Origin of the sequence: Bacillus sp. JJ1127 (genome assembly GCF_036965845.1) — a bacterium.
Classification (GTDB): domain Bacteria; phylum Bacillota; class Bacilli; order Bacillales; family Bacillaceae_G; genus Bacillus_A.
Genome location: NZ_JBALQK010000048.1, coordinates 123,303 through 164,760, shown reverse-complemented (window position 1 = coordinate 164,760; position 41,458 = coordinate 123,303). Strand labels below are relative to the sequence as shown.

Annotated in this window: 38 protein-coding genes (1 of these 38 running past the window's edge); all 38 read right to left on the bottom strand. The window is 37.8% G+C overall.

Features of this window, described 5'->3' with window-relative positions; all coding sequences use genetic code 11:
• Positions 1-28: 28 nt before the first annotated feature.
• On the bottom strand, positions 29-907 hold the full coding sequence (dapA, locus tag V7183_RS06700; RefSeq protein ID WP_097895261.1) for a 4-hydroxy-tetrahydrodipicolinate synthase: 879 nt from the start codon (positions 905-907) through the stop codon (positions 29-31).
• Between the two features lie 11 nt (positions 908-918).
• Entirely contained in the window at positions 919-2,151 is a 1,233-nt protein-coding gene (dapG, locus tag V7183_RS06695; protein WP_097895258.1) for an aspartate kinase, read from the bottom strand.
• A 23-nt stretch (positions 2,152-2,174) separates the two neighbouring features.
• Positions 2,175-3,221 carry an aspartate-semialdehyde dehydrogenase gene (locus V7183_RS06690; RefSeq protein ID WP_335359018.1) on the bottom strand — a complete coding sequence of 349 codons (1,047 nt, stop codon included), beginning with the start codon at positions 3,219-3,221 and terminating at the stop codon, positions 2,175-2,177.
• A 149-nt stretch (positions 3,222-3,370) separates the two neighbouring features.
• On the bottom strand, positions 3,371-3,970 hold the full coding sequence (locus V7183_RS06685) for a dipicolinate synthase subunit B (protein ID WP_097895254.1): 600 nt from the start codon (positions 3,968-3,970) through the stop codon (positions 3,371-3,373).
• Positions 3,967-4,869, bottom strand: a complete 903-nt coding sequence (gene dpaA / locus V7183_RS06680) for a dipicolinic acid synthetase subunit A (protein WP_097895252.1) — start codon at positions 4,867-4,869, stop codon at positions 3,967-3,969. The genes V7183_RS06685 and dpaA overlap by 4 nt, the downstream gene beginning before the upstream one ends.
• Before the next feature lie 285 nt (positions 4,870-5,154).
• Positions 5,155-5,406: a YlmC/YmxH family sporulation protein gene (locus tag V7183_RS06675; protein ID WP_097895250.1), complete on the bottom strand. Its 252-nt coding sequence runs from the start codon at positions 5,404-5,406 to the stop codon at positions 5,155-5,157.
• Positions 5,407-5,609: 203 nt separating this feature from the next.
• Entirely contained in the window at positions 5,610-6,848 is a 1,239-nt protein-coding gene (locus tag V7183_RS06670) for a M16 family metallopeptidase (RefSeq protein WP_097895249.1), read from the bottom strand.
• 86 nt (positions 6,849-6,934) lie between these two features.
• The gene (locus tag V7183_RS06665; protein ID WP_335359017.1) at positions 6,935-7,834 is read right to left on the bottom strand and encodes a polysaccharide deacetylase family protein; all 900 of its coding nucleotides are present in this window, start codon (positions 7,832-7,834) and stop codon (positions 6,935-6,937) included.
• Between the two features lie 158 nt (positions 7,835-7,992).
• Positions 7,993-10,131, bottom strand: coding sequence for a polyribonucleotide nucleotidyltransferase (gene pnp, locus V7183_RS06660; protein ID WP_335359016.1), 2,139 nt, complete (start codon positions 10,129-10,131; stop codon positions 7,993-7,995).
• Between the two features lie 160 nt (positions 10,132-10,291).
• The gene (gene rpsO, locus V7183_RS06655; RefSeq protein ID WP_001229392.1) at positions 10,292-10,561 is read right to left on the bottom strand and encodes a 30S ribosomal protein S15; all 270 of its coding nucleotides are present in this window, start codon (positions 10,559-10,561) and stop codon (positions 10,292-10,294) included.
• Between the two features lie 100 nt (positions 10,562-10,661).
• On the bottom strand, positions 10,662-11,633 hold the full coding sequence (gene ribF, locus V7183_RS06650; RefSeq protein WP_097895243.1) for a bifunctional riboflavin kinase/FAD synthetase: 972 nt from the start codon (positions 11,631-11,633) through the stop codon (positions 10,662-10,664).
• 43 nt (positions 11,634-11,676) lie between these two features.
• Positions 11,677-12,600: a tRNA pseudouridine(55) synthase TruB gene (gene truB / locus V7183_RS06645; protein ID WP_335359015.1), complete on the bottom strand. Its 924-nt coding sequence runs from the start codon at positions 12,598-12,600 to the stop codon at positions 11,677-11,679.
• 238 nt (positions 12,601-12,838) lie between these two features.
• Positions 12,839-13,195, bottom strand: a complete 357-nt coding sequence (gene rbfA, locus V7183_RS06640; RefSeq protein WP_017151269.1) for a 30S ribosome-binding factor RbfA — start codon at positions 13,193-13,195, stop codon at positions 12,839-12,841.
• A 15-nt stretch (positions 13,196-13,210) separates the two neighbouring features.
• Positions 13,211-13,492 carry a DUF503 domain-containing protein gene (locus tag V7183_RS06635; RefSeq protein WP_097895238.1) on the bottom strand — a complete coding sequence of 94 codons (282 nt, stop codon included), beginning with the start codon at positions 13,490-13,492 and terminating at the stop codon, positions 13,211-13,213.
• Complete coding sequence (gene infB, locus V7183_RS06630) at positions 13,489-15,555, bottom strand: translation initiation factor IF-2 (protein ID WP_335359014.1); 2,067 nt, start codon at positions 15,553-15,555, stop codon at positions 13,489-13,491. The genes V7183_RS06635 and infB overlap by 4 nt, the downstream gene beginning before the upstream one ends.
• 4 nt (positions 15,556-15,559) lie before the next feature.
• Entirely contained in the window at positions 15,560-15,871 is a 312-nt protein-coding gene (locus tag V7183_RS06625) for a YlxQ family RNA-binding protein (RefSeq protein ID WP_017151266.1), read from the bottom strand.
• A complete protein-coding gene (gene rnpM, locus V7183_RS06620) occupies positions 15,872-16,144 on the bottom strand; it encodes an RNase P modulator RnpM (RefSeq protein WP_026590333.1) in 273 nt (90 codons plus the stop codon). It lies immediately after the preceding gene.
• 11 nt (positions 16,145-16,155) lie between these two features.
• The gene (gene nusA, locus V7183_RS06615; RefSeq protein ID WP_097895232.1) at positions 16,156-17,256 is read right to left on the bottom strand and encodes a transcription termination factor NusA; all 1,101 of its coding nucleotides are present in this window, start codon (positions 17,254-17,256) and stop codon (positions 16,156-16,158) included.
• A 17-nt stretch (positions 17,257-17,273) separates the two neighbouring features.
• A complete protein-coding gene (gene rimP, locus V7183_RS06610) occupies positions 17,274-17,744 on the bottom strand; it encodes a ribosome maturation factor RimP (RefSeq protein ID WP_017151263.1) in 471 nt (156 codons plus the stop codon).
• Positions 17,745-18,080: 336 nt separating this feature from the next.
• Complete coding sequence (locus tag V7183_RS06605; protein ID WP_097895231.1) at positions 18,081-22,382, bottom strand: PolC-type DNA polymerase III; 4,302 nt, start codon at positions 22,380-22,382, stop codon at positions 18,081-18,083.
• A gap of 129 nt (positions 22,383-22,511) precedes the next feature.
• Positions 22,512-24,212 carry a proline--tRNA ligase gene (locus V7183_RS06600; RefSeq protein ID WP_335359013.1) on the bottom strand — a complete coding sequence of 567 codons (1,701 nt, stop codon included), beginning with the start codon at positions 24,210-24,212 and terminating at the stop codon, positions 22,512-22,514.
• 152 nt (positions 24,213-24,364) lie between these two features.
• Positions 24,365-25,621, bottom strand: coding sequence for an RIP metalloprotease RseP (gene rseP / locus V7183_RS06595; protein ID WP_335359012.1), 1,257 nt, complete (start codon positions 25,619-25,621; stop codon positions 24,365-24,367).
• Between the two features lie 17 nt (positions 25,622-25,638).
• Complete coding sequence (gene dxr / locus V7183_RS06590; protein WP_097895226.1) at positions 25,639-26,781, bottom strand: 1-deoxy-D-xylulose-5-phosphate reductoisomerase; 1,143 nt, start codon at positions 26,779-26,781, stop codon at positions 25,639-25,641.
• A gap of 23 nt (positions 26,782-26,804) precedes the next feature.
• Positions 26,805-27,596: a phosphatidate cytidylyltransferase gene (locus tag V7183_RS06585; protein WP_097895224.1), complete on the bottom strand. Its 792-nt coding sequence runs from the start codon at positions 27,594-27,596 to the stop codon at positions 26,805-26,807.
• Between the two features lie 17 nt (positions 27,597-27,613).
• Positions 27,614-28,390: an isoprenyl transferase gene (locus tag V7183_RS06580; protein WP_097895222.1), complete on the bottom strand. Its 777-nt coding sequence runs from the start codon at positions 28,388-28,390 to the stop codon at positions 27,614-27,616.
• Positions 28,391-28,475: 85 nt separating this feature from the next.
• Complete coding sequence (frr, locus tag V7183_RS06575) at positions 28,476-29,033, bottom strand: ribosome recycling factor (protein WP_097895221.1); 558 nt, start codon at positions 29,031-29,033, stop codon at positions 28,476-28,478.
• 2 nt (positions 29,034-29,035) lie between these two features.
• Positions 29,036-29,758, bottom strand: coding sequence for a UMP kinase (pyrH, locus tag V7183_RS06570; RefSeq protein WP_097895218.1), 723 nt, complete (start codon positions 29,756-29,758; stop codon positions 29,036-29,038).
• A gap of 66 nt (positions 29,759-29,824) precedes the next feature.
• Complete coding sequence (tsf, locus tag V7183_RS06565; RefSeq protein ID WP_097895216.1) at positions 29,825-30,712, bottom strand: translation elongation factor Ts; 888 nt, start codon at positions 30,710-30,712, stop codon at positions 29,825-29,827.
• A 103-nt stretch (positions 30,713-30,815) separates the two neighbouring features.
• On the bottom strand, positions 30,816-31,517 hold the full coding sequence (gene rpsB / locus V7183_RS06560) for a 30S ribosomal protein S2 (RefSeq protein WP_012094919.1): 702 nt from the start codon (positions 31,515-31,517) through the stop codon (positions 30,816-30,818).
• A gap of 361 nt (positions 31,518-31,878) precedes the next feature.
• A complete protein-coding gene (gene codY / locus V7183_RS06555) occupies positions 31,879-32,658 on the bottom strand; it encodes a GTP-sensing pleiotropic transcriptional regulator CodY (RefSeq protein ID WP_097895214.1) in 780 nt (259 codons plus the stop codon).
• Between the two features lie 77 nt (positions 32,659-32,735).
• Entirely contained in the window at positions 32,736-34,127 is a 1,392-nt protein-coding gene (gene hslU / locus V7183_RS06550; RefSeq protein WP_097895212.1) for an ATP-dependent protease ATPase subunit HslU, read from the bottom strand.
• 22 nt (positions 34,128-34,149) lie between these two features.
• The gene (gene hslV, locus V7183_RS06545; RefSeq protein ID WP_097895210.1) at positions 34,150-34,692 is read right to left on the bottom strand and encodes an ATP-dependent protease proteolytic subunit HslV; all 543 of its coding nucleotides are present in this window, start codon (positions 34,690-34,692) and stop codon (positions 34,150-34,152) included.
• Between the two features lie 42 nt (positions 34,693-34,734).
• Positions 34,735-35,634, bottom strand: a complete 900-nt coding sequence (gene xerC / locus V7183_RS06540; protein WP_335359011.1) for a tyrosine recombinase XerC — start codon at positions 35,632-35,634, stop codon at positions 34,735-34,737.
• 65 nt (positions 35,635-35,699) lie between these two features.
• A complete protein-coding gene (gene trmFO, locus V7183_RS06535; protein WP_097895206.1) occupies positions 35,700-37,004 on the bottom strand; it encodes an FADH(2)-oxidizing methylenetetrahydrofolate--tRNA-(uracil(54)-C(5))-methyltransferase TrmFO in 1,305 nt (434 codons plus the stop codon).
• A gap of 49 nt (positions 37,005-37,053) precedes the next feature.
• On the bottom strand, positions 37,054-39,132 hold the full coding sequence (gene topA, locus V7183_RS06530; protein ID WP_097895204.1) for a type I DNA topoisomerase: 2,079 nt from the start codon (positions 39,130-39,132) through the stop codon (positions 37,054-37,056).
• A gap of 150 nt (positions 39,133-39,282) precedes the next feature.
• On the bottom strand, positions 39,283-40,146 hold the full coding sequence (gene dprA / locus V7183_RS06525) for a DNA-processing protein DprA (protein WP_335359010.1): 864 nt from the start codon (positions 40,144-40,146) through the stop codon (positions 39,283-39,285).
• 88 nt (positions 40,147-40,234) lie between these two features.
• On the bottom strand, positions 40,235-41,137 hold the full coding sequence (gene sucD, locus V7183_RS06520) for a succinate--CoA ligase subunit alpha (RefSeq protein ID WP_042979412.1): 903 nt from the start codon (positions 41,135-41,137) through the stop codon (positions 40,235-40,237).
• Positions 41,138-41,156: 19 nt separating this feature from the next.
• Positions 41,157-41,458: the 3' end of an ADP-forming succinate--CoA ligase subunit beta gene (sucC, locus tag V7183_RS06515; RefSeq protein ID WP_097895201.1), read on the bottom strand. 859 nt of this gene lie beyond the right edge of the window; only the last 302 of its 1,161 coding nucleotides appear in the window; its start codon lies off the right edge, out of view; it ends in the stop codon at positions 41,157-41,159.

Sequence of the window (41,458 nt, the reverse complement as noted above, 5' to 3'; positions counted from 1 at the left end):
TTATGGGACAGCCCCTTTTCACCCTATGTTAACGAGGGATTGATTGCATTACACCCTGCAATGTTAGTCTTTCTTCTTCTGTTAACGGAAGAAGTGGTAGACGTACAGAGCCTACATCTAATCCAACCATTTGTAACGCTGTTTTTACTGGTGTTGGGCTCGGTGCCATAAATAGCGCATTTGTTACTTTTACAAGTAATTGATGCAATTTCTGTGCTTTTTTGAAATCTCCTGCTTGGAACGCCGCAATCATTTCTTGCATTTCATTTCCAATAACATGAGAGGCAACAGAAATAATACCTTTAGCTCCAACTGCCATAGCTGGTAACGTTAAACCGTCATCACCGCTGTATACAGCAAAGTCGTCCGCTGTTTTTTCAATGATTTCTGTCATTGATAATACATCGCCGCCAGCATCTTTAATTGCAACAATGTTTGGTATTTCTGATAAACGAACAACTGTATCAACGGAGATTTGTACAATAGATCGCCCTGGAACATTGTATAACATAACCGGAAGTTCAGTACTTTCAGCAATTGTTTTAAAATGCTGATACATTCCCTCTTGGCTCGGTTTATTATAATACGGTGCTACTAGCATAATTGCGTCAACACCAACTTCTGTTGCTTTTTTCGTTAATTCAATAGAAGCATGTGTATTATTGCTACCTGTTCCAGCGATTACGGGCACCCTTTTATCGACAACAGATACGACATGGCGATATAACGCTACTTTTTCTTCTGATGATAATGTAGGAGACTCTCCAGTTGTTCCTCCTACCACGATTGCTGTTGTACCGTTATCAATTAAATAATTTACCAATTTAGTTGTCTTTGCAAAGTCGACATTTCCGTTTTTATCAAACGGTGTTACCATCGCTGTTGCAATTGTCCCAAAATCTATCATGGTCTCACTCCTTATTGTTCCAGTTGCTTTTCTTTAGAAAGCTCAAATGCACTATGTAATGCATTCACAGCTTCCACTAAATCTACTTCTTTCACAAGCACCCAAATTGTCGTATGACTATCGGCAGATTGTAAAATTGTTACACCTTTTTCTGCCAGCGCTGTGACAATTTTCGCTGTAACTCCTGGTATACCTGCCATTCCCGCTCCTACAATGGATACTTTCGCACAATGTTCCGTTACGATTGGTTCATATCCAAGCTTACGTAGAACGTCAACTGCAAGGCCCGATACATGATCATTCACTGTATAAGCCACACCTGTAGGCGAAATGTTAATTAAGTCAACGCTAATTCCTTCACTCGCCATTTCTTTAAAAACACGCTGTTGTAGATCATACGATCCTTCTTTTGCAACCACTTTAATTTGTGTCACGTTTGATACATGAGCGATTCCTGTAACAGGTCGCTCTTCTACATCACGGCCCTTTGTAGCACCATCATATGCGGCAATAAGTGTTCCTTCATTATCAGAATACGTAGAACGCACACGAAGTGGTACCTTTGCGTGCATAGCGATTTCAACTGCACGCGGATGAACAACTTTTGCACCTTGATAAGCCATGTTACAAATTTCATTATATGTTACGTTTTGAAGATGACGTGCATCTTTTACAATACGTGGATCAGCAGTCATTACACCTTCTACATCGGTGAAAATATCAATATATTCAGCGTGAAGCGCAACACCTAATGCTGAAGCTGAAGTATCACTACCTCCGCGTCCAAGTGTTGTCGTATCGCCTTCTTTCGTTTGCCCTTGGAATCCAGTAACAACAACAACATCTGTGTTTTGTAACTCTTCATGTATACGATCACAATTCATTTCAATAATCTTCGCATTTGTAAAATCAGCATTTGTTACAAAACCAGCTTGTGCACCATTTAAAGCCGCTGCTTTTACTCCGTTTTCATTTAACATATTTGAGAAGACGATTGCAGAGATTAATTCTCCACATGATAATAATAAATCCTGTTCGCGTTTTGAAATACTAGATTTCTCTTGATTCACAAGGTTTAATAATGTATCTGTTGCATATGGTTCACCTTTACGTCCCATAGCTGATACAACCGTAACTACTTTATAACCAGCATCTAATGATTTTTTAATATGGTGAAGTGCATGCTTACGTCCATTTTCATCACGTACAGATGTCCCACCAAATTTTTGAACAATAATTTTCATTTTTTGCACCTTCTCTTAGCCGTTTACACTAATTGTAATTTTACTAATCGCTCTGCAATTTGAACAGAGTTCCATGCAGCACCTTTTAATAAGTTATCAGATACGACCCAAAGATGGAATCCTTTTTCATTATTTAAATCTTTACGAATTCGTCCAACGAATACTTCATTTTTACCTACTGCAGTAGATGGCATTGGGTATAATTGTACTGCTGGATCATCCTGCAGTACAACACCTTCTGAATTTGAAAGTAAGCTTTTCATTTCTTCTACTGTAACACCTTCTTTGTCCACTTCAATGTAAACAGACTCAGAGTGTCCTGATACAACTGGTAAACGTACGCATGTTGCTGCAACTTCTAACTCAGGCATATGCATAATTTTTTTCGTTTCATTAATCATTTTCATTTCTTCAAATGTAAATCCATTATCTTGAAACTTATCAATTTGCGGGATAGCATTAAACGCGATTGGGAAATGTTTTTTGTCACCTGATACAGGTAAAACATTCGCTTTTACTTCTTCCCCATTTAAGATTGCTTGTGATTGTTCATGAAGCTCTTCGATTGCAGCAGCACCTGCACCAGACACAGCTTGATATGTGGAAACGATTACTCGTTTTAAACCAAATTGCTGACGAATTGGTTCAAGAGCGACTACCATTTGAATTGTAGAACAGTTTGGATTTGCAATAATACCATTATGTTCTTTTAAGTCATTTTCATTTACTTCGGGTACAACAAGTGGCACATTTTCTGTCATGCGGAATGCACTTGTATTATCAACAACAATTGCACCGCGTTTTGCTGCTTCTGGCGCTAATTGTTTCGATACAGATCCACCTGCACTAAAAAGTGCAATATCCACTCCCTCAAAGCTTTCAGGCGTTGCTTCTTGAACTGTGAATTCTTCTCCTTTAAATACAAGGTTCTTGCCTGCAGATCGTTTAGATGAAAGTAACGTTAACTTCCCAATTGGAAATTCTCGTTTCTCTAAAGTATTTAACATTTGTTCACCAACTGCGCCGGTTGCTCCAACTACAGCGACATGAAAAGTTTTTTGCTTTTCCATCACTATGCCCCTTTCTAGATACCAATCCTTCTATACTTAGAATTAGAAGGGGTATAAAGTACCCCTTCTAATCTTAATAACGTTAATTTTATCATATTCTGCGGTAAGAATGATGGTTTCATAAAAAATTGTCTGTTTTTTTTCGTTTTTTAATTCATATATCTGAATTTTTCTACAACAACTGGTTGTAATTGTTTCCCTTCTAGCGCTTCTATTATTGTATCTTCAAGCAACTCCATTCGAGCTACCATTGAATTCGGCTTTTTCTCCGGTGCATCTTGCCCAAATGGAACAAAATAAATATGTTTGGTAGCGATTAAACGCATGAGATTTACCCCATTGAGCCCAAGGGCATCATTCGTTGAAACAGCTAATACAACCGGCTTTCCATTTCGGAGCGTTGCCTTCGCTGCCATTAAAACTGGAGAATCTGTCATTGCATTCGCAAATTTACTCATTGAATTTCCTGTTAATGGAGCAATCACCATGCAATCTAACGGGATTTTCGGGCCAAGTGGTTCTGCTCCTACAATAGAATTAATAACCTTGTTTCCTGTTATTTCTTCAATTTTTCCAATCCACTCTTCCCCTTCACCAAATCTAGTATTTGTCGTTTGTACGGTGTAGGAGACAACTGGCAGTACTTCCACCCCTTCTGCAATCAATTTCTCTAAATGCGGCATAACTTCTGCATACGTACAATGTGAACCTGTAAATCCAAAACCAATCCGTTTCCCTTTCAAGCTCATTTCCCATTCTCCTCTCTTGCAATCATATCTACTGTTAATAGCTGAGAAAGAACATTAGCCAAAATTTGCCCCGCCGTTTTCGGTGCAACAATTCCCGGAAGACCAGGTGCTAACAAAGCTTTAACTCCTCGCTTCTCCGCATAACGAAAATCCGTACCACCTGGCTTAGAAGCTAAGTCAATAATTAAAGTGTGCGCTGGCATCCGTGAAATAACTCTTGCCGTTACAACAAGATGCGGAATTGTATTAATCACAATATCAATGTCACTTACTTCCTTCTCAATATCCTGCATATAAAAAGGAGAAAACATCATTTCCGAAATACGAGCGATATGTTCCGAACGCCTTGCTCCTACTTTGACATGCGCTCCTAATGATTGAAAAGCTCTAGCTACACTCATCCCAGTTCTACCAAATCCTAAAACCATGACATTCGAACCATGAATCGTATAGTCTGTATGTTGAATAACCATCATTAATGTTCCTTCTACTGTTGGAATAGAATTGTAGATTGCTACATCATCACGATCGAATAACTTTACAAGTTTTCGATTGGTAGTCGCTACAATACTCTCCAAATATGGTGTACCAATCCCTGAATATATAGTAAAATTTGCTGGCGTTTTTTCAATTTGTTCTTTTGTAATCGAAACTTTTTCATTTGAAAAAATAGTATCTACTTCCCCTTTTGCATTTGTTCCTGCTACCGGCAAAATAATTGCATCTAAAGAAGTGAAATCTAGATCTTGCATACTCTCTTTTGCTGCCCCTGTAAAACCATGATCTAATTGGTCAAACCCTATTAATGAAAGTTTCGCATCAAGTTCAACTAACTTGCGAATCACCTCTAGCTGTCTTGCATCTCCCCCTATGACAGCAATGTGCATCTCAGTCAACATTCTCTAATTCACCTTCTTTTTCTTTCATTTATATGAAAAGCGCCTACTTTTTCTTTTTCCTCCACATCATATGTACCGTACGAGTTAGAGGTGATTGCAAAACAAAAAGCATACATTATTTCTAAATATTTGATAGTTTATAAAGTGAAACTTTAATCAGCAAGGATTTTACTTGCAATTAATCCCCCGTCTAACTTCTTTGCTTTCGCTGCACTTTGAGGTGATAGATTATGATCCACGAATAGCAGGATAAAAAAAGAAAAAGACAACCAAAATGGTTATCTTTTATTTTGACCCCGAATGATTCGCAAGGTCAAAAATAATCATATCATGCCCAACTTTCTTAATCCTGCTCCATTCTACCCGCACTTCCTGCTGCTCCCTTTTAAAACCTCCCCATTTTCCAACAGGTATGATGAGAGCTTGAATCTTTCCATCCTTCTCATTAATTTCTAAATCTGCATGGCCTAAAACTCCCATTTTTTCCGCACGTTCCAAGTCTACAATTTCCTTTCCACTTAATTCACTCAAACGCATAGGACTCTCCCCCTTATTCAGCTCATGTGAAGCAACACTCTATAATAAGTACCTATTCTACATGCCTAAAAAAAATAACCAGAATTTTACGATCGATTTATCTCTTTACTTCCACTGAATTTTGAGATAGGCACCTTACTGCCTGCGAATAACGGGATAAAAAATAACCGTATCTCTTTAACACGAGATACGGTTATTTCTCTTTATTTCATTCCCTTTGGCAACTCGCCATTTGGACTAATAAGCGCTGCAGAAAATTCATTTGTAAACATATCGCGGATCAATGTATCTACATTTGTTTTCGTCACACTGTTTACACTCTCAATAATTTCATCAAGAGAACGATGTTTTCTAAGAAGTAATTCATTTTTACCATTGCGGCTCATACGACTATTTGTGCTCTCTAAACTTAGCATTAAGTTTCCTTTAAGCTGTTCTTTACTATTAACGAGTTCTTTCTCCGTGATACCTGTATTTTTCAATGTTTCTAACGTTTCTTGCATTGTATCATACAGCGTATCTAATTGTTGATTTCCTGTCCCACCATACAGTGTTAACATTCCAGTATCTTCATAAGAAGAATGATAAGAGAACACGGAGTATGCTAAACCGCGTTGTTCACGTACCTCTTGGAACAAGCGACTACTCATACTGCCACCTAATATATTATTTAGCACAATTAAGTTATAAATATCTTCATGCCCCATTTGCAATCCTTGGAAACCTAAGCATAAATGTGCTTGCTCTGTTTCCTTCTTACGAGCAACCTTATTGAAATGGAAAATCGGGCTATGTACTTGTTCACGATTTGTTGTTCCTTCGTAGTTACCAAAATATTGTTCCACTGTTTGCACAAATGTTTCATCAATATTTCCAGCAATCGATACAACAACATTTTCAGGTGTATAATGATCTTTAATATATTGACGCAGTGTATCACCCGTAAACGTTTCAAGTGTTTCCTCTGTTCCTAAGATTGGATATCCTAGCGGATGCGTTTCATATGTTGCTTTCGTTAACATATCATGTACGATATCATCTGGCGTATCTTCATACATTTTAATTTCTTCAAATACAACATTCTTCTCTTTTTTCAATTCTTCTTCATCGAATGTTGAATTAAAGAACATATCCGCTAAAACATCTAGTGCATATTTCGCATGCTCATCTAACACTTTTGCATAATAGCATGTATATTCTTTTGAAGTAAATGCATTTACTTGCCCACCAATGCTATCAAATGATTCTGCAATTTCTCTCGCACTACGCGTCTCTGTTCCTTTAAAAAACATGTGTTCTAAAAAGTGCGAAACCCCATTGTTTTTCTCATTTTCATTTCTTGAACCTGCATGGATCCATATACCAATCGCAACTGAACGGACAGTTGGGATATTCTCCATAACGATTCTTACACCATTTTTACAAGTATATTTTTTAATCAAAAACTTTCCTCCTAATGCCAGTTTCTCTAAATAATTGCTATTATTTAATGATAACAAGTTTGGGCATGAATGTCATGCAAATGTATTTAATCGATGCGTTTTTCATCTAGTAATTCTGTAATATTCCCTACTTTATACCCTTGTTTTTTTAATTGCATAATCATCGTATCCAATGCTTCCGTTGTTGAGGAAGTAGGATGCATCAATACAATAGCACCCGGATGTATTTTTCCCATGACCCGTTGCAAGAGCACCTCAGGCCCTGGATGTTTCCAATCAATTGTATCAACCGTCCACATAATCGTTCCCATCTTTAAGTCATCTGCTACCTTTACAACTTCATCACGAAAGCTTCCACTCGGTGGTGCAAACCATCTTACTTTTTGATTAGTAGCTGCCTCAATGATTTGATTTGTCTTTTGTAATTGTTCTTGTATTTCATTTGTAGATAGTGTTTTCATATCAGGGTGCGTATAGGAATGATTCCCTACCTCTTGATTTGCATCCACAATCATCTTCGCAAATCTTAAATTTTCTTTTACCCAGCGACCTTCTAAAAAGAACGTTGCCTTTACATCATGTTTTTTCAATGTCTCTAATATACGCGGAAGATATTCATTGCCCCAAGCAACATTTATCGTTAGTCCAACCATTTTCTTCTGTGGATGCCCACGATAAATTGGAGATGGTGATAAATCTTCTAAATGAACACTAGGTGATACTTCCCGGAAAACAAGTTTCTTTTCATCAAACTTCTTTAACTTCTTCATATTATTATATGATGCCTCAGTATCAATTTCTTTCCCATTATACCCTGGCGTCGCTTTCCAAATTTTATCAATCATTGCATTTTGAGGAGCAATTAAATGCAGCTTCGCCTGTTTCTGAATTTCTTCATATAGATCATCATTGGCAAATACTGAATACGAACATACTCCTATACAAAAAAAGAATATAGATATACATATAAATATACGAGTTCTCATATAATCCCTCCCATTAACTATCCCAAAAGAGAAAATCCATTCTCTTCTTATCTTTGTTAATTTGAGCGTTATGCTGAAAACTATACCTTCTTATATAAAAATCTATATTGCTTATATTTTTTTATATAACAAAAAAAAGCCAAAATTTGGCTTTTTCCTTATTTTTGTTCTTGTGTATTTTCTTCTTTTGCTGCTTCTTTTTCTTGCTCTTCTTTTAGCAATACTTTTCTAGATAGATTTACACGACCTTGTTTGTCAATCTCGATAACTTTTACTGAAATCTCGTCACCGATTTTCACAACATCTTCTACTTTCCCTACACGCTCAAGTGCAAGTTCAGAAATATGAACAAGTCCATCTTTGCCACTGAATAGTCCAACGAAGGCACCGAATTTTTCAATACGTTTTACTTTTCCTAAGTAAATTTCGCCTACTTGTACTTCGCGTACGATATCTTCAATGATTTTCTTCGCCTTTTCATTCATCTCTTGATCAATTGATGAAATAAAGACCGTACCATCTTGCTCAATATCAATTTTCACGCCAGTTTCTTCAATGATTTTGTTAATTTGTTTACCGCTTGGTCCAATAACATCTCGGATTTTATCCGGATTAATTGTCATTGTAATAATTTTTGGAGCATATGCAGATAGCTCTTTACGAGGCTCAGCAATAGCAGATAACATATGATCTAGAATGTGCATACGACCAATCTTAGCTTGTTGTAATGCTTCTTCTAAAATTTCACGAGATAAGCCATCAATTTTAATATCCATTTGTAATGCAGTTACACCTTGTGCTGTACCTGCTACTTTAAAGTCCATATCACCTAAGTGATCTTCCATACCTTGAATATCAGTTAAAATTGTGTAGTGCTCACCAGATTTCACTAGACCCATTGCAATACCCGCAACCGGTGCTTTTAGTGGCACACCAGCATCCATCATCGCTAAAGTACTACCACAAATACTTGCTTGTGAAGTAGAACCATTCGATTCTAAAACCTCAGATACAAGACGAACTGTATATGGGAAATCTTGCTCGGATGGAATAACTGGTTCAAGAGCACGCTCACCTAATGCACCGTGACCAATTTCACGACGACCTGGTCCACGCATCGGTCTTGTTTCACCAACACTAAAGGATGGGAAATTATAATGGTGCATAAAGCGTTTAGATTCTTCTACACCTAGACCATCTAAAATTTGTACATCTCCTAATGCGCCTAGTGTACAAATACTTAGTGCTTGTGTTTGTCCACGTGTAAACAAGCCAGAACCATGCGTACGAGATAAAATACCTACCTCTGATGCTAAAGGACGAATTTCATCACCTTTACGTCCATCTGGGCGGATTTTTTCAACTGTAATAAGACGACGTACTTCTTCTTTTACAATTTTATATAAAATCTCATTTACTTGTCCTAATGTTTCAGCATCAGCTTCTTGCGCTTCATAATGCTCAATTACACGTTTTTTCACTTCATTAATCGCATCTTCACGTGCATGTTTTTCGTGCACTTGAATTGCTGAATGCATGTCTTGCTCAGCCATTGCACGTACTGCTTGATTAAGCTCAGCATCCACTTCATAAAGTTGTACTTCTGTTTTCTCTTTACCTACAGCTTGTACAATCTCTTCTTGGAAAGCAATTAGACGTTTAATTTCTTCATGACCAAACATAATTGCTTCTAACATCGTTTCTTCAGGTACTTGATCCGCTCCCGCTTCTACCATGTTAATTGCATCTTTCGTACCAGCTACAACAAGGTGAATATCACTTTTCTCTTGTTGTTCTACTGTTGGATTAATAATGAATTCGCCGTCAATACGACCAACTGTTGCACCCGCGATTGGACCTTCAAATGGGATATCTGAAATCGATAACGCTAATGAAGAACCAAGCATAGCTGCCATCTCAGAAGAACAATTTTGATCAACACTCATTACGATGCTGACAACTTGTACTTCATTACGGAAACCATCTGCGAAAAGCGGACGAATTGGTCGGTCAATTAAACGACTTGCTAAAATTGCTTTTTCACTCGGACGGCCTTCACGCTTAATAAAACCGCCTGGGATTTTTCCGACTGCATATAAACGTTCTTCATAGTTTACTGTAAGCGGGAAGAAATCTACATTTTTTGCCTCTTTTGATGCAGTTGCTGTAGATAGAACCGCTGTGTCGCCATATCTTACTAATACTGCTCCGTTTGCTTGTTTTGCAAGCTGACCGGTTTCAATTGTTAGCTGACGACCAGCTAAATCTATCGAGAAGACTTGCTTTTCTTGACTCATTTAAGTACCCCTCTCAATTTAAAATATTCAATTCTTCTATGTAAATGGATAGTCTATCACAATATTCTTCCTCTAGTATTGCCGAAAATGAAGTAAGCTATAAAGAGTAGAAGATATATTTTTACCTAACAAAAAAGCGGGAATATTCCCGCTTCTTTGACTATCGACGTAAGCCAAGCTTTGTGATTAATTCACGGTAACGTGTGATATCGCTATTACGAAGGTAAGTAAGTAAGTTACGACGTTTACCAACCATCTTTAATAGACCACGGCGTGAATGATGATCTTTCTTGTGAGTACGTAAGTGCTCGTTTAGAGTGTTAATTTGCTCCGTTAGGACAGCAATTTGAACCTCTGGAGAACCAGTATCAGTCTCATGAGTTCTAAATTGTGCAATGATTTCATTTTTACGCTCTTGTGTTAAAGCCATCCTATTTCACCTCCTAATAATTAAACCACCAATTCCCTAGCAAGCGTCGGTGAGTCGCAATGCCAAGCAATGGTTGTCATAAAGTACATAACATAGAATACTACTTTTCATTGGAAAAAGCAAGCATATTCTTTGCGGTACTAAAATATTCTTGCGCCGTCATTTTGTCTTGTGCAATTTGTGCAACTAACTCATCGATGCCATTAAACTTTTTCTCTTCTCGAATACGCATATGCCACTCAACAGTAACAATTTGATCATATATATCCTCATTGAAATCGAATAAATGCACTTCAATAGATAACTTACGCTCCGCCTCTTTAAAAGTTGGTTTATAACCGATATTACATACACCATCATGCCACTCATCATGAACTTTTAATCTTACTGCATACACTCCAACAGGTGGCAGAAGGTATTCATCACTTAAAGCTACATTAGCTGTTGGAAAACCAATTTGACGTCCACGTTTATCTCCGTGAACAACCGTTCCTTCTACTGTATAAGCTCTGCCTAAAATAGATGGAATTTGTTCCATTTCTCCATCTCGAATCAATTTTCGTAATGCTGTGGAACTTACTTTTTCTTCTTGAAATTCAACTTTTTCAATCACGGTCTGTGTAAACTCCCCTCGTGCATGAAATGGTAAAGTCTCCATCGTCCCTTTTCCTAAACGTCCATATGAATAATCAAAGCCTGCTACTACATGCTTTACATTTAGCCCAATAATATATTCATCTACAAACTGTTGTGGTAACAATCCAGCAAATACTTCATCGAATTTCACCACATATAACATATCAATCCCTAAGCTTGCAATTACTTTTTCTTTAATGCTCATAGGTGTAATGTACTCCACATGCGCTTCTTTTTTCCCTAATATAACAGATGGGTGTGGATGAAACGTTATGACAGCACTTTTATATCCTCTTTCATCCGCTATTTTTTTTGCTGTTCGAATCACACGTTGATGTCCTAAATGAATGCCATCAAAAAATCCTAATGCCATTACAGTTGGTGGTAATTCTAATTTATTTTGTTCATGTGGATGAGTTAAATGAATGAGTTTCACGCTTGAATTCACCTTTTTCTGTAATAATCCTTCTAATAATTCATTATAGCTTTAGTTCCTGATTATTCACAAGTACTTTCATTGGCTTTAACATGCCAGGGTGTTTTGGATGATGTTCATAAATTGCTAAGCAACGTTCGTTTTTATCAAATACTGTAATAAACGGCGCTGTCACTTGCAGTTCATTCTTTAAAAACATACCATTTTTCACCTTTTCTGTTTGTTTTTCATCTACAATCATTTTTGGAAATTTACTTAATGCCTCATCAATTGAGATAAAAATAGATTCTACTGTTCCATTTTGCATGTTTTCTTCAATTTCTTCAAATGATATGCAATCTTCTAGCAAAAATTCTCCTGAAGCTGTTCGCACAAGATGTGACATATGTGCTGGGAATCCTAGTTTTTCACCAATCATAACCGCTAATGTTCTCACATACGTTCCTTTGCTACATGTAACACGGAAGCGGAATGAAATATTCTCCCCTTCAAATACTTCACGATCATCAAGTAACACAAATTCATGGATCGTTATTGTACGAACTGGGCGTTCAACTTCTTGTCCTGCTCTTGCATATTCATATAGTTTCTTTCCGTTTACTTTTACAGCTGAATACATAGGCGGTACTTGTTCAATTGTACCTGTTAATTCTGCTAATACGCCTTCCACTTCCGTACGTGTAATGACGCGATTTACTTCTTGTTTTTCCACTACTTCACCAGAAGCGTCTTCAGTTGTTGTTGAAAAGCCTAGTGTAACTTCACCTTCATATGTTTTTGTTTCACTCGTTAAAAATTGTGCAATCTTTGTGGCACGCCCTACACAGATTGGTAATACGCCTGTCACATCTGGATCTAATGTTCCTGTATGGCCAATTCTCTTTTCACGCAATATCTTTCTTAACTTAAATACACAATCGTGTGATGTCATTCCTTTTGGTTTATGTAATAATAATACACCTTCCATATGTTCACCTCATCATTATACTTTTGTAGATGATGTTCAGAAAGTCAGGTAAGGATAGCCATAGCATTTCTTCGTTACATTGCCAGTCCAGTAGACATGTAGGTCCATCTGCACTTCATATCCTCCTAGCTCCTGTACCTCAAACTGCTCGGCGCTCTTTACCTTCTTTTTTGAACACGCACACTTGTACGCAAAACTTACTTTCCATTGAAAAAATGGATAGACAAATGTCTATCCATTATTCTTCACGTTTACCGTCTTTATTAATTTCATGTAAAAGTGTATCAATTCGATGACCATATCCGATAGACTCATCAAATTCAAAGGAAATCTCCGGTGTTTTACGAAGACGAATACGTTGGCCAATTTCTGAACGAATAAAGCCTTTCGCTTTCGCTAAACCCTTTAATGTATTTTCTTTCTGCTCTTCGTCTCCTAAAACAGAAATATATACTTTAGCAATTTGTAAATCTCCACTCACTTGTACATCTGTTACTGTAACAAATCCAACACGTGGGTCTTTAATTTTACGACTAATGATGTCGCCTAATTCTTTTTTCATTTGCTCGCCCACACGGTTCGCACGTAGTTTCATAACTATTCACCTCATTCAATACCATTCCAATTGCGTTATCGTACGTTCAATCTCAGGAAATGAATCAATGTACTCAAGTACACGATTCATTTCTTTCTCGCAGACAACACGATTTGAGGATACGGAAACAATTGCAATTTCTGTACGTTGCCATACATCTTGGTGTCCTACTTCAGAAACAGCCACATTGTAACGCTGTTTCACACGAGTTAACACACGTTGTAAAATTGCTCGTTTCTCTTTTAAAGAATGCACATCATAAATTATACATTCGAACGAGAGTGAAGCGATAATCATCGCTTCACTTCTTCCATAATGTACGCTTCAATGATGTCCCCTTCTTTAAGATCGTTGTATTTCTCAATTGTAATACCACATTCATAGTTTTGTGCAACTTCTTTTACATCGTCTTTGAAACGTTTTAACGTATCAAGTTGTCCTTCATAAATTACTACGCCATCACGGATAATACGTACGCCGCTATCACGTGTAATTTTACCGTCTGTTACATAACATCCAGCGATTGTTCCAACTTTTGTTACTTTGAACGTTTGACGAACTTCCGCTTGACCAATTACTTTTTCTTCGAATTCTGGATCAAGCATACCTTGCATTGCTGCCTCGATTTCCTCGATTACTTTGTAAATGATACGGTGTAAGCGAATATCAACGTTTTCTAACTCAGCTGTACGTTTTGCGTTCACATCTGGACGTACGTTAAATCCAATTACAATTGCATTAGATGCAGAAGCTAAAATAATATCAGATTCTGTAATTGCACCTACGCCTGTATGGATGATTTTTACTTTTACACCTTCAACATCAATCTTACGAAGTGATGCTGCCATTGCTTCTACAGAACCTTGTACGTCTGCTTTCACAATTAGGTTAATTTCTTTCATTTCGCCTTCTTGGATTTGTTGGAATAAATCTTCAAGGCTTAATTTAGATTTTTCACCGCGCTGTGCAAGTAATGCTTGCTGTGCACGTGATTCACCAATTTGGCGTGCTTTCTTCTCATCAGCAAATGCCATGAAGCGATCGCCTGCTTGTGGAACTTCATTTAAACCTGTAATTTCAACAGGAGTAGATGGACCAGCAACTTTCACACGACGGCCAATATCACTTACCATCGCACGAACACGCCCGAATGATGTTCCAACAACAATTGGATCTCCTACTCGAAGTGTACCATTTTGTACAAGTAATGTTGCGATTGTTCCTTTACCTTTATCAAGCTGTGCTTCGATTACAGTACCAGTTGCATAACGGTTTGGATTTGCTTTATATTCTTCTACTTCACTTACAAGTAGAATCATTTCTAATAAGTTGTCAATTCCTTCGCCTTGAATTGCAGAGATTGGTACGAAAATTGTGTCGCCGCCCCAAGCTTCTGGAACTAATTCGTACTCTGTTAACTCTTGCATTACACGGTCTGGATTTGCTGCTGGTTTATCCATCTTATTCACAGCAACAATAATCGGTACTCCTGCTGCTTTCGCATGGTTAATTGCTTCAACTGTTTGTGGCATAACACCGTCATCTGCCGCTACAACAAGAATTGTAATATCTGTTACTTGTGCACCACGAGCACGCATCGTTGTAAATGCCGCGTGACCTGGTGTATCTAAGAATGTAATTTTCTTGTCATTTACTTCAACTTGGTATGCACCAATGTGCTGTGTGATTCCACCAGCTTCGCCAGCAGTTACTTTTGAATTACGGATAGAGTCAAGTAATGTTGTTTTACCATGGTCAACGTGTCCCATAATTGTAACAACAGCTGGACGCTCTTTTAAGTTTTCTTCATCGTCTTGCTCATCGATGAATGTTTCAAACTCAGTTTCACTTACAATTACTTCTTCTTCTACTTCAATACCGTAATCACTAGCAAGTAGCTCAATTGTATCTTTATCTAAATCTTGGTTAATTGTAGCCATAATACCTAGCATAAAGAGCTTTTTAATAAGTTCAGATGGCTCTTTGCTTAGTTTTTTAGCAAGATCACCTACTGTAAGTGTTCCAGAGAAAGTAATTTTATCTGGTGTTTCTACAACTTGTGTTTGTTGTCTTCCAGCAAAGTTTTCTTGACGTTTGTCTTCATTTCCTTTGCCTTTTTTCTTTTTCTTATTGCTGTTCTTTTTACTGCGAACAACTTTTTCTTCTACTTCAAACTCATCTGCAACAGAAGGTTTTTCTGTTCCAGTATTATATTGATTATCTAATTTGTTTACTACTTCATCGTCTAACATTGTCATATGATTCGAAACCTCGATATTCATTTCTTTTAGTTTTGTAATAATGTCTTTACTTGAGATATTGTGCTTCTTTGCATATTCATACACTCGAATTTTACTCATACCTTCACCCCCGGTAAGTTGTATCGAGCATGCTACGCAGCTTTTTCGCAAAGCCCTCATCTAACACAGCTACAACGACTCGCTCGTCTCTCCCAATCGCATGCCCTAATTGTTGTCGATTTTCGACTTTTCTCATTGGTATGTTGTAGTACGTGGTCTTATCAGTGATGCGTTTTGTAGTGTTCGCTGACGCATCTTCAGAAAGCAATACCAACTTCGCCTTGCCACTTCGTACTTCCTTTAAAACGAGTTCTTCACCCGAAATAATTTTTCGGGCGCGGTTTGCTAGCCCTAAAAACGATTTCCAATCGGACACTTATTTCGACTCCTTCTCAACAAGCTCAAGAAGCTCTTCGTACAGAGAACTGTCGATCTTCGCTTTTAGATGATGTTCCAAAATATTTTTCTTCTGCGCTTGAATAATGCATTCTTTGTCTTTTGACAAATATGCACCGCGTCCTGATTTCTTTCCAGTTAAATCAATGGACACTTCGCCCTCTTTGGAACGAACAATGCGAACGAGCTCTCGTTTTGATTTCATTTCTTGCGTTGCGACGCATTTTCGTAACGGAACTTTTCGATTGCTCACACTCATCACCTCTATTCGATTTCGTCTTCAATTGAATCGAATGCGATCATGTTGTCTTCTTCTGTTACAATCCCAAGTTGTTTCGCATCAGACTCGCTTTTAATATCAATTTTCCAGCCTGTTAATTTAGCTGCAAGACGTGCATTTTGTCCACGTTTACCAATTGCTAATGAAAGCTGGTGGTCTGGAACAACAACAGTTGTTGCTTTTTCCTCTTCATTCACAAGTACTGATACAACTTGTGATGGACTTAAAGCGTTCGCTACATATTCAACTGGATCACTTGACCAGCGAACAATATCAATTTTTTCACCTTTTAGCTCATCTACGATGCGTTGTACACGTTGTCCTTTTGGCCCTACGCAAGAACCTACTGGATCAACATCGATATTCTCTGCATATACAGAAATTTTAGAACGATCGCCCGCTTCACGTGCTACGGAACGAATTTCTACAGTTCCATCATAAATTTCTGGAACTTCAATTTCGAATAAACGTTTTAAAAGACCTGGGTGTGTACGTGATACGTAAATTTGTGGTCCTTTTGTTGTTTTTTCTACTTTTGTAATAAAAACGCGAATACGATCATGCGGCTTATATTGTTCGTTCGGCATTTGCTCGCTTACAGGTAATAAAGCTTCTACTTTTCCTAAGCTTACGTAAATGAAACGAGCATCTTGACGTTGTACAATACCTACCATGATGTCTTCTTCACGATCACTAAATTCTGAATAAATAACACCGCGTTCTGCTTCACGTACACGTTGTGTTACAACTTGTTTCGCAGTTTGTGCTGCAATACGACCGAAATCTTTTGGCGTTACTTCAATTTCTAGTACATCGCCATCTTGATAGTTTGGATTAATTTGTCTTGCTTCTTCTACAGAGATTTCAAGACGTGGGTCAAACACATTATCAACAACATCTTTACGTGCTAAAACTTGAATTGTTCCCACTTCTGGGTTAAAGCTAACACGAACGTTTTGTGCTTGGTTAAAATTGCGTTTATAAGCAGAGATTAAAGCTGCTTCAATCGCATCAATAATAATATCTTTGCTAATACCTTTTTCTGATTCTAATACGAGCAAAGCATCTAACAACTCAGTGCTCATGAAGATCCCCCTTCTTACTAAAACGTAACAGCAAGTCGCGCATTCGCAACTTTGTCCATTGGAATTTGGATTTCTTTTTTACGTGTTTTAATTGTTAATAGTAATGTAATTGTTGTACCATCATAGGAAAGTAGCTTTCCTTCAAACATCTTTTCACCATCAATCGGCTCATATGTTTTAATTGCCACTTGCTTTCCTACCGCTTGCTGGAAGTCTTTTTCTTTCTTTAATGGGCGTTCCGCTCCAGGAGATGATACATCCAAAAAGTAAAGATGAGGAATTGGATCCTCTTTATCTAAAGCTTCGCTTAAACGTTCACTTACCGCACCGCATTCTTCAATGTCTACTCCTGTCTCAGAATCGATGAATACGCGTAGGAACCAGTCTTTTCCTTCTTTCACATATTCTACATCTACAAGTTCAAGATTTAACTCTTCAACAATCGGCTGCGCAAGTGCTTCAACAACTTCTGTGACTTTCTTATCCATAAACAGCCTCCTTCCTGCCGCCATGTACCATTTGAAAGAAAAAACTCCGCCTCATTATAAAACGGTCTATCTCATTCTTTCTCGTTAGCTAACAAAAGCCCCTGCTGTTAAGCAGGGAATATCTGTCTTAGTATTACCAAATTTAAGAAGTAAAACTTGTAACAAAATATGTATATACGACAGAAATGTCCCACCTACATACGTAGATAAAACATAGATAGTAACACGAAAGAGTGGGTTTCCCCACTCTTTTTTTTGCAAAATATACATGACATGGTTATCTCGGTTAATAGTATACCATAGCAAATCCCGATTTGCAAAGACTTTTCCAGTCCACTAGAACAGTGACAATTGGTTTTGATCTGGCAAATCACCTAAACAACCTTGACTATCTAAATACTCAATAATTGTTTTAGAAACCTTACTGCGCTGTTGTAAATCTTCTTTTGATAAAAACTCACCATTTTCACGTGCTTCAACAATACTTATGGCTGCATTTGTACCAAGACCAGGTATTGCATTAAATGGAGGAATCAACGTATCTCCATCAATAATAAAGTCCGATGCATGCGAACGATATAAATCAACTTTTTGGAATGAATAACCACGTTCGCACATTTCAAGCGTCATTTCTAATACCGTTAATAAACTCTTCTCTTTAGGAGAAGCATCCAATCCTTTTTGTGCAATTTCATCAATTCTCGCACGGATTGACGCTGACCCTTTTACCATTGCCTCTACATCAAAGTCATCTGCACGTACTGTAAAGTATGCTGCATAGAATAGAAGTGCAAAATGTACTTTGAAGTACGCTATACGTACAGCCATTAGTACGTAAGCTGCCGCATGTGCCTTAGGGAACATGTACTTAATCTTTTTACAAGAATCAATATACCAACCAGGTACATTGTTATTGCGCATTTCCTCTTCCCATTCTTCCGGTACACCTTTACCTTTACGTACCGATTCCATGATTTTAAATGCTAAAGATGGATCTAATCCTTGGTAAATCAGATAAACCATAATATCATCACGACAACCGATAACTTCGCTTAGTGTACATGTACCGTTGTAAATCAATTCATTCGCATTACCAAGCCATACGTCTGTACCGTGGGATAGTCCAGAAATTTGGACAAGCTCCGAGAATGTCGTTGGCTTTGTTTCCTCTAACATCTGCCTTACGAATTTCGTACCAAACTCCGGAATGCCAAGTGTACCTGTTTTACAATTAATTTGCTCTTCTGTTACACCTAACGATTCTGGACCAGAGAAGATTTTCATTACTTCTGGATCATCTGTTGGTATTGTTTTCGGATCCACGCCACTTAAATCTTGCAGCATACGAATAACGGTCGGATCATCGTGTCCCAGAATATCCAGTTTTAATAAATTATCATGAATAGAGTGGAAGTCAAAGTGTGTCGTTCTCCACTCCGCTCCTACCGAATCGGCAGGGAATTGAATCGGTGAAAAATCAAAAATATCCATGTAATCTGGCACAACGATAATTCCACCTGGATGCTGTCCTGTTGTACGTTTTACCCCTGTGCAACCGGCGACAAGACGATCAACCTCAGCATTCCGAATGGTTAAATTATGATCATTGGCATAGCCTTTTACATAACCATAAGCTGTTTTCTCCGCAACCGTACCAATTGTTCCAGCACGATATACATAATCCTCACCAAACAGTACTTTCGTATAGTTATGGGCACGTGGTTGGTATTCTCCGGAGAAGTTCAAATCGATATCCGGTACCTTATCTCCTTTAAAACCAAGGAACGTTTCGAACGGAATATCATGTCCATCTTTTACATATGGAATATTACATGTTGGACACTCCTTATCAGGTAAATCAAAACCAGAACCTACAGAACCGTCATTGAAGAACTCTGATTGCTTACACTTCGGACATACATAATGCGGAGGTAATGGATTTACTTCTGTAATCTCCATCATTGTCGCAACGAATGATGACCCCACCGATCCACGCGAACCTACAAGATAACCATCTACAAGCGACTTTTTCACAAGCTTATGTGAAATTAAGTAGATAACGGCAAATCCATGTCCAATGATACTTTTTAATTCTTTTTCCAGACGAGCTTCTACGATTTCTGGTAGCTCTTCCCCATAAATGCTACGCGCCATTTTATAACTCATATCACGCGTTTCGTCGTCTGCTCCTTCAATTTTCGGTGTGTACAAATCATCTTTTACTGGATGAACGTCACCAATCAATGATGCAATCTTTTGTGTATTGGCTACAACAATTTCTTTTGCTTTCTCTTCTCCTAAGAACGAGAAGCAATCTAGCATTTCATCTGTTGTGCGAAAATATACAGGTGGCAATGAATGACGATTTAATGGGTTTGCCCCGCCCTGTGAGCTTACTAAAATTTTACGGTACATTGCATCTTCTGGATCAAGATAATGTACATTTCCTGTAGCAACAACTGGTTTACCTAATGTTTCACCCAATTTTACTAAATTAGAAATGATTGTTTTTAATTGTCCTTCATCTCGAACTAACTCACGCTCTACTAAATGACCCAACACCACTGGAGGCATAACCTCAATGTAATCATAGAACTGTGCAATTTCCTCTACCTCTTCAGGAGCCTTTTGCATCATTGCTTCAAAAACTTCACCTTTATCACAAGCTGTACCAACTAATATACCTTCTCGATATTTTTTTAATAATGATCTTGGTACTCGTGGTACACGGTAGAAATAATTGATATGTGAATATGAAACAAGTTTGTATAAATTTTTCAAACCTTCATCGGATGTTGCAAGCAAAGTGACATGACTCGGCCTTCCACGTTTATACGCATCACCTTGTCCCATGCTATCATTTAATTGATCGTGATATTCAAAACCCTTTTCAATGGCATCTTTCAACATTTTTACAAGTAAATATCCCGTTGCTTCCGTATCATAAATCGCACGGTGATGTTGCGTTAATTCAATGTCGAGTTTTTTACACATCGTATTTAAGCGATGATTCTTCATTTCTGGGAATAAGAACCTAGCTAACTCTAATGTATCAATAACTGGGTTTTTAGGCTTGTCTAAGCCACATTTCTTAAATCCTACATTTATGAATCCCATATCAAAACTTGCGTTATGGGCAACAAGTGTATGATCACCCATCCACGCTTCAAACTTTTCAAATACTTCTCCTACTTCTGGCGCATCAGTCAACATGTCATCTGTAATACCAGTTAACTCAATAATCGTAGCTGATAGCGGTTGATGTGGATTCGCAAAAGATTCAAAGCGATCAATAATTTCACCGCCTTTGACTTTTACTGCTGCTAATTCAATAACAGTATCATACACAGCCGATAACCCTGTCGTTTCGACGTCAAAGACAACGTATGTTTCATCGGCAAGCAACCTGTGTTCTTCGTTATAGGCAATTGGGACACCGTCATTTACTAAGTTTGCTTCCACTCCATAAATGACTTTTATGCCGGCTTTTTTCCCTGCAGAATATGCTTCTGGGAATGATTGTGCAACAGCATGGTCTGTAACAGCAATCGCTTCATGTCCCCATTTTCCAGCTTGCGCAACAAGTTTAGATACTGAGGTAACAGCATCCATTTGACTCATTGGTGTGTGCAGGTGAAGCTCTACTCGTTTTTCTCCTTCAGGCGCTTTATCTTTACGAGAAGGTCCTGTTATTTCGTTAATATCGTTTGCAATCATAACTAGATCACGAACAAACGTATCATTTTGAACCGAACCTCGCGCTTTTATCCACATTCCTTTTTTCAAGGATTGCAGCAACGGAATATCTTCTTTATCACGTGAGAACATTTTTATCATAATGGAATTCGTATAATCTGTTATTTTTAACGTTAATAACGTACGTCCACTACGAAGTTCTTTTGTTTCCACATGGAAGACATAACCTTGGACCGTTTTTCGTCTTTCTTCATCTTGGATTTCGCGCAGCGGCGTAATTTCTTCATCAGACTTAATGAGGTAACCAAGTACAATTGGTCCTTCATGTACAACGTCGCTTTCTTCAGTTTGCTTCTTGGCCATTTCTTCCATAGCTTGTATCACACGCTGACGATCCTCTTGCTGCGTCTGTTCACGAAACTTTTGAACTTCCTCTTCATTCTGTTTTATATTGGTTTCAAGCTGAAAACGCGGAAATCCAAACACTTCATATTGATCACCTACTGGCTTTGCAAGATTTTTCTTTAACGCAGTAGATTCCAACTCATTATTCACATTTAGTAACAACTTCACTCCATTTACATGCGGAAGTTGCTTTTTTAAATACGCAAACATAGGTGAAAATATAATTCGCTCTGTACAAAGTGGCCAATATGCCTTGACCTGTTCTTCCGTAAACTGTTTATTTTCTGTTTCTAGTGCAAATGACGTTTTTGCAATATGAGAAAATGACTGCTTGAGCTGTGCTTCTAGCAATTCATATAATTCCGTTGGTAAAATACGTGGCACCTGTAAGTCAAAATGCCAGCTTTTATTTACTTTATCAACAACTAGCTTCTGAATACCGCCACCTTGTAAATATTGATTGATAAGATCTTCCGGTATTTGCAACTGCTGGAGCAAAATTTGAAATCGCTCTTGTTGTTCATTTGTTAACGACATAAGCAACCTCCTTCCATCTGCTATTATAAATTGAAATGCTCCCTTCAGCAAAGAAAGGTTTCTTCCTTCTTCTCAAAAAAAGCTTACTCTACAAAGAAAGAGAAGTACCTCATTACGAGGTACCTCTTCTTATTTTAAAATATTAGCGATATATGTGTGAAGTTCTTCAACTTTTACTTCTGCAGATTCGTTTGTCGCACGTACTTTCACTTCTACAATACCTTCATCTGCTTTTTTACCAACTGTTACGCGAACCGGAAGACCAAATAAATCCGCATCAGCAAATTTAACACCTGCACGCTCTGCACGATCATCTAATAATACTTCATAACCTTGCTCCTGTAATGAACTGTATATATTTTCGCCCACTTCACGCTGTGCATCAGATTTCATATTAACTGGAATTACATGTACATGGAACGGTGCAACTGCTTTTGGCCAAATTAAACCATTCTCGTCATTAAATTGCTCAGCGATTGCTGCTACTGTACGAGAAACACCAATGCCATAGCAACCCATGATAAGTGGTTTCATTTTTCCATTTTCATCTAAGAATGTCGCATTCATCGCTTCACTATAGCGTGTTCCTAATTTAAATACATGTCCTACTTCAATACCACGAGCAAAACGAATTGTTCCGTTTCCATCCGGAGATTGATCTCCTTCTTGAATGAAGCGTAAATCTGCATATTGACTTACCTTAAAGTCACGTTCTGGATTTACATTTACATAGTGGAAGCCTTCTTCATTTGCACCACAACAACCATTTGCAATTGCAGCTATCGCATGGTCAGCAATAACTTCAACATCACCTGTAACACCAATTGGTCCTAAAGAGCCTACTTCACAATTTAATAGGTTTCTTACCTCTTCGTGTGCAGCAAGTTCAACAACTGAAGCACCGTATACGTTCTTCACTTTTACATCATTTACTTCATGATCTCCACGCACAAGAACAACAACGAATTTTTCATCTACTTTAAACACCATTGATTTAATGCACTGAGATGGCTCAATATTTAAGAATGTAGATACTTCTTCAATTGCCTTTTGATCTGGCGTTGCTACTTTTTCAAGCGCTTTTTCCGCTTCATCGCTCTTTGTATAAGAAGCAACAACAGGAGCCATTTCAATATTTGCTGCATAATCAGATGTATCAGAATACGCGATTGTATCTTCTCCTACATCGGATAACGCCATAAATTCATGAGTATCTTTACCACCCATCGCTCCAGAATCGGCAATAACTGCACGGAAGTTCAAACCACAACGAGCAAAGATATTAGAATACGCTTGGAATAGACGGTTATAAACTTCATCTAAACTTTCTTGTGTTGCATGGAAAGAATACGCATCTTTCATTAAAAATTCTCTTCCGCGTAATAAACCAAAACGTGGTCGTTGCTCATCACGGAATTTTGTTTGGATTTGGTATAGTGTTAAAGGTAACTTTTTGTAAGACTTAATCTCATCACGTACAAGATCTGTAATAACTTCTTCATGCGTTGCTCCTAATGCAAACTCACGATCGTTACGATCTTTCATACGCATTAACTCAGAACCGTAAGAATACCATCGACCTGATTCTTGCCATAACTCAGCAGCTTGTAATGCTGGCATTAATAATTCTACCGCTCCCGCTCGTTCCATTTCTTCACGAACAATATGTTCTACTTTATGCAATACTTTCAGCCCAAGTGGTAAAAAGCTATAAATACCAGAAGCGTTTTGACGCATAAATCCCGCGCGAAGCAGCAATTGATGACTTTTAATCTCAGCATCTGCTGGCACTTCACGTAATGTAGGACTAAATACCATACTTTGTTTCATCTATTCGCACCTCTTTAATTTACTCTAATACGCAGTAAAACCCCTCACCTCAAATTAGGTGAGGGATTACAACTCTCAGAGCTCTATTCATTTCATTCACTATCCACAACAGATATTGTGAGATTCACACTTACTGCAAGTTTTACTCTATTTTATAAGAAAAACTTGCGAATGTCATTCCACGTTACAACTAACATAAGTAACATTAATAATGCAAACCCAATAAAGTGCACCATTCCTTCTTTTTGGCGATCAATCGGTTTCCCGCGCAATGCCTCAATTAAGAAGAAGAACAAGCGTCCTCCATCAAGAGCTGGAACCGGTAATAAGTTGAATAAACCAAGATTTATACTTAAAACCGCCGCCAAACTTAGAACACGTGTGATTCCATAGTCCACGACTTGGTCTGTTAAATTATAAATTCCTACAGGACCTGATAAATCATTAATAGAAAACTGACCTGTAACCAATTTTATAATGGAGTCAAAAATAAGTTTCGTCCATGTATACGTCTGTTCAAAACCTGATTTAATAGAACCAAAAATAGATTTCTCTACAGGGGAGTATACACCAATTCTACCAACCTTTTCTTTCCCCTCTTTATCAGCTGTTGGCGTTACTTTTACATTAAATTGTTCGCTGTCACGTTTTACATGAAGCGTAATTTCTTTATTTGGGTTTTCACGTACAATCGCTACAACATCTTTCCATGTATTCGTGTCTTTCCCATCGATTGCTTGAATCATATCATCTTGTTTCAATCCCGCTTGTTCTGCAGCACTATCTTTCATTACTTTTCCAACCATCGGTTTATCAACAGGAACACCTTGTACAAATCCAAGGATCACGAAAATAACAAATGCAAGGACAAAGTTCATAGCAGGACCTGCAAAAATTGTTAACGCTCGCTGTCCTAATGTTTTAGAGCCAAACTGTCTGTTAAACGGAGCAATTTGTATCTCTTCTCCCGCAGAAACAATACGAGCTTTTTCATTTATACGAAATGTTTGCAATTCTTCCTCGTACTCTTCGTAACCAGCGATTGTGAGACTATGTTCTAAATCAGCTTGTTCTACTTCAATCACGCGAACATTCGGATACTTTTCGCGCCCGTCTAAAACTAATTTTACAACCTCTTCGTTTTCATTTAATACAAGTCCCACTTTTTTACCTGGTTTTAATTCAACTGTTTCCGCATCTTCGCCAGCCATTCTAACATAGCCTCCAAGAGGCAGCAGTCGAACCGTATAAACTGTTTCATTCTTTTCAAATGAAAATATTTTTGGCCCAAAGCCAATTGCAAACTCGCGACATAAAATACCAGCTCTTTTTGCGAAATATAAATGCCCTAGCTCATGGAAAAATACCAGTGCACCAAAAATTAATATAAAGGCAATCGCTGTATTCAATTCCATAACCACCTTTGCTAAATTTGTTCCATCACAAACCGTCTTGTGGCCGCATCAATTTCCTGAATTTCTTCTAAGCTCGGACGTGCAATGACATTGTGATGGTGCATTGCTTTTTCAATGAGGTCTTCTACTGCTAAGAAACCAATTTTCTTTTGTAAAAAGGCTGCTACAGCTACTTCATTTGCTGCATTCATTACAGCTGGCATGCTCCCACCCGTCTTCCCAGCTTCATATGCAAAACGTAGGCAACGGAAACGCTCTTGATCCATTTTTTCAAAATGCAACGTTCCAATTTCCCATAGATTTAACCGTTTTGTATCCGAAAGAGGTAACCTGTCAGGATATGTAAGTGCATATTGAATTGGTACACGCATATCTGGTGAGCCGAGCTGCGCCATTACACTACGATCTTCAAATTCAACCATAGAATGAATAATGCTTTCTTTATGTAAAACAACATCGATTTGCTCATAAGGAATGCCGAAAAGCCAATGTGCTTCAATTACTTCCAGCCCCTTATTCATCATTGTAGCAGAATCAATTGTAATTTTCGAACCCATTGACCAGTTCGGATGACGAAGCGCATCTTCTACTGTCACATGATGCAATTCATCTCTCGTTCTATCACGAAAACTCCCGCCTGAAGCAGTGATAATTAAACGCGAGATTCTTTTTTCATTTTCTCCATTCAAGCATTGAAAAATAGCTGAATGTTCACTATCTACTGGAAGTAATGACACATTGTATTTTCGCGCCGCTTCCATGACAAGATGTCCTGCAGTTACTAATGTTTCTTTATTTGCAATTCCAATTGTTTTTTTTGCCTCAATTGCACGAAGTGTTGGTAACAATCCTACACTACCTACAACAGCATTTATTACAACTTCTGCTTCTGGATGAAGAGCTACCTCTAATAACCCCTTGTCACCATATACTACTTTTGTATTTCCAGAAACGGATTGTAAGCTTACAACATCTTCTTCTCTTTGTACAGAAACAAGCTGAGGAGAAAATTCTTGAATCACTTTTACTGCGTAATCGATATTTTTTCCTACAGAAAAAGCAACGAGACGGAATTGGTCTGGGTGCATGCGCAATACATCTAACGTTTGCGTTCCAATTGATCCACTTGCACCTAATAAACTAATGTTTTTCATGACTCCAACCCCTCGTTCATTTATTAAATGTATTGTAATAAGAAATATAGAATTGGTAAAACAAACAGCCAGCTATCTGTTCGATCTAATATACCGCCATGGCCAGGTAAAATTTTACCTGAATCCTTCACGCCATAATGCCGCTTAAATGCAGACTGTACTAAGTCACCAATTTGTCCAAAAATAGAAATTGCGATTGTAGCAACAATTAAAATTCCCACACTGTTTTCAACTGGGTAAAACATATTATATACAAACGCAACAACAATACCACAAACAATACCGCCTAATGAACCTTCTATCGTTTTATTCGGACTAATCTCTGGCCACAATTTTCTTTTTCCAATTGCTTTCCCTATGAAATATGCGCCTGAATCAGTTGCCCAAATGACAAATAATGCATAAAACACATATTTGATTCCCAATATTCTTGTCTCATTTAAATATAAGAATCCCATTGCAACATATGTTGTTGCCATAAGTAAAAATGCAGCATTGTCAAAAGTAAATGTATTCTTCGAAAGGACTGTATATGATAAAAGTAATAAAACAATCACAAATGTGATTTCCAATTTATCTAATCCAATCCACTCAAACAATCCTGATGCATTACTTGGAACTAAAATAATCCACAATAATAATGCAGCTAAAACTGTTGGTACCGAAATAAGTGTAAGCTTGTTCATGCGAATTAATTCATATAACCCTATAGAAGCGAGTGCATACACTAAAGCTGTAAAAGGCACGCCACCGTAAATTACGATGGGAATGAATAGCGCGGCAGCAATCACTCCTGTAATAATTCTCTGTTTCACTACCAAACCCTCTCTTTCTACACGCCTCCGAATCTGCGCCCTCTATGTTGAAAGTCTGTAATCGCGTTTAACAAATGTTCCTCGGTAAAATCTGGCCAATACACATCTGTAAACCAAAGCTCCGAATATGCAATTTGCCATAGCATGAAATTACTAATACGTAGTTCTCCACTTGTACGAATAAGCAAATCCGGATCAGGTAAAGTACTTGTCATTAAGTATGAAGAAATCATTTCTTCATTTATATCTTCTGAACGAACTTTCCCTTTTTCACTATCTTTCATCATCTGTTGCACAGCAGAAACGATTTCATCGCGACTTCCATAGTTTAACGCAAAATTGAGAATTAATCCCGTGTTCTCTTTTGTATCTTCCATGGCTTTTTCCATCGCTCTGCGCGTATGCGTAGGAAGACGATCTTTTTGTCCAATCACTCGAATTTGTACATTTTCTTCAATCAATTCTGGTAAAAATGTACCTAAAAATTCTTCTGGAAGCTTCATTAAATAATCGACTTCCTTTTTCGGTCTTTTCCAGTTCTCAGTAGAAAAAGCATAAAGAGTCAGCACTTTTACATCAAGTTTACTAGCAAATTTCGTAATCTTTTTTACTACTTGCATTCCTTCATGATGTCCAGCAATACGAGGCATAGCTCTTTTCTTTGCCCACCTTCCATTACCATCCATAATGATTGCAATGTGCTCTGGGATATGTCCCTTTTTCACTTCTTCAATGAGATGATCAAACGATGTGACCTTTTTACCTTTAAAAAAAGGAAACTTTTTAAACATCATTCATACCCTCCAACAAGCAGACGTATGCCTAAAAGTGTAAAAAGACCCCCTTAAGAAGAGGGTCATATTTGCGAAGGTATCGCTATTACACTTCCATGATTTCTTTTTCTTTGTTTTTTGCGATTTCGTCAACTTTTGCAATATACTTATCCGTTTCTTTTTGGATATCTTCTGTATATCCTCTTAAGTCGTCTTCTGTAATCTCGCCAGCTTTTTCAAGCTTTTTAAGGTCATCATTGCCGTCACGACGTACGTTACGAACAGCAACTTTTGCTTCTTCAGCGTATTTTTTCACAACTTTAACAAGATCACGACGACGCTCTTCTGTTAATGCTGGGAATGCAATGCGAATTACTGAGCCATCGTTAGAAGGATTTAAGCCTAAATCTGCTTTTAAGATCGCTTTTTCAATATCACCGATAGAAGTTTTATCATAAGGCTGAATTACAAGTAAACGTGCTTCTGGAACTGTAATGTTCGCTAACTGCACAACAGGTGTTGGTGCACCGTAGTAATCAACTTGTACCTTATCTAATACAGACGCGTTTGCACGACCAGCACGAACTGTTGCTAATTCACGTGAATAAGCAGCAACTGCTTTTTCCATTTTTTCATTTGCAGCTTTTAATACTTGTTGACCCATATTTATTTCCCCCTTACAATTGTTCCAATATTTTCGCCTAAAACGGCACGTTTAATGTTTCCTTTTTCCATAACCGAGAATACAATTAATGGAATATCATTGTCCATACATAATGAAGAAGCAGTAGAATCCATTACACCCAAACCTTCTTTTAATACATCTAAGTATGTAAGTGATTCATATTTCGTAGCTGTTTGATCAACAGATGGATCTGCACTATACACACCATCTACATTGTTTTTCGCCATTAAAATAACATCCGCTTCGATTTCCGCTGCACGTAATGCTGCAGTTGTATCTGTAGAGAAGTATGGGTTACCTGTACCTGCTGCAAAAATAACAACACGTTTCTTCTCTAAGTGACGAATTGCTTTACGACGAATGTAAGGTTCTGCCACTTGACGCATTTCAATAGAAGTTTGAACACGCGTTTGAATTCCAATGTTCTCCAAGCTATCTTGAAGAGCTAATGAGTTCATAACTGTCGCTAACATGCCCATATAGTCCGCTCCTGCACGATCCATGCCCATTTCACTTCCAATTTTCCCACGCCAAATGTTACCGCCACCAACAACAACAGCAACCTCTACATCAAGTTCTGCAATTTCTTTCACTTGTTCTGCAACTGACTTAATAACAGCTGGGTTAATTCCAAATCCTTTTTCACCAGCTAACGCTTCTCCGCTTAGCTTTAAAACAACACGATTATATTTCGGTTTACTCATAATGAACCTCCAATTGCTTACATCTTTATTTTAAAAAAGGGAACACAATGTGTTCCCTAATCTGTATTAGTTGCTACCTTTTACTTGGTTCATTACTTCTTCAGCAAAGTTGTCTTCGCGTTTTTCGATACCTTCACCAACAGCGTAGCGAACGAATCCTTTTAATGTGCCGCCTTTAGACTCAACGAACTGACGAACTTTCATATCAGGGTTTTTAACGAATGCTTGGTCAAGTAAGCAAATCTCTTCGAAGAATTTGCCAAGACGACCTTCAACCATTTTCGCAACGATTTTTTCTGGCTTGCCTTCGTTTAAAGCTTGTTGTGTTAATACTTGACGCTCATGCTCAACTTCTTCAGCTGTTACAGCATCGCGGTCGATGTATTTAGGGTTAACTGCTGCAATGTGCATTGCTACATCTTTAGCAGCTGCTTCATCTGTAGAACCTTCAAGAACTGTTAATACACCAATGCGTCCACCCATGTGTAGGTAAGCACCGAATGCATCTGCATCAGTTTTTGATACGATTTCGAAACGACGAAGTGTAAGTTTTTCACCAATTTTAGCGATTGCTTCGTTGATGTACTCTTCTACTGTTTTGCCGTTTGCAATTGTTTGAGCCATAGCTTCTTCAAGGTTAGCAGGTTTGTTAGCTAATAAGTGAGCAGCTAATTCTTTAATTAATGTTTGGAAACCTTCGTTTTTCGCAACGAAATCAGTTTCAGAGTTTAATTCTAAGATTAAACCGTCGTTACCGTTTGTTTCGATGAAAGTTAAACCTTCAGCAGCGATGCGGTCTGCTTTTTTAGCAGCTTTTGCAATACCTTTTTCACGTAAGAAATCAATTGCTTTCTCCATGTCGCCATTAGTTTCTGTTAAAGCTTTTTTGCAGTCCATCATACCTGCGCCAGTTTTTTCACGAAGTTCTTTTACCATTTGTGCAGTGATTGCCATACTTTTCATCCTCCTAAAATATGTATTTATACCTTTTAAAAAGGTGTTTATACCTTAAAAAAGGTGATAAAAGGCCGAACCCCTTATCACCTTTCCAAATTTGTTACGCAGTAACAGTTTCTTCACCTTGTTTTGCTTCAAGGATCGCGTCTGCCATTTTAGATGTAAGAAGTTTTACAGCACGAATTGCATCATCGTTTGCTGGAATTACGTGATCGATTTCGTCTGGATCACAGTTTGTATCAACGATACCGATGATTGGAATGTTTAATTTGCGTGCTTCAGCAACTGCGATACGCTCTTTACGAGGGTCTACTACGAATAATGCACTTGGAAGACCTTTCATATCTTTAATACCGCCTAAGAATTTTTCAAGACGCTCTAACTCTTTTTTAAGTTGAACAACTTCTTTCTTAGGAAGTACATCGAATGTACCATCTTCTTGCATTCTTTCGATATCTTTAAGACGCTTGATACGTTTTTGGATTGTTTGGAAGTTTGTTAAAGTTCCACCTAACCAACGTTGGTTAACGAAGTACATTCCAGCACGAGTTGCTTCTTCTTTGATAGCTTCTTGTGCTTGTTTTTTTGTACCTACGAATAAAATGTCGCCACCTTCAGCAGCGATGTTACGCATTACGTTGAAAGCTTCTTCAACTTTTTTCACAGTTTTTTGTAAGTCGATGATGTAGATACCGTTACGCTCTGTGAAAATGTAACGTTTCATTTTTGGGTTCCAACGACGAGTTTGATGTCCGAAATGAACACCAGCTTCAAGCAATTGCTTCATAGAAATTACTGACATAATTTAGTTCCTCCTAAATGGTTTTTGATATCCTCCGTTTACTTCATCTTTAAGTGAAACTACAAGCGTAGCACCAACACTTAAATCAGTAAACGTGTATACTTTGTACTGACACCACTGCTTACTATATCATAATGAAATATTACAATCAAGTCGAAAATGCGAACAATGTAAAACTTTCTTTTTGATTATGATTTTACTCATCTTTTTTCTCTGCTTCAATTCCAGTATTACCGCATTTTTTCTATTTTAAGCAACCTTGTCTACGAAATAAAACTAAGGTTTCCCTCACACAAACCCACAATGGATCTCTTAAAAAATAAAAAAGCTCCCCTCAGATGAGGAGAGCTTTTCTTACAAATTAGTTTGTTTTTAATTTAGCAAGTTCATGTAAAAACTTGTCGTTTAATACTTTAATGTATGTTCCTTTCATACCTAAAGAACGAGATTCAATAACGCCTGCACTTTCTAATTTACGAAGGGCGTTTACGATTACAGAACGAGTAATTCCAACGCGATCAGCGATTTTACTTGCAACAAGTAAACCTTCTGTTCCATTTAACTCTTCAAAGATATGTTCAATTGCTTCTAATTCACTGTAAGACAATGAGCTAATCGCCATTTGAACAACCGCTTTACTACGAGCTTCCTCTTCAATTTCTTCTGCTTTTTCACGTAGAATTTCCATACCTACTACAGTTGAGCTGTACTCAGCAAGGATTAAATCATCATCTAAGAATTCTTGACCAAGACGAGCTAACACTAATGTACCTAGACGCTCACCACCACCAACGATTGGCACGATTGTAGTTAAACCTTGACCGAACAATTCTTTGTTTTCTACAGGGAAAGCTGTGTATTCACTATTCACATCTAAGTTTGGAGATGTTTCTGTAATATGGAATAAGCTTTGTGTATATTCTTCTGGAAATTGACGCTCTGCAAGCATTTGTTTCATGCGTTCGTTCTCAATTTGTTGGTGAATTGCATATCCTAATAATTTACCACGACGACTTACAACGAATACGTTCGCTTCAATTACTTCACACATTGTATCAGACATTTCTCTAAAGTTTACAGGCTTTCCTGCTGCTCTTTGTAATAAAGCATTTAATTTTCTCGTTTTTGCTAATAATTCCATTTCAAAAGTTCCTCCTACATGTTACTTACATATTTTTTCATCACTTGGAAACTAGGGCGAGTCACCTGATGATACTATTACAAAATAAACTGGCTCACATCTTTATTTTTAGCGATTGTCGCTAATTTTTCCTCTACATATTGAGGTGTTATCGTTATTTTTTCTAACGTAATTTCAGATGCTTCAAACGATAAATCTTCAAGAAGTTTCTCCATAATGGTATGAAGCCTTCTCGCTCCAATATTATCCGTATCTTGATTAACTTGATAAGCAATCTCAGCAATCTTACGAATAGCTTCGTCAGAAAATTCAATTTCTATACCTTCAGTTGCCAACAATGCTATATACTGCTTCACTAACGCATTGTCTGGTTCGATCAGAATTTTAACAAAATCATCTACTGATAATTTCGTTAATTCCACCCGAATCGGAAATCTCCCTTGCAATTCTGGAATCAAATCAGACGGTTTGGACATATGGAATGCGCCGGCTGCAACGAATAAAATATAATCTGTTTTTACTGATCCATATTTCGTTGCAACATTTGACCCTTCTACAATCGGTAAAATGTCACGCTGCACACCTTCACGCGATACGTCTACGCTATTCGACTGCTTACCAGCAATTTTGTCAATTTCATCAATAAAAATAATCCCGAGCTGTTCAGCACGATAAACAGCCTCTTGTGTAACTTCATCCATATCAATTAAGCGCTGTGCTTCCTCATTTGTCAAGACTTTTCTTGCTTCTTTTACAGAAAGTTTACGTTTTTTCGTTTTTTTCGGCATAAAACTTCCTAATGCATCTTGGAAATTCATCCCCATTTGTTCCATACCAGTTCCTTGTAGCATATCAAACATAGAAGACTGTTGTTCCGTCACTTCAATCGATACGACTTCCTCTTCAAGTAAACCGGCAGCAAGTTTCTTTTCAACTTCTCGGCGCTTATTTTCAATTTCTGCGTCGTCTTGTGTTTCAGATGTCTGACTAGAATTTTGATTCCCACCAAACAGCATTTCTAATGGATTTTTAAATCCTGTTTGTTTTTGTTGACTCGGTACTAAAATTTCAACAAGTCGTTGATTCGCTTGCTCTTCAGCTTTATCTTTAACCTTAACTACCATCTCTTCTTTCACAATACGAACGGACGTTTCCACAAGATCACGTACCATCGATTCTACATCCCGGCCGACGTATCCAACTTCTGTAAATTTGGTAGCCTCAACCTTAATAAAAGGTGCCCCAACGAGCTTCGCCATTCGTCGTGCTACCTCTGTCTTCCCGACACCTGTCGGTCCAATCATTAAAATGTTTTTCGGAGCAATTTCATCGCGCAAATCTTCCGCTAGCTTACTGCGACGATATCGATTTCTAAGTGCTACTGCAACCGCTTTTTTCGCATCCTTTTGACCAATAATATATTGATCCAATTTTTCTACAATTTGACGCGGAGTAAAATGTAAATGCATATAAAATGCCTCCCTTACGATTCTACAATTCTTCCACAACTATGTTGTGGTTTGTATACACACAAATATCGCCAGCAATCTCTAAACTTGCTTTCGCAATCTGTTTTGCTGTTAAATGTTCACTCGCATGTTGCTTTAAAGCACGACCAGCAGCAAGTGCATAATGTCCACCTGAACCAATCGCTAAAATACCATCATCTGGTTCGATTACTTCCCCCGTACCTGAAACGAGAAGCAGTGTTGTTTCATCCATGACAATGAGCATTGCTTCCAATTGACGCAGCATCTTATCACCACGCCATTGCTTTGCCATTTCAACTGCAGCACGTTGTAAATTGCCATTGTACTCTTCTAGTTTTCCTTCAAACATTTCAAAAAGAGTAAACGCATCCGCAACTGAACCTGCAAAGCCAGCTAACACTTTTCCCTGAAATAACTTTCGGACTTTGCGGGCTGTGTGCTTCATCACAACGGCATTGCCAAATGTCACCTGTCCATCACCAGCCATTGCACACTTACCGTTATGGTGAATTGCAAATATCGTTGTAGCGTGGAAATTTCCCATAGAAAAAACTCCTTTATATGTTTTTATAGCTTTAAAAGCAATTTATGCCCGTGGGTGATGCTTCATGTAAACAGAACGCAATCTTTCTTTAGAAACATGCGTATAAATTTGTGTCGCTGATAAATTCTCATGACCTAATAACTCCTGTACAGTACGTAAATCAGCTCCTTCATCTAACATATGTGTAGCAAATGTATGCCTTAACATATGTGGACTTATTCGCATTGTAAGAGAAGCTTTCTTAATCAGTTCATTTAAAATATAACGCACACCTCGATCTGTTAACGGCGTACCCTTTGCATTTAAAAACACCATTTGAGAGTGTTCCTCATTTTTTTTAGATAACTGTTTTCTCCCGTTCTCTATATAAGTAATTAAAGCATCTTGTGCATAGCTTCCGAACGGAATATACCTTTGTTTTTTGCCTTTTCCCATTACAAGAATTGTTCCCACTGAAAAATCAATGTCAGTGAGTTGTAAATTTACACATTCACTCACACGAATCCCTGTTGCATACATGAGTTCTAATAGGGCTTGATTTCTTTGACCAAGCGGCGTTGTCATATCAGAAACTTCAAATAATTTTTCCAACTCTTCAGCGTACAGGAACTTTGGGATTGACCATTCTTTTTTGGGGAGTGACGCAAGTGCGAACGGATTATCTTCGCGATACCCTTCACGCATCAAAAAACGATATAAACTTCGTAAGCTTGACACTTTCCTTGCGACAGATTTACGGGCTAACTTTTCATCGTGTAACGTCGTTAAGTACAAACGAACATCAACGTATGTAACATCTAAAAAAGAGGATATACCTTCTCGCTCCATAAATTGCACAAAATGTTCTAAATCATTTTGATAACTTGCAATTGTATATTTTGAATAATTTCTTTCAATTTGTAAATATCCAACGAATAATTGTAACAATTTCTTCACATTCACATAACTCACCTCAATAAAGGCTACTAAATCGTATCACAATTCAGTAGCCTTTGCAAGAAATTTAACTAAATATTTACAAAATTTTGAATTATCTCTAAAGCGCGTGCTGCGTATGCTTCATTTCGTTCTTGTTTCTTTTTAATTTTCTTTTCTAGTGGTGTAAATAAACCAAAGTTTGCATTCATCGGTTGGAAGTTTTTCGCATTTGTTGCAGTAATGTAATTCGCCATACTCCCCATCGCAGTTACAGGTGGTAGTACAATAGGCTCTTCTCCTTGTACAACACGAGCTGCGTTAATACCTGCTAACAACCCTGAAGCAGCCGATTCTACATATCCTTCTACCCCTGTCATTTGTCCTGCAAAGAATAAATCGTCACGGTGCTTATATTGATATGTTGGACGAAGTAACTTCGGTGAATTAATAAATGTATTGCGATGCATTACACCATAGCGTACAATTTCTGCATTTTCAAGTCCAGGAATTAATTGTAATACTTCTTTTTGTGGTCCCCACTTTAAATGCGTTTGGAATCCTACAATATTGTATAACGTTCCTGCCGCATCATCTTGACGCAATTGAACAACCGCATATGGTGTCTTCCCTGTTTTTGGGTCCTCTAACCCAACTGGTTTCATCGGACCAAATAGCAACGTCTGTCTACCTCTACCCGCCATAACTTCTACTGGCATACATCCTTCAAAGAAAACTTCTTTCTCAAATTCTTTCAATGGTACTGTCTCAGCAGCGATTAAAGCATCATAGAAACGGTCAAACTCTTCTTCTGTCATCGGGCAGTTTAAGTATGCTGCTTCCCCTTTATCATAACGAGATTTCAAATATACTTTATTCATATCAATGCTGTCCTTCTCTACAATTGGAGCAGCCGCATCATAGAAATAAAAATAATCTTCACCCGTTAATTCTTTCAACTGTGCAGAAAGATCAGGAGATGTAAGTGGACCTGTCGCGATAATAGTTGGTCCTTCTGGAATTTCTGTAACTTCTTCATTCATTACAGTTACATTTGGATGGTTTTTCACATATTCTGTTACTTTCGCCGCAAACTCATGACGATCTACAGCTAAAGCTCCTCCTGCTGGTACAGAGCATTCGTCAGCCGCACGAATGATAACAGAGTCCATTCGGCGCATTTCTTCTTTAATGACCCCAACAGCATTCGTTAATGTATTTGCACGAAGTGAATTACTACATACTAACTCAGCAAATTTATCTGTATGATGGGCTGGTGTTTGCCTTACAGGCCTCATTTCATATAACTTTACTTGGACACCACGTTTTGCGATTTGATAAGCAGCCTCGCTTCCCGCAAGACCTGCGCCAATGACGTTTACTACTTGTGTTGTCATATATATCACCTTTCCTTTTCTATCCCGAAAAAAATGTGAGCGGTTACGCTCACATTTGTTGTTCTTCTTCATAATCACACGAAATACATTGCACTTGAACGCCTTTTTTCAACTTCTTCTCTACAAGCATACCTTCACATTTTGGACATTTTCGGCCAATCGGCTTATCCCAAGATACAAAGTCACATTCTGGATATGTTCCACACCCATAGAAAAGACGTTTCTTTTTATTACTTCGACGTTCAATAATTTGTCCTTTATCACATTTCGGACAAGTTACACCGATTTCTTTTACAATCGGTTTTGTATTACGACAATCAGGGAAATTTGAACAAGCCATAAACTTTCCGTATTTACCCATTTTAAAGACCATTGGGTGATCACACAACTCACAGTCTTCCCCAGCTGGTTCATCTTTAATTTCTACTTCGCGCATTTCTTTCTCCGCTTTTTCCAAGCGAGGTTCAAAGCCTACGTAGAAATTGTCAACAATTTTTACCCAATTCGCTTTTCCTTCTTCTACTTCATCGAGACTTTGCTCCATATTGGCAGTAAATTCGATGTTAATAATTTCTGGGAAAAACTCTAAAATAAGTTCGATTACAATCTCGCCAAGTTCAGTAGGAACAAATCGTTTATTATCTAATGCGACGTATCCTCGCTTCTGAATCGTTTCGAGCGTTGGTACATAAGTCGATGGTCTCCCAATTCCAAGCTCTTCAAGCATTCGAACTAAACGGGCCTCCGTATAGCGTGGTGGTGGCTGTGTAAAATGTTGTTTCGGCTCTACATCTTTTGAAAATACAGTTTCTCCTATTTCTAAAGGAGGCAACATTTTATCTTTTTCTTCTGCACCATCATCTTTCGACTCCACGTACACCTTCATAAACCCTGGGAATTTCACTACCGATCCATTTGCACGGAATTGAACATTGTTATTAATGAGTCTAGCTGTAACAGTATCCATTATAGCAGATGCCATTTGACTTGCAACAAACCGCTCCCAAATCAATTTATACAAACGATGTTGATCACGACTTAAGAAACTTTTCAATTCATCTGGCTTTCTCATCACAGAAGTTGGACGAATTGCTTCGTGCGCATCTTGTGCATTCGCTTTTTTCGTTTCCTTCTTCTTCTCTGTCCCTATGTATTCCGAACCAAATGCGTCAGTAATATAAGAACGAGCTTCTTCTTGAGCAGTTTCTGAGATACGTGTTGAATCTGTTCTCATATACGTAATAAGACCTACTGTTCCTTGTTTACCAAGATCTATCCCTTCATATAGTTGCTGTGCAAGCATCATTGTTTTCTTTGCTCGCATGTTTAACTTACGCGCTGCCTCTTGCTGTAGGGAAGACGTTGTAAACGGTGATGCAGGATTGCGCTTTCTCTCTTTTTTCGTTACATTTTCAACCGAAAACGCATTGTCTTTCATTTTTCCAATTATGTCATTTACTTGTGCTTCATTTGTTAACTGAACTTTCTCTCCGTTTACACCGTAAAAAGATGCTTCAAATGTGTCTTTTCCTTTTACAAATTCTGTTTTAATTGTCCAGAATTCTTCAGGAGTAAAGTTTTGAATTTCTTTTTCACGATCAATAATTAAACGAACCGCTACAGATTGTACGCGTCCTGCACTTAATCCTTTTTTGACTTTCTTCCATAATAAAGGACTAATATTGTAACCAACAAGACGATCAAGTATTCGTCTTGCTTGTTGTGCATCTACTAAATCCATATTAATTGCGCGAGGATGCTTAAATGATTCCTTGATTGCATCTTTTGTAATCTCATTAAACACAACCCGGCAATCCGATTCAACGTCCACATTTAACGTATTTGCTAAATGCCAAGCAATCGCTTCTCCCTCGCGGTCTGGATCGGCTGCGAGATAGACTTTTTTTGCTTTTTTTGCCGCTGATTTTAAATCTTTTAAAACGGGACCCTTACCACGAATGGTAATATACTTCGGGGTGAAGTTATTCTTTACTTCTATCCCCATTTGGCTTTTAGGTAAATCGCGAACATGTCCCATAGACGCGACGACTTTGTATTTTTTCCCTAAATATTTTTCAATGGTCTTCGCCTTAGAAGGCGACTCCACGATCACGAGGTAATCTGACATGCTAGTGCCTCCTTAAGAGGTGGATTCAAATCTTCATTAATCTTATTGATTTCTCTTATTTTTGTCAATCAAGAATGAGTATAACATACAGTGCCAATCTACCATTTGTCAATAATTGTTTAATAAAAACATAAAAATATAAGATTAATTTTAAAATTCTTCAAGAATATCTTCTGCTTTTTGAACAAGTTTTGCCCCTTGCTGAATGAGTTGATTTGTCCCAATTGCACTATCTATAAACATAGGACCAGGAAGTGCAAACACTTCTCTATTTTGTTCTAAAGCCAGATCTGCAGTAATAAGCGATCCACTCCTTGCTTTCGCCTCCACAACTAAAACCCCTTTGCAAAGTCCACTTATAATTCGATTTCTTCTTGGAAAATACCATTTTCGCGGAGAATAATGCGGCGGATATTCCGTTAATAACAACATGTAATCTTTCCATGTGTTGTAAAATTGTTGATTTTCTTTTGGATATATATACTGTAAACCATGTCCTAATATCGCAATGGTCATGCGTTGCTGCTGCACTGTGATTTCATGGGCAATTGTATCAATCCCGCTTGCCAAGCCACTAACAATTAACCACCCTTTATCTATCAGCGGTTGTAAAATGGGTTGTATGCTCTCCTTCCCATATAAAGATGGTTTTCTTGTTCCAACTACCGCTAATTTATTCATTTTATTAAGGAGTTCTCTCTGTCCTTTTCCATATAAAACAAAGGGAGGATCTGGTATTTCACGTAACAGTTCTGGATAGTCATGATCCCATATTGTTACATAAAAAAGATGATTTTTTTCTAAATGATGAATACATTGAGAAGATGTTGATGTCTGTAAGAATTTCACTAATTCAGAAGATTTTTTCGAGGATAATCCTGTATATTTTTCAAAGTGTTCCGGAGAAAAATTATATATGTTCTTTACCTCTGGATCAATGTGTAACAAGTATTTTAACGCTTTCCAATGATCCGCTAATACATAGTGAAGATGAAGCAATCGTTCTCTTTTCACAATCATTCTCCTTACCCATAATTTTTATTATGTAAACAAAAAATGTGTAAAAAGACACCTTCTAACATGAAGGTGTCTTTCAAAAAGATTAATAGTTTTTACAAGTTTCGAATAATCCCTTTTCTTTTAAAACAGAGATTAATGTTTCACCCATAACAGCTGGTGTTTCGGCAACTTTAATACCACAAGCTTCCATTGTTTTAATCTTTTCAGCAGCAGTTCCTTTACCGCCAGAAATGATCGCCCCAGCATGACCCATACGCTTACCTGCAGGTGCTGTTTGACCGCCAATGAAGCCGACAACAGGTTTTGTCATGTTTGCTTTTACCCACTCAGCAGCTTCTTCTTCTGCTGTTCCGCCGATTTCACCAATCATAATAACAGCATGTGTTTCTTCATCTTCATTAAACGCTTTTAACGCATCAATAAAGTCTGTACCATTAACAGGGTCCCCACCAATACCTACAGCAGTAGATTGGCCAATACCTTCTTGTGTTAACTGATGTACAGCTTCATACGTTAATGTACCAGAGCGAGATACGATACCTACATGACCTTTTTTGTGAATGTAGCCTGGCATAATACCAATTTTACATTCATCAGGTGTAATGACACCAGGGCAGTTTGGTCCAAGTAAACGTGTATGTTTACCAGCCATATATCTCTTTACGTTTACCATATCTAATACAGGGATTCCTTCAGTAATACATACTACTAAATCAATCTTTGCATCAACTGCTTCCATAATTGCATCAGCCGCAAAAGCGGGTGGAACGTATACAACTGAAGCGTTCGCGCCTGTTGCTTTCACAGCATCTTCTACTGTATCAAATACTGGTACACCTTCAATATCAGTGCCGCCTTTACCTGGTGTTACACCACCGACAATTTTCGTACCGTATTCAATCATTTGTTTTGTATGGAATAATCCTTGAGAACCTGTAATACCTTGAACAATAACTTTTGTATCTTTATTAACTAATACGCTCATTTTTCTCCCCCGCTTTCTATTAGCCCACTAGTGAAACAATTTTTTGTGCACCGTCTGCCATAGATTCTGCTGCAACAATATTTAAGCCAGACTCATTTAAAATTTTCTTACCTAACTCTACGTTTGTACCTTCAAGACGTACAACTAAAGGTAACTCAAGACCTACTTGCTTCGTTGCTTCAATAACACCTTCTGCAATAACATCACACTTCATAATGCCACCAAAAATGTTAACGAAGATACCTTTTACATTTTTGTCAGAAAGGATAATTTTGAATGCTTCTGTAACTTTTTCAGCTGTTGCGCCGCCACCAACATCTA

Excerpts from the sequence above, each read along its gene's own strand:
- dapA (WP_097895261.1), bottom strand. The coding sequence starts at position 907 with ATGATAGATTTTGGGACAATTGCAACAGCGATGGTAACACCGTTTGAT.
- dapG (WP_097895258.1), bottom strand. The coding sequence starts at position 2,151 with ATGAAAATTATTGTTCAAAAATTTGGTGGGACATCTGTACGTGATGAA.
- V7183_RS06690 (WP_335359018.1), bottom strand. The coding sequence starts at position 3,221 with ATGGAAAAGCAAAAAACTTTTCATGTCGCTGTAGTTGGAGCAACCGGC.
- V7183_RS06685 (WP_097895254.1), bottom strand. The coding sequence starts at position 3,970 with ATGAGCTTGAAAGGGAAACGGATTGGTTTTGGATTTACAGGTTCACAT.
- dpaA (WP_097895252.1), bottom strand. The coding sequence starts at position 4,869 with ATGTTGACTGAGATGCACATTGCTGTCATAGGGGGAGATGCAAGACAG.
- V7183_RS06675 (WP_097895250.1), bottom strand. The coding sequence starts at position 5,406 with ATGCGTTTGAGTGAATTAAGTGGAAAGGAAATTGTAGACTTGGAACGT.
- V7183_RS06665 (WP_335359017.1), bottom strand. The coding sequence starts at position 7,834 with ATGAGAACTCGTATATTTATATGTATATCTATATTCTTTTTTTGTATA.
- pnp (WP_335359016.1), bottom strand. The coding sequence starts at position 10,131 with ATGAGTCAAGAAAAGCAAGTCTTCTCGATAGATTTAGCTGGTCGTCAG.
- rpsO (WP_001229392.1), bottom strand. The coding sequence starts at position 10,561 with ATGGCTTTAACACAAGAGCGTAAAAATGAAATCATTGCACAATTTAGA.
- truB (WP_335359015.1), bottom strand. The coding sequence starts at position 12,600 with ATGGAAGGTGTATTATTATTACATAAACCAAAAGGAATGACATCACAC.
- rbfA (WP_017151269.1), bottom strand. The coding sequence starts at position 13,195 with ATGAAACTACGTGCGAACCGTGTGGGCGAGCAAATGAAAAAAGAATTA.
- V7183_RS06635 (WP_097895238.1), bottom strand. The coding sequence starts at position 13,492 with ATGATTATCGCTTCACTCTCGTTCGAATGTATAATTTATGATGTGCAT.
- infB (WP_335359014.1), bottom strand. The coding sequence starts at position 15,555 with ATGAGTAAAATTCGAGTGTATGAATATGCAAAGAAGCACAATATCTCA.
- nusA (WP_097895232.1), bottom strand. The coding sequence starts at position 17,256 with ATGAGCACTGAGTTGTTAGATGCTTTGCTCGTATTAGAATCAGAAAAA.
- rimP (WP_017151263.1), bottom strand. The coding sequence starts at position 17,744 with ATGGATAAGAAAGTCACAGAAGTTGTTGAAGCACTTGCGCAGCCGATT.
- V7183_RS06605 (WP_097895231.1), bottom strand. The coding sequence starts at position 22,382 with ATGTCGTTAACAAATGAACAACAAGAGCGATTTCAAATTTTGCTCCAG.
- V7183_RS06600 (WP_335359013.1), bottom strand. The coding sequence starts at position 24,212 with ATGAAACAAAGTATGGTATTTAGTCCTACATTACGTGAAGTGCCAGCA.
- dxr (WP_097895226.1), bottom strand. The coding sequence starts at position 26,781 with ATGAAAAACATTAGTTTATTAGGTGCAAGTGGATCAATTGGAACGCAA.
- V7183_RS06580 (WP_097895222.1), bottom strand. The coding sequence starts at position 28,390 with ATGATGTTTAAAAAGTTTCCTTTTTTTAAAGGTAAAAAGGTCACATCG.
- frr (WP_097895221.1), bottom strand. The coding sequence starts at position 29,033 with ATGGGTCAACAAGTATTAAAAGCTGCAAATGAAAAAATGGAAAAAGCA.
- pyrH (WP_097895218.1), bottom strand. The coding sequence starts at position 29,758 with ATGAGTAAACCGAAATATAATCGTGTTGTTTTAAAGCTAAGCGGAGAA.
- tsf (WP_097895216.1), bottom strand. The coding sequence starts at position 30,712 with ATGGCAATCACTGCACAAATGGTAAAAGAACTTCGTGAAAAAACTGGC.
- rpsB (WP_012094919.1), bottom strand. The coding sequence starts at position 31,517 with ATGTCAGTAATTTCTATGAAGCAATTGCTTGAAGCTGGTGTTCATTTC.
- codY (WP_097895214.1), bottom strand. The coding sequence starts at position 32,658 with ATGGAATTATTAGCAAAAACGAGAAAATTAAATGCTTTATTACAAAGA.
- hslU (WP_097895212.1), bottom strand. The coding sequence starts at position 34,127 with ATGCATTTACATTTTACTCCGCGTCAAATTGTAGAAAAATTGGATCAA.
- hslV (WP_097895210.1), bottom strand. The coding sequence starts at position 34,692 with ATGGGAAATTTCCACGCTACAACGATATTTGCAATTCACCATAACGGT.
- trmFO (WP_097895206.1), bottom strand. The coding sequence starts at position 37,004 with ATGACAACACAAGTAGTAAACGTCATTGGCGCAGGTCTTGCGGGAAGC.
- topA (WP_097895204.1), bottom strand. The coding sequence starts at position 39,132 with ATGTCAGATTACCTCGTGATCGTGGAGTCGCCTTCTAAGGCGAAGACC.
- sucD (WP_042979412.1), bottom strand. The coding sequence starts at position 41,137 with ATGAGCGTATTAGTTAATAAAGATACAAAAGTTATTGTTCAAGGTATT.